Genomic DNA, 57,671 nt, shown 5'->3' on the forward strand with positions numbered 1-57,671 from the left:
AGCTTTCTAGTTTGCTCTTTGATTTTCATTAAGTATTAGTAGTAGGATACAGACCTAGCTTGAAGATTAGATAAGATAAAATCGGCGGAGTGACCTCTGCCGATTTACTGTTATTTGAGTTGGTAAGACCAGTCTTCTCCATCCTTGTAGTAAAAGAATTCACTGAGGTCCTCTTCGAGAAAAACACGAAGCATGTCAGACATATCCTCAGTAGCTAATTTTAGATGAGATAGATTTTCAAAATCCTCCCACCAGACTTTTCCTTCGTCTGAAGATTGGAGCTCACCAGTAAAGTGTTCAGTTTTGTAAAAGAGGACAACATAGCGATAATCTGCATCATCATACCAATCTTTGATACCGCAGAGTTGGGGTTTAGAAATGGTCAGACCAGTTTCTTCCTTCACTTCGCGAATGACAGCATCAACAAAGGATTCGCCACGTTCAACATGGCCACCAGGAAAAGTAATGCCAGGCCAGTTAGGACTAACTCGGTCTTGAACTAGGACCTTGTCCCCATTTTTAATCAAGCACATGTTGACAAATTCGACTGATTCTCTTCTGTTCATCTTATTTTTCCTATTTTGTTAGTAATTTTTCTACCACGTTTAACTTTCGCATGGTCAGATCAACGCCGAACAGCTTTTCGAGATAGTTGGTATTAAGCTTTTTTCGTTTTGCAGTTCTAGGGAGATAGAGGTAAAGACAATGGTTGCCGATACAAATTTCTTCTTCACCATAGTCAATATTCAATTTTTCTAATGGTAGACTTTGGATAGCATTCTGGAAAAGAATTATATGTATACGGTCATAAAGATAGTGTTCTCCAAACGGATTTTCTTGGACAATTTTTGTAAAATCACTCTTATTTTTAATAACCATTTTCAAGTCGGCTCCGATTTTTTCTTTTATTAGAGTATGGACTTGTTCTCGTATTTCTTCTATGGCTAAGTCGCTTTCAAGAATAATATTTCCACTTTGAATATAAGTTCGAACGTGTTGAAAACCAACCTCTGTTAAGATATCTACTAGATAAGACATTTTTGGGATAGCATTTTGTCCATTCGGTGTAACACCTCTCAGTAAAATAATATGTTCCAAAATAGCTCCTTTCTTATCCAATATCTTTAGATACTATATCATTTATAGTTCTAGTTTGAGCCTGCCACCCAGCCAGTACAGAGGGCAGAAGTGATGTTAAAGCCACCTGTGTGGGCGTTGATATCCAGTACCTCTCCTGCAAAGTGAAGGCCAGGAACCAGTTTGCTTTCCAGCGTTTTAGGATTGATTTCCTTGAGACTAACACCTCCTTTGGTAACAAAGGATTTAGCCAAGGACATTTTTCCTGTCACAGGGATTTTGAGTGCCTTGATAGACTGGAGAAGTTGATCGCGTTCTCTTTCAGTTAGTTGTTTGACTTTTTCAGGATATCCTTGGACAAAAAATTCTGCCAAGCGTTCAGGGAGTAAAGTTTTTAAGGCATTTTTCAAGGACTTTTCACGGTTCTCTTCTAAAAAGTCAACTAAGTCACCTTCTGAAAGTTGTGGCAAGGCATCTAGAGAGAGAATTTCCCCACCTTTGACAAAGCTAGACATGCGTAGCGCAGCAGGACCTGACAAACCAAAGTGGGTAAAGAGTAGGTCATGAGTGATGACATGCTTGCCATAGCTTAGGGTCACATCGTCTAGGGAAATTCCCTGCAAGGCCTTATGCGGGAAATCAGTCAACAATGGACTTTCAGCAGCCTCAAGCTCGGTAATGGTGTGTTTGAAGTGGCGAGCAATCTCATGGCCAAAACCAGTTGACCCAGTGGAAGGATAGGATTTTCCACCAGTTGTGACGATGAGTTTATCACAAGTGAAGGTTTGGTCTGCGGACTTAAGGACAAATTTGTCGTCTATCTTTTTAACAGAAACAATCTCTGTTTGAGTGGCAACTTGCCCACCTAGCTCCATGATTTTCTTTTCCAAAGCTTCGATAATGGTCCGAGATTTGTCACTGGCTGGAAAGACGCGGCCATGGTCTTCGACCTTGAGTTTTACGCCATTTTCAGTAAAAAAGTTGATGATATCATGGTTATCAAACTGGGAAAAGACACTGTATAGGAAGCGTCCATTTCCAGGTATGCCAGCTAATAGGTCATCTAGAGTTCCGTTGTTGGTCACGTTGCAGCGACCACCACCAGTACCAGCTAATTTTTTTCCAAGTTTTCGATTTTTTTCGATGAGGAGGGTTTTCTGCCCATAAAAGCTACTGGAAATGGTAGCCATCATACCAGCAGGGCCCCCCCCAATTACAATAGTGTCAAAATGTTTCATAAAAGTATTGTACCATAAAAAAACAAGAGATGATAAGTCATCTCCTGTTTGATTTATTAGTCAATTTCATATCCCATGAGAAGTCCACCCTCTTCTGCATAGAAACTACAAAGTCCAGAAGTTGGGAGAACCTTAATATCAGCTTGTGGGAATGTTTCACGCACACGTTCAGAAAGCTGTTGGCAGAATTTATCATTACTGCGGTGAGCCATGACGATACGTCCACCAGCATAGCCAGCTTTAATTAATTCTTCATAGGTAGCTTGAAGAGATTTTTTAGCACCACGAGCCTTTTGGAGGAGTTCCAAGGTTCCAGTTTCACTTGCTTCCCCAACCATACGAATATTGAGGAGCCCAACAACTGTACCGATCAGTTTACTCAAGCGACCATTCTTAACCAGATTATCAACCTTAGCGAGAACGAACAATAACTTAGTTTTTTCTTGGTAAGCAGTAATAGCATTAACCACTTCTTCAAAGGAAAGTCCTTGGTCAATCAAATCATTGATTTTCTCAACGATTAGATCAACTTCCCCACCAGCAGACAAGCTGTCAATAACATGAATCTGAGTATCAGGATGTTCTTCGAGATAGAGATTCTTAGCTAATTGAGCGCTGTTTTGACTACCAGAAAGAGTTCCTGTAATGGTCACTACAAAAATATGTTTTGCCCCTTCAAATGCTCGCAAGTAATCATCAGGGCTAGGACAAGCTGATTTTGAAGCTTCAGAAGTTGCATACATGGTTTCCATCATTTTGTCAATATCAAGACTAGCATCGTCAATAAAGACTTGATCAGCCACTTGAATGGTTAAAGGAACACTTACAAATTCAGTGTCAATCGCAGGAGTAGGTAATTGACGATAATCACAACCAGAATCTGCCACAATCTTCCAAGTCATAGAAATTCTCCATCTTTGTCACTTATACATTGACAAAGGTTCTGTCTTTTTCTACAATTATATCATGAAAGTGCTTAAAACAAAAGTCTCGTCACTCTGTTGTCACAAGTAGAAAGGAAGTGTTATGGCCGAACGAAGAATTTCCGAAAATTCACTTGAAAATCTCAGAAAATCCAATCAAGAATCCAATTTACTGACCAGAGAAGCTATCGAAACAGCTCTCTTGCAACTTTTGGAGAAAAAGGAATTGACAAAGATTAGCATTTCTGAGTTGGTCAAACGTGCTGGTGTTTCCCGTGCAGCCTTTTATCGAAACTATGACTCCAAAGAAGAGATTTTAGAAAGTGTCTTTAAACGAAGCGTCCATAACATTATGGAGCAATTGAGCCATTACGATGTTAAAACGGACCTCTATCTGGTTTGGGTTCGCCTCTTTAGAGAAGCCAAGAAAGAGGCTAAGGTCATTCAGCTTGCCTTGGACTACCACTTGGAAAAAATCTTTGTGCAAGCCATGCAAGAATTTTTAGAAAAATACTATGGAAAATCAAAAGGAGTCAGCTCTTACCTGCATTCTTTTTGGAGTTCTGCCATCGTATCAGTTTTGCTTAAATGGATTAAGGATGGAATGAAGGTTCCTGCTGAAAAAATTGCAGATTTACGCCTACCATTTTTCAAAAAATAAACCAAGAGGAGAGAAGATATGACAGAAAAAAGACTGGCTTGGGATGAGTATTTTGCTGCTCAAGCTCTATTGATTGCCAATCGTTCAACCTGTAAACGCGCTAAGGTAGGAGCTGTTTTAGTCAAGGATAATAAGGTGATTTCAACGGGATACAATGGTTCTGTATCAGGAACGGAGCATTGTATTGACCATGACTGTCTGGTGATTGAGGGCCACTGTGTTCGTACCCTTCATGCAGAAGTGAATGCTATCTTACAAGGGTCAGAGCGTGGCGTTCCAAAAGGATTTACAGCCTACGTTACACATTTTCCATGCCTCAACTGTACCAAGCAATTGCTTCAGGTAGGTTGTGAGCGTGTTGTTTATATTAACCAGTACCGTATGGACGACTACGCCCAGTATCTCTATAGTGAAAAAGGGACAGAGTTGACCCATTTACCACTTGAGACAGTACAAGCAGCTCTTCAAGAAGCTAACTTGATTTAAAAATTAAAAAAAAGATGGTTTAGAAGGATTTTTAAACCAATTTTTGATATAATAAGAAGAATAAATTGAAAGAAGGAATTCAGAAAATGGGAAAAATTGAAGTTATCGATCATCCACTAATCCAACATAAATTGTCAATCTTGCGTCGCACAGACACTTCTACTAAAGCATTTCGTGAATTAGTTGATGAAATCGCTATGTTGATGGGCTATGAAGTGCTTCGTGATCTTCCGCTTGAAGACGTTGAAATCGAAACACCTATCACAAAAACAGTCCAAAAACAATTGGCTGGTAAAAAATTGGCAATTGTTCCAATCTTGCGTGCAGGTATCGGGATGGTCGATGGGCTGTTGAGCTTGGTTCCAGCAGCCAAAGTTGGACATATTGGTATGTACCGTGACGAAGAAACTCTTCAACCAGTAGAATACTTGGTTAAATTACCTGAAGATATCGACCAACGTCAAATTTTTGTGGTTGACCCTATGCTTGCAACAGGTGGTTCTGCAATCTTGGCTGTTGATTCCCTCAAAAAACGTGGAGCATCAAACATCAAATTTGTCTGCCTTGTATCTGCTCCAGAAGGTGTAAAAGCTCTTCAAGAAGCTCACCCAGATGTAGAAATCTTTACAGCAGCTTTGGATGAACGCTTGAACGAACATGGCTATATTGTTCCAGGTCTTGGTGACGCTGGAGACCGTTTGTTCGGAACTAAGTAAAATTCTAAGCTTACCCTAAAACTGTTCATTAGTTTTAGTCTAGAAAGGAGGTTAAATTTTTGTGTCTGTTTTTAGGATAGAGCAAAAATTTGACCTTTTTTGACCAAAAAGATATAATAGTCCTGTATCAAGTCGCTTGACTAGGAAATTTAGAAATCAGAAGGAGAAATGAATGATTCCTGTAGTTATTGAACAAACAAGTCGTGGAGAACGTTCATATGACATTTACTCACGTCTTTTAAAAGATCGTATCATTATGTTGACTGGACCAGTCGAAGACAATATGGCCAATTCAGTTATCGCCCAATTGCTTTTTTTGGATGCCCAAGATAGTACAAAAGATATCTACCTTTATGTAAATACTCCAGGTGGTTCTGTATCAGCTGGTTTGGCAATCGTTGATACTATGAACTTTATCAAGGCAGATGTCCAAACCATTGTTATGGGGATGGCTGCTTCAATGGGAACAATCATTGCTTCAAGTGGAGCAAAAGGCAAGCGTTTTATGCTTCCAAATGCCGAGTACATGATTCACCAACCGATGGGTGGTACAGGTGGTGGTACACAGCAAACAGATATGGCGATTGCTGCTGAACACTTGCTTAAAACTCGTAAAACTTTGGAGCAAATTCTTGCAGATAATTCTGGTAAATCAGTTGAGCAAATCCATGCAGATGCTGAACGTGATTACTGGATGAGCGCTCAAGAAACACTTGAATATGGTTTCATTGATGAAATCATGGCTAATAATTCTTTGAATTAAACTACTAAAGCAAGCTCGACTGAGCTTGCTTTTTTTGATATAATAGTAAGAAGATTGTTAGAAGGAAGTTGTAATATGTTTCAAAAAGAGAATCGGTCTGGTCTGATTATCTACCTATACTATAATCGTGATGCAAAAAAAATCGATAATTATGGTGATATTTGTTACCACTCAAAAAAACACCGTTATCTGCAACTTTATGTCCCAACAGAAGAAGTGGAAGAACTGGTTAGCCGTTTAGGAAAAGAGAAATTTGTCAAAAAAGTGAGACGATGTCATATCCAAGAATTGGAAACTCCCTTTGTTGGTAGTCTCTACAGAAATAACGAAAACGTTATCATGTAAAAATTCAGATAAATGTGTTGACAATTTTCTGATAATTCGGTATATTCTTAACATGTAATTTAAATTAAGAAATTAAAAGGAGATAAACATGAAGAAAAAATTTGCCTTGTCACTTGTAGCTCTTGCAAGTGTGGCTGTTTTAGCAGCTTGTGGAGAAGTGAAGTCAGGAGCTTCAAACTCAACTGGTAACCCAGTGGATGAGAAAGTCGTTAAAATTGGTTTCAACTTTGAAGAAACTGGTGCTGTAGCATCTTACGGTACATCTGAACAAAAAGGTGCCCAACTTGCAGTTGATGAAATTAACGCAGCAGGTGGTATCGATGGAAAACAAATCGAAGTAGTAGACAAAGATAACAAATCTGAAACTGCTGAAGCTGCTTCAGTTTCAACAAACCTTGTTACTCAATCTAAAGTAGCAGCTATCGTAGGACCTGCAACTTCAGGTGCAACTGCAGCAGCAGTAGCAAATGCTACACAAGCTGGAGTTCCATTGATTTCTCCAAGTGCTACTCAAGATGGTTTGACAAAAGGTCAAGATTTCCTTTTCATCGGAACATTCCAAGATAGCTTCCAAGGGAAAATCATTTCTAACTATGTTACAAACAAGTTGAACGCTAAGAAAGTAGTCTTATATACAGATAACTCAAGTGACTACGCTAAAGGAATTGCAAAATCATTCCGTGATTCATTCTCAGGCGAAATCGTAGCAGATGAAACATTTGTATCAGGTGACACTGACTTCCAAGCAGCTTTGACAAAAATCAAAGATAAAGACTTTGATGCAATCGTATTGCCAGGTTACTATACAGAAGCTGGTAAGATTGTAAACCAAGCTCGTGGTATGGGAATTGATAAACCAATCATCGGTGGTGATGGATTCAACGGTGCAGAATTTGTTCAACAAGCAACAGCCGAACGCGCATCAAATATCTACTTCATCTCAGGTTTCTCAACTACTGTAGATGTTTCAGATAAGGCAAAAGCCTTCCTTGAAGCCTACCGTGCAAAATACAACGAAGATCCTTCAACATTTGCAGCTCTTGCTTATGACTCAGTTTACCTTGTAGCTAATGCAGCAAAAGGTGCAAAAACTTCAGTTGATATCAAGAACAATCTTGCTAAAACACAAAACTTCGAAGGTGTTACAGGTCAAACAAGCTTTGATGCAGATCACAACACTGTGAAAACAGCCTTCATGATGACCATGAATAATGGTAAAGTAGAAGCGGCAGAAGTCGTAAAACCATAATTATAGATACAGGAAATGGGGAATGAGCTTTTACTCACTCCCTGTTTCGGTATTTATGAAAGGATTATTTTTTTTAAAAAAAATCCTAAAAATAATAATTAGAAAGAGTGAACCATATGCTTCAACAACTTGTCAATGGTCTAATCTTGGGTAGTGTCTATGCGCTACTAGCCCTAGGTTATACTATGGTTTATGGAATTATCAAGCTCATTAACTTTGCCCATGGTGATATTTACATGATGGGTGCTTTCATGGGTTATTTCTTGATTAATTCCTTGCAATTAAATTTCTTTGTTGCCTTGATCTTATCGATGATCGGTACAGCGATTCTCGGTGTTATCATTGAGTTCCTAGCTTATCGTCCATTACGTCATTCAACTCGAATCTCTGTATTGATTACAGCTATCGGGGTATCCTTCTTACTGGAGTATGGAATGGTCTATCTGGTAGGTGCCAACACACGTGCCTTTCCTCAAGCAATCCAAACAGTGCGTTATGACTTAGGACCAATCAGTCTAACAAATATTCAATTGTTGATTTTGACTGTCTCACTTGTTTTGATGGTTCTTCTACAACTCATCGTACAAAAAACCAAGATGGGGAAAGCCATGCGTGCTGTTTCTGTAGATAGTGATGCTGCTCAGCTGATGGGGATTAACGTGAACCGTACAATCAGCTTCACCTTTGCATTGGGTTCAGCTCTAGCTGGTGCAGCGGGTGTCTTGATTGCGCTTTACTATAACTCTCTTGAACCATTGATGGGAATGACTCCAGGTATAAAATCATTCGTGGCTGCCGTTCTTGGTGGTATCGGAATTATCCCTGGTGCAGCTCTGGGTGGCTTTGTTATTGGTCTTTTGGAGACATTTGCTACCGCCTTCGGAATGTCAGATTTCCGTGATGCCATCGTGTATGGAATCTTACTCTTAATCTTGATTGTTCGCCCAGCTGGTATCCTCGGTAAGAATGTGAAAGAGAAGGTGTAAACAATGAAAGAAAATTTAAAAGTTAATATTCTATGGTTATTCCTTTTGTTGCTTGGATATGGTTTGATTAGCCTATTGGTTTCTATAGGAGTCTTGAACCTTTTCCATATTCAGATTATTGAACAAATCGGTATCAACATTATTCTAGCAGTAGGTCTTAACCTTATCGTTGGGTTCTCTGGTCAGTTTTCACTTGGACATGCTGGATTTATGGCTATTGGTGCCTATGCAGCAGCCATTATCGGATCAAAATCTCCAACCTATGGTGCATTCTTTGGAGCTATGTTGCTCGGTGCAATCATTGCTGGTCTGGTTGCCTTGGTCGTTGGAATTCCTACCCTACGTTTGAAAGGGGATTATCTTGCGGTTGCGACACTTGGTGTTGCTGAAATTATTCGTATCTTCATTATTAATGGTGGAAGCCTTACAAACGGTGCTGCTGGTATTTTGGGGATTCCTAACTTTACAACTTGGCAAATGGTATATTTCTTTGCTGTGATTACAACGATTGCTACTCTCAATTTCCTTCGTAGTCCTATCGGGCGTTTAACTTTATCTGTTCGTGAAGATGAGATTGCTGCTGAGTCAGTAGGGGTAAATACTACAAAAATTAAAATCATCGCTTTTGTTTTTGGTGCTGTTACTGCAAGTATCGCTGGTACTCTTCAGTCAGGATTTATCGGATCAGTCGTACCAAAAGATTATACGTTCATCAACTCTATCAATGTATTGATTATCGTTGTATTTGGTGGTTTAGGATCCATTACAGGGGCAATTGTTGCTGCAATCGTGCTTGGAATCTTGAACATGCTCCTTCAAGATGTGGCCAGCGTTCGTATGATTATCTATGCTTTGGCCTTAGTACTCGTTATGATCTTCAGACCAGGTGGTCTTCTTGGGACTTGGGAATTGAGCCTATCACGTCTCTTTAAAAAAGGTAAGAAGGAGGGACAAAACTAATGGCATTGCTTGAAGTAAAAAATTTAACCAAACATTTTGGTGGTCTGACAGCCGTTGGGGACGTCACTCTCGAATTGAACGAAGGTGAACTTGTTGGTTTGATTGGACCGAATGGTGCTGGGAAAACAACTCTTTTCAACTTGCTGACTGGAGTTTATGAACCAAGCGAAGGAACAGTAACCTTGGATGGCCACTTGTTAAATGGCAAGCAACCCTATAAAATTGCTGCTCTTGGTTTAGGGCGTACCTTCCAAAACATCCGCCTCTTTAAAGACTTGACAGTTTTGGATAACGTTCTGATTGCATTTAGTAACCATCATAAACAACATGTTTTTGCAAGTTTCTTGCGCTTACCAGCTTTTTATAAAAATGAAAAAGAATTGAAAGCTAAAGCCTTAGAATTACTAAAAATCTTTGATTTGGATGGAGATGCTGAAACTCTAGCTAAAAATTTAGCCTATGGTCAACAACGTCGCTTAGAGATTGTTCGTGCTCTTGCTACAGAACCTAAAATCCTCTTCTTGGATGAGCCTGCAGCGGGTATGAATCCACAAGAAACTGCAGAATTGACTGAGTTGATTCGTCGTATTAAGGATGAATTCAAGATTACTATCATGCTGATTGAACATGATATGAACTTGGTTATGGAAGTTACGGAGCGTATCTATGTTCTTGAGTACGGTCGTTTGATTGCTCACGGGACACCAGATGAAATCAAGAGTAATAAACGTGTTATCGAAGCTTATCTTGGAGGTGAAGCCTAATGTCTATGTTAAAAGTTGAAAACCTCTCAGTACACTATGGTATGATTCAAGCTGTACGTGATGTGAGCTTTGAAGTAAATGAAGGGGAAGTTGTTTCCCTTATCGGTGCAAACGGTGCTGGTAAAACAACCATCCTTCGTACCTTATCAGGCCTTGTTCGTCCAAGTTCTGGTCGAATTGAATTTTTGGGACAAGAAATCCAAAAGATGCCTGCACAAAAAATTGTGGCATCAGGACTTTCTCAAGTACCAGAAGGACGTCACGTCTTCCCTGGTTTGACAGTTATGGAAAACTTGGAAATGGGAGCCTTCCTTAAGAAAAATCGTGAAGAAAATCAAGCAAATCTGAAAAAAGTATTTTCACGTTTCCCGCGTTTAGAAGAACGTAAAAACCAAGATGCAGCTACTCTATCAGGTGGTGAACAGCAGATGCTTGCTATGGGACGTGCGCTTATGTCAACGCCTAAACTTCTTCTCTTAGATGAACCATCAATGGGGCTTGCTCCAATTTTTATCCAAGAAATTTTTGATATCATCCAAGATATTCAAAAACAAGGTACGACCGTTCTTTTGATCGAGCAAAATGCCAATAAGGCACTTGCCATCGCAGATCGAGGCTATGTTCTTGAAACAGGAAAGATTGTCCTATCAGGAACAGGTAAAGAGCTCGCAGCATCAGACGAAGTCAGAAAAGCATATCTAGGTGGCTAAAACAATCCAGTGGATTGTTTTAGTCGGCAGATAAAGATTGCAAAGCAATCCACATTAGTCCGGGGGACCTTTTTAGTCGGCGGATAGAGATTGCTTGGTAATCATCAGAACCAGTGGATTGTTTTAGTCGGCGGGTAAAGATTATCTTAGTCGGCGGGAAAGATTGCCAAACAAATTACATAATCATAAGATTGAGGGCCCTAATATAGGGCTCTTTTTATAGTATTTCAGAGTTTTCAGAATCTTGAAAAAGAGATGAAAGCGTTTGATTGATTTTCGTAAAAAGTGTATAATAAAGCTATAAACATAAAGGAGAGTTCCTATGGCAGTTAAAGATTTTATGACACGAAAGGTCGTATATATTAGCCCAGATACGACTGTAGCACATGCAGCAGACTTGATGCGCGAACAAGGTTTGCATCGTCTTCCTGTTATTGAAAATGATAAATTAGTTGGTCTAGTAACAGAAGGAACAATTGCTGAAGCCAGTCCATCAAAAGCAACGAGTCTTTCAATCTTTGAGATGAATTACTTGCTTAATAAAACAAAAGTAAAAGACGTCATGATTCGTAATGTTGTAACTGTCTCCGGTTATGCAAGTTTGGAAGATGCAACCTATCTTATGCTGAAAAATAAGATTGGAATCTTGCCAGTTATTGATAACGAACAAGTCTATGGTGTTATTACTGACCGTGATGTATTCAGAGCATTTCTTGAAATTTCTGGTTATGGCGAAGAGGGAATCCGTGTTCGTTTTATCACAGAAAATGAAGTTGGGGTACTTGGTAAGATTGTTTCTTTAATCGTTGAGGAAAATCTTAATATCTCTCATACTGTTAATATTCCACGTAAAGATGGTAAGATTGTTATCGAAGTTCAAATTGAGGGAACGATTGATCTAGCTACCTTTAAACAGAAATTTGAATCTGAGAATATTCAGGTTGAAGAAATTACACAAACTTCTGCAAAAAAACTGTAAAAAATAAAATAGAAGCATTTTTTACTTGCGAAAAAAATTTTTTTCTAGTATAATAATTTATTGTGAGCAAACCTCACTTACCCCTTGCAAAGTCTTGGGGTCATTAGACCAAAAGGAGGAACATATCAATGGCTAAATACGAAATTCTTTATATCATTCGTCCAAACATTGAAGAAGAAGCGAAAAACGCTTTGGTAGCACGTTTTGACTCTATCTTGACTGACAACGGTGCAACTGTTGTTGAATCAAAAACATGGGAAAAACGTCGTCTTGCATACGAAATCCAAGATTTCCGCGAAGGACTTTACCACATCGTTAACGTTGAAGCAAATGATGATGCAGCTCTTAAAGAGTTTGACCGTCTTTCAAAAATCAACGCTGACATTCTTCGTCACATGATCGTCAAAACTGACGCGTAAGAAGGTAGATTATGATTAACAATGTTGTACTTGTAGGGCGTATGACTCGTGACGCTGAGTTGCGTTATACCCCATCAAATGTAGCAGTTGCGACTTTTACTCTTGCAGTAAACCGTACATTTAAGAGTCAAAATGGCGAACGTGAGGCTGATTTTATCAATGTCGTTATGTGGCGCCAACAGGCTGAAAATCTTGCTAATTGGGCTAAAAAAGGCTCACTTATCGGGGTGACAGGCCGTATTCAGACTCGTAGTTACGATAACCAGCAAGGACAACGTGTCTACGTGACGGAAGTCGTGGCTGAGAATTTCCAAATGTTGGAAAGCCGTAGTGTGCGTGAAGGACATACTGGTGGAGCTTATTCTGCACCAAGTTCAAACTATTCAGCACCTACTCAATCAGTGCCTGACTTTTCACGTGATGAAAATCCATTCGGAACAACAAATCCTTTGGATATTTCAGATGATGATTTACCATTCTAATGGACAATTAATACTATAAAGGAGAAAAAAACATGGCTCAACAACGTCGTGGCGGATTCAAACGCCGTAAAAAAGTTGATTACATCGCAGCAAACAAAATTGAATATGTTGATTACAAAGATACTGAGCTTCTTAGCCGTTTCGTTTCAGAACGTGGGAAAATCCTTCCTCGTCGTGTAACTGGAACTTCAGCTAAAAACCAACGTAAAGTAACAACAGCTATCAAACGCGCTCGCGTAATGGCTTTGATGCCTTTCGTAAACGAAGATTAAAAAAAGGGGTCCAGTGGACCTCTTTTTCATGAGCTTGAAAACAAGAAAGCGAATTAAGACCCCGACGGGTCTTTTTTTCACGAGATTTGAAATGAGAGAGCGAGTTTGGGTTCAGTGGACCTCTTTTTCATGAGATTGAAAATAAGGAAGCAAATTAGGACCCCAACGGGTCTTTTTTCACGAGATAGTTTTTTTCTGATCTTGGCGTGCTATAATGGTAATAGAAAGAGTAAAGATGGGTAAGTCAAAGATGAATTGTACGATTAGAAATATGATTAAGTCTGATATTGAATCCTTATCTCATGGATTTATGAATCAAGGTTGGTCTGGTAGAGAGGAAATTTTGGCTAGATATTTTCTGGAACAGGAAAGTGGGGAGAGAGAAGTCTTAGTTGCAGAGATTGATGGTGTTGTAGCGGGCTACGTTACCATTTTGCCCTCTGCTAAACATGGTCCTTTTGCAGAAGTCTATCCAGAATTATCAGATTTTAATGTGTTTGAGCCTTTTCGAAATCAAGGGATTGGGAATCAACTGCTAGAAGAAGCAGAAAAACGAGTCAAGTTTGTTTCGAGTAAGGTCACTCTTGGTGTAGGTTTGCACTTAGGCTATGGCCCTGCCCAGAGATTGTATATCAGACGGGGCTACATTCCAGATGGGACAGGTGTCTGGTATCGAAATCAACCCTTAGAAATGAATGCAACTAGCCAAAATAATGATGATTTGGTTTTGTATCTAGTAAAGGAATTCGGATAAGAGACAAGGATTTTATTGGGGATGTGGGATTCCTCTACTTTATGGTATAATGGAAAGAGTGAATTGAAGGAGGTAATGAGATGGATGCGAAATTAAGATATAAGGCGAAAAAGATAAAGATTGTTTTTTTTGATATTGATGATACTTTGAGAGACTCAAAGACTGGTTTTATCCCAACCGCAATTCCAACAGTATTTCAACAATTACGTGAAAAAGGTATTTTGACTGGGATTGCGACTGGTCGTGGGATTTTCGGTGTCGTGCCAGAGATTCGCGAGCTTAAACATGACTTTTTTGTTACTCTGAATGGTGCCTATATTGAGGATAAAAAAGGCAATGTGATTGATAGTAACAAAATCTCTAAAGATAAGGTTGAAAGCTATATTGCTTGGACTAAGGAAGTGGGGATTGACTATGGTTTAGTTGGTAGTCATACTGCTAAACTCTCCACTAGAACTGAGTTGATTAGTGAGGCCATTGATCCAATTTATCCCGACTTAGATGTAGATCCAGATTTTTATGAAAAAGAAGACATCTATCAGATGTGGACTTTTGAGGATCAGGGAGATGACCTGACTTTGCCTGAAAGTTTAGCATCGACTTTGCGTATGGTACGCTGGCATGAACATTCGTCAGATGTGGTACCAATTTCAGGTTCAAAAGCAGCTGGTGTAGCAAAAGTTGTAGAACATTTAGGTCTTAAACCTGAGAACGTGATGGTTTTTGGGGACGGACTTAACGATTTAGAGCTCTTTGATTATGCAGGCATTAGTGTCGCTATGGGTGTTTCTCATGACAAAATCAAAGAAAAAGCAGATTATATTACAAAAACATTAGAAGAGGATGGCATTTTCGATGCCTTAGAAGGATTTGGTATGGTAGAAAAAGAATTACAGTTTCCACAAGTAGACATTGAAGCAGTAGAAGGTCCGATTGCGACTATTAAGACAAATCATGGAGACTTGCGTATTAAGCTTTTCCCTGAGCATGCACCAAAAACAGTTGCCAACTTTATTGCTCTGTCTAAAGATGGTTACTATGATGGTGTCATTTTCCATCGTATTATCAAGGACTTTATGATTCAAGGTGGAGACCCAACTGGAACTGGTATGGGTGGCGAGTCAATCTATGGAGAATCTTTTGAGGATGAGTTTTCAGAAGAACTTTACAATGTCCGTGGAGCCCTTTCTATGGCTAATGCTGGGCCAAATACAAATGGTAGCCAGTTCTTTATCGTGCAAAATCAACACTTGCCATATTCTAAGAAAGAAATTGCTCGTGGTGGTTGGCCAGAACCAATTGCGGAAATTTATGCGGATCAAGGTGGAACTCCTCACCTTGATCGTCGTCACACAGTTTTTGGACAGCTTGCGGATGAAGCTTCTTATGAAGTTCTGGATGCAATTGCAGGTGTAGAAACAGGTGTAATGGACAAACCAGTTGAAGATGTCGTCATCGAAACGATTGAAATCGAGGACTAAAATGAAAATAGGTGATAAGCTAACAGGGCGAATTACAGGGATTCAGTCTTATGGAGCCTTTGTGGAGTTAGAGACTGGTATCACGGGCTTGATTCATATTTCTGAAATTCGTACAGGATTTATTGAGAATATCTATGATGTACTGAAAATCGGTGAAGAAGTTCAAGTCCAGGTTGTCGATTTGGACGAATATACAGGGAAAGCAAGTCTTTCTATTCGGACTTTGGAAGAAGAGAAACATCAATTACCGAGACGGAGACGTTTTTCAAGTGACCGTGTCAAATACGGATTTGCTCCTTTGGCTCGCATGATGCCTATCTGGACCAAGGAAGCTATCTCTAATCTAAATAAGAAAAAGTCTTAATTGATTTTTCTCTCTTGAAATGTTAATATAGTTTGTTATAATAGAAGTATGGTAGAAGAATTATTAAAATCAGGAGAGAGAATCAATCAGCTCTTTTCTACAGATATCAAGATTATTCAAAATAGAGAGGTTTTCAGCTATTCGGTGGATAGTGTACTTTTGTCACGCTTTCCTCGCTTTCCTAAAAATGGCTTGATAGTGGATTTTTGTGCGGGTAATGGAGCTGTTGGACTTTTTGCCAGTAGTCGTACTAAGGCGAAAATTCTGTCTGTTGAAATCCAGGAACGATTGGCGGATATGGCAGACCGGTCAGTCCGATTAAATGGCTTAGAAGAACAGATGCAGGTCATTTGTGATGATTTGAAAAATATGCCTGCTTACATTCAGGGGAGTAAGGTTGATTTGATTTTATGCAACCCTCCCTATTTTAAGGTGGACCCAAATTCTAATCTGAACGAGAGTGAGCACTATTTGTTGGCTCGGCACGAAATTACGACCAATCTTAAGGAAATCTGCCGTAGTGCCCAAAGCATTCTCAAATCCAATGGGCGTTTGGCCATGGTCCATCGTCCTGATCGATTGTTAGATATTTTAGACACGCTTCAACAGCATAATCTAGCTCCAAAGCGTCTGCAATTTGTTTACCCTAAACGGGAGAAAGAAGCCAATATGCTTTTGATCGAGGCTATCAAGGACGGCTCCACTAGTGGTTTTAAGGTTCTGCCACCACTCATTGTTCATAATGATGATGGTTCCTATACTCCAGAAATTCAAGAGATTTACTATGGATCATAAGGCTTATATGTATGTGGTAGAGTGTTGTGATGGTACCTACTATACTGGCTATACAACGGATGTCAAAAAAAGAATCGCCGTTCACAATAGTGGTAAGGGAGCCAAGTACACACGAGCTCGGTTGCCAGTAAAACTTATCTATGTAGAAGGTTTCGATAGTAAAGAAGAAGCCATGTCAGCCGAAGCACTTCTAAAACGTAAGAAGAGGCCACAGAAGGAAAGATTTTTATCTGACAACCAAGAAAAAAATTTAATCAGTCATTTTGAAGAGTAGAGGGGAGTTCTTTGACTCCTCTTACTTTTGTCAAAAATTGAAAAAAATGCTACAATAGAGTGAATAAAGAAACGAGGTATTATCATGTCTAAGATTCTAGTATTTGGACACCAAAATCCAGATTCAGATGCTATTGGTTCATCTGTAGCCTTTGCTTATCTTGCAAAAGAAGCTTATGGTTTGGATACAGAAGCGGTGGCTCTAGGAACTCCAAATGAAGAAACAGCTTTCGTATTGAACTATTTTGGTGTGGAAGCACCGCGCGTGATCACATCTGCTAAAGCGGAAGGTGCAGAACAAGTTATCTTGACTGACCACAATGAATTCCAACAATCAGTTTCAGATATTGCTGAAGTAGAAGTTTACGGTGTTTTGGACCACCACCGTGTGGCTAACTTTGAAACTGCAAGCCCACTTTACATGCGTTTGGAACCAGTTGGATCAGCATCATCTATCGTTTACCGTATGTTCAAAGAACACGGTGTAGCTGTTCCAAAAGAAATTGCAGGTTTGATGCTTTCAGGTTTGATTTCAGATACCCTTCTTTTGAAATCTCCAACAACTCACCCATCAGATAAGGTGATTGCGCCTGAATTGGCTGAATTGGCCGGTGTGAACTTGGAAGAATACGGTCTTGCAATGCTCAAGGCTGGTACAAATTTGGCAAGCAAGTCAGCAGAAGAATTGATCGACATCGATGCAAAGACTTTTGAATTGAACGGTAACAACGTACGTGTTGCCCAAGTCAATACAGTTGATATCGCTGAAGTTTTGGAACGCCAAGCTGAAATCGAAGCAGCCATCCAAGCCGCAAATACAGCAAATGGCTACTCTGACTTTGTCTTGATGATTACAGACATCGTCAACTCAAACTCAGAAATTCTTGCACTTGGTGCCAACATGGACAAGGTGGAAGCAGCCTTTAACTTCAAACTTGAAAACAACCATGCCTTCCTTCCAGGTGCCGTTTCACGTAAGAAACAAGTGGTGCCACAATTGACAGAAAGCTTTAATGCTTAATTGTAAAACGAAAATGGGGATACCCATTGTAAAAAGGAGTCTCGGCTCCTTTTTTGCTAGGAGAGAAGTATGTTAGAAAATGGGGATTTGATTTTTGTGAAAGATGATTCGGATATAGGACAGGCCATCCAGGAATCTACTGGTCACTATAGCCATGTGGCCATCTTTTTGGACGGACAGGTTTATCATGCAACGGTTGAAGGTGGTGTCATTGCCCAGTCCCCTGAAGATTTCTTTGAAGACGGGAAAGTATATGACCTTTATCGCTATCCAAAAATGGATCAAAAAGAAGTCAAAAAGCTGGCAGAGAGCCTTTTAGGGGCTCCCTACAATGCTTCCTTTTATCCCGACGGAGCTGGTTTTTACTGTTCTCAGTTTGTAGCAGATATTCTACCTATTTTTGAGACTATTCCCATGAAGTTTGGTGATGATACACAGGAAATCAGTGATTTCTGGAGAGAATATTATCGAGATTTGGGGCTTCCTGTACCTCTGAATCAGCCTGGCACTAACCCGAGTCAATTAGCAGCATCACCACTTTTAGTTTGTAAAGAAAGGAATCTTCATGATTCAGATTTTTAATCCATCTCGTTTGACGCGACAACCATTCTTTAGAGATTTGGTAGACTATCTTGATCAGCATGATGATGTTATCCTCCGTGAAATCAAGGCTCAGTTTTCAGAGGTTCCAGTTGACAAGTATTTGGAGGAATACATTAAAGTGGGCTTGATTTTGAGAGAGAACAAACGTTATTATCTCAATCTCCCTTTTCTAAAGTCTACAGAATCTCTTGAACTAGACCAGGAAGTTTATGTGAGTGATGATAGTCAAATCTATCAAGAAATCCTGGGGAAACATTTTCAGACCGAATTGCGCAATCAAACCAATGCAGCTATCTTAAAAGAACACACCGATTTTGCAAGGGAAAAGATGACCTTGTCTAATTACTTCTACAAGGTCAAGTTCCAGTATCCACTGACGGAAGAACAGCAGAGACTGTATGAAATTTTAGGGGATGTCAATCCTGAGTATGCCCTTAAGTACATGACTACTTTTTTACTCAAGTTTCTTAAGAAAGATCAACTCATGCAGAAACGACGTGATATCTTTGTTGATAGTTTAGTCTTATTAGGCTACATCGTTCAAAATGAAGATGGAAAATATGAGTTGACTGTAGAATTTGATAAAGAAAGACTCATCTTTATAAAACAATAGAAGAAGACTAGGAAATTTCCTAGCCTTCTTTAAATATACTATAGATAACGTTTAGCGATGGCTGCATCACCTGGATAGTCTTCTTTCTTACCTTGGATGATTTGGTAGCAGTCAGCTCCTTTACCAGCGATAATGACAGCATCCAGTTCTTGATCTGTAACAGACATCGCAGCCTTGATAGCTTGCTCACGGTCAGCAATCTTTTCAACAGGATGATGGATATAGCTACTGATTTCATCTGCAATGGCCATCGGATCTTCATAGTTTGGATCATCAGCTGTTAGAAAGACTTGAATTTCAGGATGTTGATCGAGGAGAAGTCCGAAGTCCTTACGACGGCTTTCTCCCTTGTTTCCAGTTGAACCAAGTACTAAAGCAATCTTTCCAGTTTGATGAGTTTCAACGACAGAAATAAGTTTTTTAAGACTGTCACCATTGTGGGCGTAGTCGATGAAAACTTTTGCACCATTTTTCTGAGTGAGAACTTCCATACGACCAGGTACGCGAGTAGTCGCAATCCCTTTTTTGATGTCTTCAAGACTAGCACCTAGACGAAGACAAGCAAGTCCTGCAGCAACAGCATTCTCTTGGTTGAAATGTCCAATTAGTTGGATGTCATAATCTCCTGCTAATTTACCAGTAGCTGAGAAGTTAAAGGCTTTGGAGTTTTCAATCTGGTTATTTGACTGGCTACCGTAGAAGTCATGCTCTTGGTTCACAACTTGTTCTTTCAGAATAGAGAAGTGGTCCATATCGCTATTAATGACAACTGCTCGGCTATTTTTCATTAAGAGGCGTTTATGATAGAAGTAATCTTCAAAAGTCGGATGTTCAATAGGACCAATATGGTCTGGTGTGATGTTGAGAAAAACTCCCACGTCGAAAGTTAAACCATACACTCGATTTACCAGATATGCTTGGCTGGAAACTTCCATTACCAGATGGGTTCTTCCATTCTTAACTGCTTGAGCCATCATATCAAAGAGGTCGATATTTTCAGGTGTTGAGAAGGAAGATTTGAAGAAAGTCTTGCCATCTAAAGTGGTATTCATTGTCGATAAGAGGGCTGTTGGGTAGCGTTGGGACAAGATATGATAGGCAAAGTAAGCCGCTGTTGTTTTTCCTTTAGTGCCAGTGAAAGCAAGGATTTTCAGTTTCTCCTGAGGGTTGCCATAAAATTCCATGGCAATCAAACTCATGGCCTTTTTGATATTGTTAACAACAATAACAGGAATACCAACTTCATAATCCTGTTCAGCCACGTACCAATTAAGCCCTTGTGCGATAGCTGAAAATAGATATTCTTTTTTAAAGGCAGCTCCTTTTGCAAAAAATAGAGTATTTTCTTTGGTTGTTCGGCTATCGTAACTGATGCTGTCAAAAATAACATCGTTGTAGTTGTAGTGGTAATGTCCTTGGTCGATAATCTCACGGAAGAGACCATCTTTCTTTAAAATATCTAATATAGTTTCAATCTTTATCATACTTTCTATTGTAAACCGAAAGTCTGAATTTTACAAGTAACAAGGAAAAGTTTATAATGGAAGATAAGGAACATTTCCGTTATTAAAATTAAATGAGGAAGTTATGTCTAACGAAAATAATCATCAGCAGGCCCAGATGTTACGCGGAACTGCCTGGCTAACGGCTAGTAACTTTATCAGTCGCCTGCTTGGGGCCATTTACATCATCCCTTGGTATATCTGGATGGGGACTTATGCTGCTAAGGCTAATGGTCTCTTTACTATGGGTTACAATATCTATGCTTGGTTCTTGTTGATTTCGACAGCAGGTATCCCTGTGGCGGTCGCTAAACAGGTTGCCAAGTATAATACCATGAATGAGGAAGAGCATAGTTTTGCTCTGATTCGCAGTTTCCTAGGCTTTATGACTGGACTAGGTCTTGTCTTTGCTTTGGTCTTATATCTCTTTGCGCCTTGGTTGGCAGATCTTTCTGGTGTCGGTAAGGACTTGATTCCCATTATGCAGAGTCTAGCTTGGGCTGTCTTGATTTTCCCGTCTATGAGTGTTATCCGTGGATTTTTCCAAGGGATGAATAATCTCAAACCTTATGCCATGAGTCAAATCGCTGAGCAAGTTATCCGAGTTATTTGGATGCTCTTAGCAACCTTTATCATCATGAAGCTTGGTTCAGGAGACTATCTAGCAGCAGTCACCCAGTCTACCTTTGCGGCCTTTGTGGGAATGGTAGCTAGTTTCGCAGTCTTGCTTTATTTCCTCTATAAAGAAGGAATGCTTCAAAAAGTCTTTGAAACGCGAGATAAGATTGATAGCAAACATCTGTTAATGGATACGATTAAGGAAGCTATTCCTTTTATCATAACAGGTTCAGCTATTCAGCTTTTCCAAATTTTGGACCAAATGACCTTTATCAATAGCATGAAGTGGTTTACCAACTACAATAATGAAGATTTAGTTGTCATGTTTTCTTATTTCTCTGCCAATCCTAATAAAATCACCATGATTCTCATTTCTGTTGGAGTTTCGATTGGTAGCGTTGGTCTGCCTCTCTTGACGGAGAACTATGTCAAGGGGGATTTACCAGCAGCTTCTCGTTTAGTGCAAGATAGTATTACCATGCTTTTCCTATTCCTCTTACCTGCAACGGTTGGAGTAGTCATGGTAGGTGAACCACTCTATACAGTCTTTTACGGTAAGCCAGATGGCTTGGCTATGGGCTTATTTATCTTTGCGGTCTTGCAATCAACAATTCTAGGCTTGTACATGGTCTTGTCACCAATGCTTCAGGCTATGTTCCGTAACCGAAAGGCAGTCTTGTATTTTGTTTATGGCTCAATTGCTAAGATTGTTTTACAATTACCATCGATAGCGATTTTCCATAGTTATGGTCCTCTCATTTCAACGACTATCGGTCTCATCATTCCAAATGTCTTGATGTACCGAGATATCTGTGAGGTGACAGGTGCACGTCGAAAGATTATTCTGAAGAGAACAATCTTAGTTACTATTTTGACTCTAGTTATGTTTATCCTTGTAGGCTTCTTACAATGGATGATTGGCTTTGTCTTCCAACCATCAGGTCGTTTCTGGAGTTTCCTTTACGTGCTTCTAATCGGAGCTATAGGTGGAGGTCTCTACGGTATTATGACTCTTCGAATTCGACTCTTAGATAAGGTTATTGGACAGGCTCAAGCAGATCGTCTACGGGCACGTTTAAAACTATCATAAAAATTTATAAATAAAACGAATAATTTGAACTTTTCTATCCGAAAAAGTTTAAATTGTTCATTTTTTTATTTAAAAAATAGGATAAAATATAAAATTAGTAGAAAAAAATCTATAATTTGGTAAAAATTAGATAAAATTGCTTGACTAAAAAAAACAATAGCTGTATAATGATACAAATATTTAAATTTGGAGGTTCTGGAAATGAAAAAGTCTAAGGCAAAATATCTGACGCTGGCAGGCCTTGCCCTAAGTGCCGGTCTACTATTGGCGGCTTGTAGCAACTCAGCTAGTTCAACTAAAACATACAACTATGTCTATTCTAGCGATCCGTCTAGTTTGAACTATCTTGCAGAAAACCGTGCAACAACCAATGACATCGTTACCAATTTGGTAGATGGGTTGATGGAAAATGACCAATACGGTAACTACGTTCCATCCTTAGCAGAGGATTGGAGTGTTTCTCAGGACGGTTTGATATACACTTATAAACTTCGTAAAGATGCTAAGTGGTATACCTCTGAAGGTGAAGAATATGCTCCAGTAACTGCCCAAGATTTTGTAACTGGTTTGAAATATGCTGCTGATAAAAAATCCGAAGCTTTGTACCTGGTTCAAGATTCTGTAGCAGGTTTGGATGACTATATCAACGGTAAAACAACTGACTTTTCAACTGTCGGTGTTAAGGCGATTGACGACCAAACAGTTCAGTACACTTTGACACGACCAGAATCTTATTGGAATTCTAAAACAACATCAACCATTCTCTTCCCTGTCAATGCAGACTTCCTGAAATCAAAAGGGGATGATTTTGGTAAGGTGGATCCTTCTAGCATTTTGTACAATGGACCTTTCTTGATGAAATCCTTTGTTTCAAAATCTGTCATCGAATTCAAGAAAAATCCGAACTACTGGGATGAAAAAAATGTCTTTGTAGATGATGTGAAATTGGCCTATTATGATGGTAGTGACCAAGATGCACTGGCTCGTAACTTTGTAGAAGGAGTTTACAGCTACGCACGTCTCTATCCAAATAGCTCAAGCTTTGAAGGAATTAAAGAGAAGAACAAGGATAACATCATCTATAGTATGCAAACCGCAACTTCTTATTACTTGAACTTCAACTTGGACAGAAAATCTTATAACTTCACGTCTAAATCCTCAGATATCGAAAAGAAATCAACTCAAGAAGCAGTTCTGAATAAAAACTTCCGTCAAGCCTTCAACTATGCTTATAACCGTACAGCCTATGGAGCTCAATCTCAAGGGGAAGACGGAGCAACGAAGATTATTCGTAACCTAGTTGTACCCCCTACATTTGTAACCATCAACGGGAAAGACTTTGGAGATGTTGTTTCAGAAAAGATGGTCAACTATGGCCAAGAATGGCAAGGAATCAACTTTGCAGATGCACAAGACCCATACTACAATCCTGATAAAGCTAAGGCTAAATTTGCGGAAGCCAAGAAAGAATTGGAAGCTAAGGGTGTGCAGTTCCCAATTCACTTGGATGTATCAGTTGACCAATCAGCTAAAAAAGGTGTACTTGAAGCAAGTTCTTTGAAACAATCCATCGAATCTGTCTTAGGGGCTGAGAATGTGGTTATCGATATTCAACAATTATCAACAGACGACTTTGATAACTCTAGCTACCTAGCTCAAACCGCAGCTCAAAAGGATTTTGATATTTATAATAGTGGTTGGAGTGCTGACTACTTGGATCCATCAAGTTATCTTGATATCCTAAATGTTAATAATGGGGGTATGTTGCAAAACATTGGTCTAGAACCAGGTGAGGTAAATGACAAGGCTAAGGCAGTTGGACTCGATACTTACACTCAAATGCTAGAAGAAGCGAACAAGGAGCAAGAACCAGCAAAACGTTATGAAAAATATGCTGAAGTTCAAGCTTGGCTCGTTGATAGCGCCCTTGCAATTCCAAACGTTTCTCTTGGTGGAACACCGACCTTGAGAAAGACAGTTCCATTCTCATCGCCATTCTCACAAGCAGGAAATAAGGGTGTCGAATCATACAAATATCTCAAGTTGCAAGATAAGATTGTCACAACAGCTGAGTATGAACAAGCTAGACAAAAATGGCTAAAAGAAAAAGAAGAATCTAACAAAAAAGCTCAAGAAGATCTTGCTAAACACGTTAAATGATGATTTTTAACAAAAAAACGATAACTCTAGAAAAGGTTATCGTTTTTTTATATAGTTCGAAACTATAACTAGCTCTTGAAAACAAGAAAACGAAGGATCCAAAATAAGTGGTACAATAGTTACTATAGATTTGGAGGTATTGTATGAGTAAATCATTTCACATCAACACAATTTTAGCACAAGCAGGGATTAAGTCTGATGAAGCAACAGGTGCTTTGGTTACACCTATTCACTTTTCAACGACTTATCAGCATCCAGAATTTGGTCAATCAACTGGATTTGACTATACCCGCACCAAAAACCCAACTCGTAGCAAGGCAGAAGAAGTCTTGGCAGCTATTGAATCAGCCCACTATGCTCTAGCAACTAGTTCAGGTATGTCTGCGATTGTGTTAGCCTTTAGCGTTTTTCCAGTAGGAAGCAAGGTTTTGGCTGTCCGTGACCTTTATGGTGGTTCTTTCCGCTGGTTCAATCAAGTAGAGCAAGAAGGACGTTTCCACTTTACCTATGCCAACACAGAAGAAGAGCTAATTGCCGAGCTAGAAAAGGATGTGGATGTACTTTATATCGAAACACCAACCAACCCTTTGATGTTGGAATTTGATATTGAAAAATTGTCAAAATTAGCTCATGCTAAAGGAGCGACAGTTGTCGTCGACAATACCTTCTATAGCCCGATTTACCAACGTCCAATTGAAGATGGAGCAGATATTGTCCTTCATTCAGCGACAAAATACCTTGCAGGCCATAATGATGTTCTAGCTGGTGTAGTTGTGACAGATAATGCTGATTTATACGAAAAACTCTTTTATAATCTCAATACGACTGGGGCTGTTTTGTCACCATTTGATAGTTATCAATTGATTCGTGGTCTTAAAACATTGTCACTTCGTATGGAGCGCTCAACAGCTAATGCTCAAGAAATCGTAGCCTTTTTGGAACAATCACCTGCAGTCAAAGAAGTCTTGTATACAGGTCGTGGAGGGATGATTTCCTTTAAAGTGGCGGATGAAAAACGAATCCCTCATATCTTGAATACCTTAAAAGTATTCTCTTTTGCTGAAAGCCTGGGTGGTGTTGAAAGTCTAATTACATACCCAACCACTCAAACCCATGCAGACATTCCTGCAGAGGTTCGTCATTCTTATGGACTGACTGATGACCTCTTGCGCTTGTCTATTGGAATTGAGGATGCAAGGGACTTGATTGAAGATTTGCGTCAAGCTTTGGAAGGATAAGACTATGGGAAAATATGATTTTACGACTTTGCCCAATCGTTTTGGACATCATACCTACAAATGGAAAGAAGCAGAGACTGACCGTCAAGTATTGCCAGCCTGGATTGCTGATATGGACTTTGAAGTCTTACCTGAGATTCGTCAGACTGTCCATGACTATGCTGAGCAATTAGTCTATGGCTATACCTATGCTAGTGATGGATTGATTGAAGCCGTTCAAAACTGGGAGGAAAAACACCATGGTTATCGCTTTGATAAGGATGCTCTAGTCTTTATCGAGGGAGTAGTACCTGCTATTTCAACAGCCATTCAAGCTTTTACCAAAGAGGGTGAAGCAGTGCTCATTAACACACCGGTATATCCACCTTTTGCTCGGAGCATTAAGCTCAACAATCGTCGATTAATCACCAACTCTCTAGTAGAAAAAGATGGACTTTTTGAGATTGACTTTGTCCAACTAGAAAAAGACTTTGTCGAAGAAGATGTGAAACTCTATGTTCTTTGTAATCCTCATAATCCTGGTGGACGTGTTTGGGAGAAAGAAGTCTTGGAAAAGATTGGACAACTGTGTCAAAAACATGGAGTTTTGCTAGTATCTGATGAGATTCACCAAGATTTAGCCTTGTTTGGAAATAAACACCAGCCATTCAATACGGTAAATGAAGATTTTAAAGAATTTTCACTGATTTTAAGCAGTGCTACCAAGACCTTTAACATTGCTGGGACGAAAAATTCTTATGCTATTATCGAAAATCCTAAGTTGAGACTTACTTTCCAGAAGCGCCAGCTTGCTAATAATCAACATGAAATCTCAGGTTTGGGATATTTAGCAACAGAAACTGCCTTTCGCTATGGTGAAGATTGGTTGACAGAACTCAAAGAACTGATTGAGAAACACATCAATTATGTAGTGGATGTATTTGGCAAAGAAACTAAAATCAAGGTCATGAAACCTCAAGGGACCTATCTCATTTGGCTTGATTTTTCAGCCTATGATATTAGCGATGAAGAATTAAAAAGCCTCTTAAGAGACGAAGCCAAGGTTATCCTTAATAGAGGCTTAGACTTTGGTGAAGAAGGAGCTCTACATGCTCGCTTAAATGTAGCCATGCCGACATCTGTCTTGGAAGAAGTTTGTCAACGAATCCTAACCACTTTCGCTAACCTTTAACAAGCTAGCCTTCTGGGGGAAAAGTACCCTAGAAGGCTATTTTCATAGGCAGAAATATGGTATAATTAGGAGATAAAGAAAAGGGGAAACTATGGCTAAATTGATTCCAGGGAAACTTCGGATGGAGGGAGCTCAACTCTACGAAACTAGTCAGATTGAAATTATCAAAGAGAAAGAGCATCGTCTCTATGCGCGTGTAGCAGATGAAGAAATTCGCTATAGCCTGGATGATGATTTGGTTTTTTGTGCTTGTGATTTTTTCCAAAAAAGAGGGTTTTGTGTGCATTTGGCAGCACTAGAACATTACCTTAAAAATGATCCGATTGGCCAGGAACTCTTAGGCAATCTGGAAAATGTGCACGAAAAGAAAGAAGAAGTTGAAACTCAGGTTACTTTTGGAGGAAAGTTTTTAGAATCCATTCAAATTCCGAAACTTTCTGAAATCTATCAGTTGTCTGCTCAAGGGCAGGTTGAAGCAGGGACTAATCGTATTATTTGGACTTTGAGAGTCGGTCTTATTCAGACACAGAAATTCTATGTAATCCGAGATATACCCCTTTTTCTGAAGGTTTTAGAAACTAGCAAACCCTATATGATTGGGAAGTTATATGAAACTTCCTTGAAGCTTAGTCAGTTTGATGAAAGTAGCCAATTTGTTCTGAATTTCCTTCAAGGAATTGTAGAAGATGAGTCTGAAAATGCCCTCTTTTTCCAAAATCAAGGTCGTCATCTCTATTTCCCGCTGTCTTTTTTTGAGCAGGGTGTTAGTCTGCTGATGGGCTTAGATGCATTTCAATTTGACCATCAGATTTCGAATTATCACCACCTTGTATTTCAAGATTTTGATGGTCAAGCAGGTTTGTTTACCTTTCAAATTGAAGAAAAGTCCAACTATTTTGAGATGGAAATTGTTCAACAGGTAGGGCTTAATTCGTTTTATAAGGGGCAAGTCTTGTTTACTAAAGGTACATTTTATCTTCTGTCTAAAGAACAAGCTAGACTTATAGAAAAATTAAAAAAAGTAACTATCGATAAAAGTGGTAGAAAGATTTTACAATTTGATACCAGTGATCGAGATCTTCTAGCTTCGACCTTATCCCAGTTCAAAAACGTAGGAAATGTAGAGGCTCCTGATGGGCTTCGAATTCAGTCTTTCCGTCCTTCTTTCTACATGGAAGGAGAAGAGGATGGCTCTATTCGCTTGGATATGCAGTTTCAGTATGAAACTTGCCTAGTAAGGAATCGTAATGAACTAGAGAATCTTCCTTTTGCTAGCGATATTCAACTAGAGAAAGAGATTTTTCAACTAGCTCTATCAGCTGGATTTGAAGCAGATTTTCGTTCATGGCGTCAAAGTTTGAAAGCTGATGCAGTCCATGCCTTCTTCCATGAAGTTTTGCCAGCCTTTGCAGCACTTGGAGAATTAAAGATTTCTGAAAGCTTGCAAGACCTTTATCAGGTTCAGAAGCCTCAAGTTCACATCTCATCCAAGGGAAGCCTATTAGAAATTCAATTTGATTTTCAAGATATAGATCAAGAAGAAATCGATCGAGCGATGAAAGCGCTAGTTGAGAAGCAGGATTATTATATTTCGTCCTCTAACCAGGTTTACTATTTTGATGATCAGACCAAGCGTATCCGTCAGGATTTAGAAGAATTAGGGATAGAGGACCTACAAGATGGAGCTTTTCGAGCTCGTAAATCCCTAGCTTATACCCTATCTCATCTATTTAAGGACCAGGATCAAATTTCTTTCACCGAAGAATTTCGCAATTTGGCCCATGATTTGACGCATCCAGAAGATTTTCCGATGAAAGTGCTGAATATCAAAGCAGATCTCAGGGATTATCAGAAAAAGGGAATTCAGTGGTTTCAGATGCTTCACCATTATGGATTTGGTGGGATTTTAGCAGACGATATGGGACTTGGGAAGACCTTGCAAACCATCGCCTTTTTAAGTAGTCAGGTTCAAACAGATACTAGTGTCCTGATCCTTGCTCCATCTGGCTTAATCTATAACTGGGCTGATGAATTTCAAAAGTTTGCTCCAGATTTGGATGTAGCGGTTGTGCATGGCTTAAAATCTCATCGAGAGTCAATTTTGGCAGAAAATCATCAGATTTATGTTACAAGCTATGCAACTTTCCGTCAGGACAGTGAGATTTATCGAAACCTATCTTTTGATTTTCTTTTTCTAGATGAAGCTCAAGTGATGAAAAATGCACAAACGAAGATTGCTCAAAGTTTGCGACGATTTGTGGTTCCATCTGTCTTTGCACTATCAGGAACACCGATTGAAAACCATCTGGGAGAACTATGGTCGATTTTTCAGATTGTCTTACCAGGCCTCTTACCTGCTAAGAAGGAGTTTATGAAACTATCAACTGAGAGAGTGGCTCAATTTATCAAACCCTTTGTCATGAGACGCAAGAAAGAAGAGGTTTTGACAGAGTTGCCTGACTTGATTGAAGTCGTCTATAAGAATGAACTGGAGGATCAACAAAAAGCTATCTATCTTGCTCAACTGCAACAGATGCAGGAGCGTCTGGGACAGGTAAGCGATTCGGAATTTCAACGAAATCGCGTCGAAATTTTGACTGGTCTCATGCGTCTGCGTCAGATTTGTGATACACCTGCGCTCTTTATGGATGACTACCAAGGAGAGAGCGGGAAGCTGGATAGTTTACGAGATTTGCTGGTTCAGATTGCTGAAGGTAGACACCGTGTACTTATCTTCTCACAATTTAGAGGTATGTTGGATCGGATTGAGCAAGAGCTACCTGACTTAGGCTTGACTTCCTTTAAAATTACGGGCTCAACTCCTTCTCAAGAACGTCAGGAAATGACTAAGGCTTTTAACCAAGGAGAGCGCGATGTATTCTTGATTTCTCTAAAAGCTGGTGGGGTTGGACTAAATCTCACTGGTGCGGATACGGTCATTCTAGTAGACTTATGGTGGAATCCTGCAGTTGAATCTCAGGCTATCGGTCGAGCTCATCGTATGGGACAAGAGCAGGCTGTTGAAGTTTATCGCCTTGTGACTCGAGGTACAATTGAAGAAAAGATTCAAGAATTACAAGAGAAAAAGAAAAATCTTGTTTCTGAAATCTTGGATGGAACAGAGTCTCGAGGAAGTCTGAGTCTAGCTGAAATACGAGAAATTTTAGGGATTTCATGAGCCTATACTTGAAAAATCAAGACATTACGCTATAATGGAGTATTGAAAGGAAATAAATATGACACAAAAACGATTTCCAATAGTGGCAGATGATGAAGTCATGTTGACAGAAATGCCAGTTATGAATCTCTACGATGAGTCTGATTTCATCAGTAATATCAAAGGTGATTATCAAGATAAAAACTACTTAGAATGGTCTCCAATCACTGAAGAAAAAAAGCAAGAGAAAGCCAAGCCTCTTGTAAAACCGATTGAGAAAAAAGAAAAATCCTATGCTGAATTAGCGCGTGAAGAAGCTCGTGCGGATTTGAAAAAGAAGCGCTCGGCTCGATATTTGACTCAGGATGTGAGTCATACGAGACGTCAAACGAAAACAAGCCAGGTGCGTTCAGCAAATCAACCGACAGCACCTTTTCAAAAAGAAAATCCAGGAGAATTTGCGAAATATAGTCAGAAGTTAGGTCAATCTCACTATATTTTGGCAGAAACAGTTTCTCAAGTGGAACATCCAATTTCAGACGGTGAAACAAGTCGTTCCAAGAAAAACAATTATGACTTTTTAAAGAAAAGTCAAATTTATAACAAAAAAAGTAAACAAAAAGAACAAGAACGTCAAGTGGCCCAAGAGCTTAACTTGACTAGAATGAGCGAATAGAGGGGAAGAAAATGGCAAAAACCTATCATTTTATCGGAATCAAAGGATCAGGTATGAGTGCCTTGGCTTTGATGTTGCATCAAATGGGGCACAAGGTGCAAGGTTCTGATGTTGAAAAGTACTACTTTACACAACGTGGACTAGAGCAAGCAGGAATTACAATTTTACCTTTTGATGAAAAAAATCTTCAAGGTGATTTAGAAATTATCGCTGGTAATGCCTTCCGTCCAGATAACAATGTTGAAATTGCTTATGCAGACCAAAATGGTATCAGCTACAAACGTTACCATGAGTTTCTTGGTAGCTTTATGCGTGACTTTATCAGTATGGGAGTTGCAGGTGCACACGGTAAGACGTCAACGACAGGGATGCTTTCTCACGTCTTGTCACACATCACTGATACAAGCTACTTGATCGGAGATGGTACAGGTCGTGGTTCTGAAAATGCCAAGTATTTTGTCTTTGAATCAGACGAGTATGAGCGCCATTTCATGCCGTATCACCCAGAATATTCTATTATTACGAACATTGACTTTGACCATCCTGACTATTTCACAAGCTTGGAAGATGTCTTCAACGCCTTCAATGATTATGCTAAACAAATTACCAAAGGTTTGTTTGTCTATGGTGAAGATGCTGAGTTGCGTAAGATTACAGCAAATGCCCCAATCTATTATTACGGTTTTGAAGCAGACAACAATGACTTTGTAGCCAGCGATTTACTTCGTTCTAGTACAGGTTCAACCTTCACCATTCACTTCCGTGGTCAAGAGTTGGGCCAATTCCACATTCCAACTTTCGGCCGTCACAATATCATGAATGCCACTGCAGTAATTGGTTTGCTTTATACTGCTGGCTTTGATTTGAATTTGGTGCGTGAACACTTGAAGACTTTTGGAGGAGTGAAACGTCGCTTTACAGAAAAGATTGTCAATAACACGGTTATCATCGATGACTTTGCGCATCACCCAACTGAAATCGTAGCGACTCTTGATGCTGCACGTCAGAAATATCCAAGCAAGGAAATCGTGGCTATCTTCCAACCGCATACTTTTACTCGTACAATCGCCTTGTTGGACGATTTTGCCCAAGCCTTGAATCAGGCTGATGCAGTTTATCTAGCACAAATCTATGGATCTGCTCGTGAGGTGGACCATGGTGATGTCAAAGTAGAAGACCTTGCCAATAAAATCAACAAGAAACATCAAGTTATCACAGTTGAAAATGTTTCTCCACTCCTAGACCATGACAATGCTGTCTATGTCTTCATGGGAGCTGGCGACATCCAAACGTATGAATATTCATTCGAACGTCTCTTGTCTAATTTGACAAGCAATGTTCAGTAAGGAAGATCATGGAATTTCCAATTAAAATCAGGGAAGCTCAGCAATCAGATATTGATCAGATTTGCTTGATACAAGAAAGTATTTCAAGCTCCCTAGAAATAATGAATAAAGAAATAATAGAAGAACGTATCCGCAACCATGCGGGTACGTTTCTCTTAGCTAGCCTGGATGATCAGGTGATTGCTTATATTTTAGCGACAGATTTTGCTACATCCTCAGTAAGTAGATGGATAGTAGAGATGGCAGATGGAGAAGCTATTAGTAATAGAAATCTCGTTATTGATGCTTTATCTGTTCATCCGAATTATCAGAGGCAAGGGTTTGGAACCTTGTTGCTAGCAGCTTTGAAGGAAGTTACTCGTCAGCAAGATAGACCAGGTATTTATCTGCTTTGTGAGGATGAGTTGCTGGCCTACTTTGAAATGAATGGATTTGTAGAACAGGGGATCGTAGATGGAGAAAGGGGCAGTGAAGTTGCCTTTCTCATGCGTTGGCAGAATCCCTATTTTCAGGAGGAAATATGATTATTAGACCAGCGAGATTGACAGATTTAGATCGTATCTTTGAAATTGAACTAGAGAACTTTTCAATTGAAGAAGCCATTCCTCGCCCTGTTTTTGAAGCTCATCTGAAGGAAATTAAGACTAGTTTTTTAGTGGCTGAAAAAGAGGGGGAAATACTAGGCTATATTGAGGGACCAGTAGTCCCTCATAGACATTTACAAGACCAGTCCTTTACAGAAGACATTAAAGATTATAGCCATCAAAAAGGTGGCTATATCTCTGTGACTTGTCTATCCATTGCTAAGAAAGCTCAAGCTTTAGGTATCGGACGAAAATTATTGACCGCCTTAAAAGAGATCGCTCTTGAGCATGAGCGTGAGGGAATCAATCTGACCTGTCATGACTATCTCATTGGTTATTATGAGAAACATGGTTTTGTGAATGAAGGAAAATCTAAGTCGACTTTTGCTGGGGAAGAATGGTATGATATGATCTGGGAAAACACGAATTAGGCATCAGAAAGGCATCTATGGTTGCTTTTCTTTAGTTTTTAAGATATAATATTATGGATTATCAACAAGGAGGTAACACCTTTGAGCGAAAATTCTCGAGAAGAAGAAAAGTTAAGTTTTAAAGAACAAATTTTAAGAGATTTAGAAAGATTAAAAAGAGAAGATGGCATCGCGAATACTAAAAGTAGCAACGATGATTTGTTTTCAAATTTAAGTAATAGTTCAGAAGCGGAAAAACCAGTGGAAGAACCTTCTGTAGAAGACTTGATGGCCAATTCTGTTTCACTAGTGGATGAATTGCTTGCTAATGCTCCAGCAGTTCCACCACGTCCAGTTTTACAAGATGATTCAGTTGAAACTTCTGTAGCTTCAGAACCAGCTGTAGCTCCAGATCCTCTACCATCAACAGAACCTTTATCATCAACGGAACCTGCTGAACCCGTTAAGCCTCTTGAACCTACTCAACCAGTAGAAGAAGAGAAAGATTTCAATGCTGTTTCGACAAGGATTCCAGTTTCTTATCGTACGAATCAGGCCAAACCAAGTCCTGCTAGAAAGAATATTAAACCTCAACAGAAACCAACAGTTCTTGCAAAAGAAACTCCAAGTCAAGAACCAGTTGCTCCAGTTGAAACTGGAACTGAACTTCCTAGAAGAAGTCGTAAAGAGTCAGTGAAGCCAATCAAGAAAAAGAAAAAATCACGCTTGAAAGGATTTTTCGTAACAGTATTTGTTTTATTGGTTTTACTAGGTGTGGGTGGTTTCTTTGGTTACCGTTATGTCGAATCTGCACTCCAACCAGTTGATGCAAATTCAAAACAGTATGTCACAGTTCAGATTCCAGAAGGAGCTAATCTTCAGCAAATTGGTGATACATTAGAGAACTCTGGATTGGTAAAACACGGGTTTATCTTTAGCCTTTATGCTAAGTATAAAGACTATTCTGATTTAAAATCTGGTTACTACAATTTGCAAAAGAGCATGAGTACAGATGATATCATCAAAGAATTGCAAAAGGGTGGAACGCCTCAACCTCAAGAAGTTGCACTTGCAAATCTTACAATCCCTGAAGGTTATACCCTTGATCAAATTGCACAAACGGTTGGTCAGCTTCAAGGAGAGTTTAAAGAACCCTTGACTGCGGATGCCTTCCTGGCAAAAGTTCAAGATGAAACCTTCATCTCTCAATTAGTTGCTAAGTACCCAACCCTTCTCGAAAGTCTACCAACTAAAGAAAGTGGTGTTCGTTATCGTCTAGAAGGATACCTATTCCCAGCAACTTATGCTATCAAAGAAAGCACAACTATTGAAAGCTTGATTGATGAAATGGTGGCAGCTATGGACAAAAACTTGTCAGCACATTATACTGCAATCAAAGAAAAGAACTTGACAGTGAATGAACTCCTCACCATTGCATCACTTGTGGAAAAAGAAGGTTTGAAAACTGACGATCGCAAACTGATCGCTGGAGTTTTCTATAATCGTTTGAACCTTGGCATGCCGCTCCAAAGTAATATTGCTATTCTCTATGCAGAAGGTAAATTAGGACAAAATATTAGCTTGGCAGATGATGCATCAATTGATACAACAATCAATTCACCTTATAATGTTTATACAAACCTTGGCTTAATGCCTGGTCCAGTAGACAGTCCAAGTCTGGATGCAATTGAAGCAAGTATCAATCAAACTAAGAGCGACTATCTCTACTTTGTAGCCAATGTACAAGATGGTAAGGTTTACTTTGCAACGACACGAGAGGAACATGATCGAAACGTTGCAGAGCATGTTAACAGTAAATTGACACAATCAAGTAGTTCAAACTAACTCTTAGAACAAGATTTGCTATTAAAGCCGTGAATGTAGAAAAGAATCTCTTATTTTTACGGGAATAGCAAGTCCTACCAGTCTTTCCGCTATGGTCAGAAACGCCTGAAATCTATAAGTTTTAGGCGTTCGGAAATTGCGAAAGTAAAAACTTACCTCTTATTTGAGCCTGAGTCTAGAAGTGATAGAATCATTAGGTTTAGGCACAGATTTTAAAAGGTCGATACTGACTATAATCATTTAAGGAAAGTTCTAAAAAGACTTTGTCTTCATTGTAAAATTATGTGGTTTACCACATAATTTTGCTTTACTATCTAAAGAAATTTAAATTTATTCAAAAGAAAGTTGAGAAAAATGGCAGAAAAAACATATCCAATGACCCTTGAAGAAAAGGAAAAACTCGAAAAAGAATTAGAAGAGTTGAAACTAGTTCGTCGTCCAGAAGTTGTAGAACGCATCAAGATTGCGCGTTCATACGGTGACTTGTCAGAAAATAGTGAGTATGAAGCAGCTAAGGACGAGCAAGCCTTCGTTGAAGGACAAATCTCTAGCTTGGAAACAAAAATTCGTTATGCTGAAATTGTCAATAGCGATGCGGTTGCTCAAGATGAAGTTGCTATCGGGAAAACAGTCACTATCCAAGAAATTGGTGAAGACGACGAAGAAGTATATATCATCGTGGGATCAGCGGGTGCAGATGCCTTTGCAGGTAAAGTATCAAATGAAAGCCCAATTGGGCAAGCCTTGATTGGTAAGAAAACAGGTGATACTGCTACGATTGAAACACCTGTAGGAAGCTATGATGTTAAAATCTTAAAAGTAGAAAAAACAGTTTAATAGGAATGAAAAGAAGGAGTAGATACAGGGAAAGCGCTTCCCATCACTCCTTTTCTTAATTCTAAAAACTAGAGGAGACTATATGAATTCAGAAAATAAGCACAAAAAGAAAAATAAAATGGAACGTGGGTTAACCAATCGTCATGTTCAGGTTATGGCCATTGCAGGAACAATTGGAACAGGACTGTTTCTAGGTGCTGGCCGTTCAATTAGTTTGACAGGTCCGTCAATCGTCTTGGTCTATATGATTACGGGTGGCTTCATGTATCTTATGATGCGCGCTATCGGGGAAATGTTGTACCAAGATCCGGAACAACACACCTTTATCAACTTTATTACGCGTTATCTTGGTCAGGGATGGGGTTACTTCTCAGTCTGGTCTTACTGGCTCTCAGTAGTCTTTATTGGAATGGCTGAGATCACAGCTATTGCTCACTATGTTCAGTTTTGGTTTCCATCTTGGCCCTCTTGGTTGATTCAGGTTGTATTTCTGACAATACTCGGCTTGGTGAACTTGATTGCTGTTAAAATCTTTGGTGAGGTGGAATTTTGGTTTGCTATGATTAAAATTGTGGCCATTCTTGCCATGATTGCAACAGGTGTTTTTCTAGTTTTGACTGGCTTTGAAACGCCTTATGGTTCAGCAAGCCTTGCCAATATCAGTGATCATTTCTCCCTTTTCCCAAATGGAGGTATGAACTTTGTCATGGCCTTTCAAATGGTTTTCTTTGCTTACTTGATGATTGAGTTTATCGGTGTTACAACATCTGAAACCAAGGATCCTCGAAAAGTATTGCCTAAGGCTGTTAAGGAAATTCCTTTGCGAATTATCTTTTTCTACGGTGGAGCACTCTTAGCCATCATGTCTATTATTCCTTGGCGTGAGCTTTCTGCGACAGATTCACCATTTGTGACAGTGTTTGAACTTGTTGGTCTTAAGTGGGCGGCGGCCTTGATTAACTTTGTTGTCTTGACTTCAGCAGCGTCAGCCTTGAATTCAACCCTTTACTCAACAGGTCGTCACTTGTACCAAATTGCCCATGATTCACCAAATCGTTTCTTGAAAGCTATTAAGGCAGACACACTCTCACGCCACAACGTTCCTCAGAATGCAATCATTGCTTCTGCCGTATTGATTGGTTTTGCAGCCTTCATCAATGTACTTCCTGGCGTATCAGATGCCTTTGCTTTGATTACAGCTTCTTCATCAGGTGTTTATATCGCTATCTACATCTTGATTATGGTAGCCCATCTCAAGTATCGCAAGTCTAAAGACTTTATGGCAAATGGCTATCTCATGCCTCAATACCGCTTGCTAAATCCTCTGACCATGCTCTTCTTTATCTTTGTATTTGGAACACTCTTCTTACAAGAATCAACTGTAATGGGAGCTAGAGGTTCAGCTATCTGGATTGTCGCATTTGGTATTTATAGCCAATGGAAATTTAGAAAATAAGTTTTACTCTCATCAACTTAGGTTGGTGAGTTTTTTTAGTTTGACAGTTCTTCAAAATAGGAATATAATCAAGGCGTGAGTGTCTTTGAGGAGGTTTTGATGCACATTAGATTGGATAATACAGAGTCTCAGAAATCACAGGAAATAGGGAATTTGATTCGCTCCTATAATCGTTCTAAGAGAGAAGCAGCTGAAAGTGAGCCACTTAACCTTTATGTCGAAGATGATAGCGGTCAACTCATGGCTGGTTTAGTAGCAGAGACCTTTGGGAATTGGTTAGAAATTGAGTATTTATTTGTGAAAGAGGATTTGCGAGGACAAGGAATCGGCTCCCAACTATTGCAGCAAGCAGAGAGTGAAGCTAAAAAGAGAAACTGTCGCTTTGCTTTTGTGAATACTTATCAATTTCAAGCGCCAGCCTTTTATCAAAAGCAGGGCTACAAGGAAGTCTTTACCTTAAAAGATTATCCCTACACTGGACAAAGGCGCTATTATCAAAAGGATTTGAAAACAGAAAATGAATGATCGAAGAAATCGACACATCATAATGGAGTTGGCTTAATGGATATCATACTAGATATGGGTAATGTTTTATTGGAATGGAACAAGGATAAGATTTTGAAAGCTGTAGCTAAAACAGAAAAAGATTATCTAATTTTAGACAAGGCTATTTTCCAGTCGGGGCTCTGGGAAAGATTGGACTTAGGGACTTTGACTCGGGAAGAACTGGTTGATAGAGTTCTTTCCTTATTAGGGGATATCTATGAGAAAAAGGTAGAAGAAGTTATTTGGAATTGGCCTGCTTACATTGATATTTACAAGGAAGTCTTTCCGCTGCTTACAGGGTTAAAGGAAAAAGGTCATCGTATTTTTGTTCTATCTAATACATCGCCAGTTTTTTATGAATTATTGGAGGAACAACTCTCTCCTTTAAATGAAATCTTAGATGGATTCGTTCTTTCTTGCGATATCAAGGCCATCAAACCAGATCCAAAGATGTTTGAAGAAATTCTCCGTAAATATCAGTTGGATCCAGCAAATTGTATTTTTCTGGATGATGTTAAAGATAATACTAATATGGCTGAAAGTTTAGGTATCAAAGCCTATCAAGTCAAACACAGAAGCGATGTCGTAGATGTTTTGAAAAAATTTGAATAAGTGGAAAACTCTCTATCATTTAGCTGGTAGGGAATTTTTGTTAAAAAAATCGCACAAAAAGAAAGATATATATTGCATAATGTAAAATATATGATATAATAAAGTTGAAAAAAGAAGCGCGACTTTTAAAATTAAGGAGGAGGTAAGAAGTGGCTAAGAATTTAAAATTAAAACTCGCTCGAGTAGAGCTTGATATGACACAAGGTGACTTGGCAGAAGCTGTAGGGGTTACGCGCCAGACTATCGGCTTGATAGAAGCTGGAAAGTACAATCCTTCGCTTTCACTTTGCCAATCCATTTGCAGATGCTTAGGGAAAACTCTAGATCAATTATTTTGGGAGGAAGAAGATGAAAAATAGATTTTATTATTATCAATTACTAGACGAAAGAGAAGAACAACTGATGAATAAAGCGGGGGCTGAAAGTTTCTATATCTCTATAGCTTTCTTGCTTTTATCTTATATGATTGCAGTATTAGCACCAAGTCTTTTTAATCCGAGAATGATTCTCATCATTATCATTATTGGAACTTTTTACTTTTTCGGCCGTGCTCGAGATTTGGGTGTGAACTACTATAGTCGCTTTCATTTTACAATTTTAGGATGCCTGTTATTAACTCTAGTGATTACAGCTACCTTGATGCTACAAAACTACCAGTTTAATATCGAAATTTATCAGCACAACCCTCTACATATTAAGTACATTTATGCATGGGTAGTTACTTATATCTTTTATCTTCCTTGGGTCTTTATTGGAAACTTAGGCTTGAAAAGTTATGGTGAATGGGCTCAGAAGAAGTATGAAAAAGATATGGATGAGCTTGAGGAAATCTAAAAGCTTGTTCCTCTTTTCTCAATGTTCCTAAAATGTGTTATAATAGTACTAATTTATGAGAAAAGAAGAAACATTTTCATCTTTTTACAAATAGGGAAGAAGGACAGTATATGTACCCAGATGACAGTTTAACATTGCACACAGATTTGTATCAGATTAACATGATGCAGGTTTACTTCGACCAAGGAATTCATAACAAGAAAGCAGTTTTTGAAGTTTATTTCCGCCAACAACCGTTTAAAAATGGTTATGCTGTATTTGCAGGTTTAGAACGAATTGTGAAATACCTTGAAAACTTGCGTTTCTCAGATAGCGATATAGCTTATTTGGAATCACTTGGTTATCATGGCGCCTTCTTGGAATATCTCCGTAATCTCAAGTTGGAATTGACTGTACGTTCTGCTCAAGAAGGGGATTTAGTATTTGCTAATGAACCGATTGTTCAAGTGGAGGGACCTTTGGCTCAGTGTCAGTTGGTTGAAACAGCACTTTTAAATATCGTCAACTTTCAAACCTTGATTGCGACCAAAGCTGCTCGTATTCGTTCTGTTATTGAAGATGAGCCTTTGATGGAGTTTGGTACACGTCGTGCGCAAGAGATGGATGCAGCTATCTGGGGAACTCGTGCCGCTGTCATTGGTGGAGCCAATGGAACTAGTAATGTACGTGCTGGTAAGCTCTTTGGAATTCCGGTTTTAGGGACTCATGCCCATGCTTTAGTTCAAGTTTATGGCAATGATTACCAAGCTTTCAAGGCTTATGCCTCAACTCACAAAAACTGTGTCTTCCTAGTGGATACCTACGATACTCTTCGCATCGGTGTTCCAGCAGCAATTCAGGTTGCGCGTGAACTTGGTGACAAGATTAATTTCCTTGGTGTTCGTATTGACTCTGGAGATATCGCCTATATTTCTAAAAAAGTTCGTCAACAACTGGACGAGGCAGGGTTTACTGATGCTAAGATTTATGCATCAAATGACCTTGATGAAAATACCATCCTTAACCTCAAAATGCAAAAAGCTAAGATTGATGTCTGGGGTGTCGGGACTAAGCTCATTACAGCCTATGACCAACCAGCTCTAGGAGCAGTTTATAAGGTTGTTGCCATTGAAGATGAAAATGGTCAGATGCGCAATACCATCAAACTTTCAAATAATGCAGAGAAGGTTTCAACACCAGGTAAGAAACAGGTTTGGCGCATCACCAGCCGTGAAAAAGGCAAGTCTGAAGGTGACTACATTACATACGATGGTGTAGATGTTACTAGTATGACGGAGATTAAGATGTTCCATCCAACCTATACTTACATCAAGAAAACTGTCCGCAATTTTGATGCTGTTCCTCTCTTGGTAGACATTTTCAAGGAAGGTAAGCTAGTCTATGATTTACCAAGTTTATCTGAAATTCAAGCCTATGCTCGTAAGGAATTTGACAAGCTCTGGGACGAATACAAACGTGTTCTTAACCCACAACATTATCCTGTCGACTTGGCTCGTGATGTATGGCAAGATAAGATGGACTTGATTGATAAGATGCGTAAGGAAGCTCTAGGTGAAGGAGAAGAAGAATGACCTTACAAGAAAGTATTATTCAACAATTAGGAGTAAAACCTGTGATTGATCCACAGGAAGAAATTCGTCGTTCGGTTGATTTTTTAAAGCGATATCTGAAAAAGCATCCCTTCCTTAAAAGTTTTGTATTGGGCATTTCTGGTGGTCAAGACTCGACTTTAGCTGGTCGCCTTGCCCAACTAGCTATGGAAGAAATGCGAGCAGAAACTGGAGATGATTCTTATAAATTTATCGCTGTTCGCCTGCCGTATGGAGTGCAAGCTGACGAGGATGATGCGCAAAAAGCACTAGCTTTTATCCGACCAGATGTGAGCTTGGTCGTTAATATCAAGGAATCTGTAGATGCAATAGCAGCGGCAGTAGAGGCTACTGGTAGTCCAATGTCAGACTTTAATAAAGGGAATATCAAGGCTAGAAGCAGGATGATTGCCCAATATGCACTCGCAGGAGCTCATAGTGGAGCAGTTATTGGTACTGACCATGCTGCCGAAAATATCACAGGTTTCTTTACTAAGTTCGGTGACGGCGGTGCAGATATTCTTCCTCTCTATCGCCTCAATAAACGTCAAGGAAAACAACTCTTGCAGGAACTTGGAGCTGATCCAGCCCTCTATGAGAAAGTACCAATCGCAGACCTAGAAGAAGAGAAACCAGGATTGGCAGATGAAGTTGCACTCGGTGTAACCTACGCAGAGATTGATGACTACCTCGAAGGCAAAACAATCAGCCCAGAAGCCCAAGTAATCATTGAAAAATGGTGGCACAAAGGCCAACACAAACGCCATTTACCAATCACAGTGTTTGATACGTTTTGGGAGTAAAAAGGTCCGGGGAACCTTTTTACCTTCTTGCCTAGAAATTAGAAAGCAAGAATAACCTCCAGAGGAGGTTTTTACCCTCTCACCTAGAAATGAGAAAGCTAAGAAGGTCCAGTGGACCTTTTTAGCTTGAACATTCAAATAGAAAGCGAGTTACGATTATGAAAGCACTAGGTACACAAACTATAGAAACTGAACGATTGATTTTGAGGAGATTTGTGGAAGGTGATGCTCGAGCCATGTTTGATAATTGGGCTTCACGCTCAGAAAATCTAACTTATGTGACTTGGAATCCACACCTGAATGTCGAACAGACTCGAAATTCTATTGGCAATTGGGTAAAATCCTATGACGATCCAAATTACTACAAATGGGCCATTAGTCTCAAAGAAAATCCAGACTATGTCATTGGAGATATTAGTCTGGTCAGTGTGGATGAAGAAAACTTTAGCTGTGAGATCGGATATATCTTAGGAATGGACTACTGGGGACGAGGACTCATGACAGAAGCCTTGAAAGCAGTTTTATCATACTGTCTAGATGAGATTGAATTTGAAGAGGTTGATGCTTGCTATGTAAGTCTAAACCCAGCATCTGGTCGTGTGATGGAAAAGGCGGGTATGACTTTTTGGAAGACGATTCCAAATGCAGTTGAACGAAAAGGCTATAAGGCTGATAAAATTTATTATCAAATCAAAAAATAAGATGGAAAGTTAAGCTTTTCCATCTTATTTTTGTAATATACTTTTTAATCAAAATAAAGCAAATCTTTGCTGGTACTTGTAAAGAGGTCGAAACCCTCTTTGGTAACAACACCACAATCTTCGATGCGGACACCAACTTTACCAGGGATGTAGATACCAGGCTCAACTGAGAAGCACATGCCTTCTTCGATAACCATATCGTTTCCTTCCATGATGGATGGGAATTCGTGGACGTCCATACCAATACCATGACCGAGACGGTGGTTGAAGTACTCACCGTAGCCAGCTTTTTCGATCACTTCACGAGCCGCACGGTCAACCTCATGAGCTGTTACACCAGGTTTGATAAAGTCAAGGGCAGCTTGTTGGGCTTCGAGGGTCAAGTTGTAGATATCTTTCTTGAATTGGTCAGGTTTACCAACAGCGACTGTACGAGTCATATCTGATGCATAACCATTCACCATCACACCGAGGTCAAAGAGGAGAAGGGCATTGTTTTCAACCTTGTTAGCTCCAGGGATTCCGTGTGGATTCGCAGCATTATCACCAGTCAAGACCATGGTATCAAAGCTCATTTCATAGCCTTCACGTTTCATGGCAAAGTCAATCTGAGCAATGATATCAGTTTCCGTATTATCAAGAGAGATATTATCAAAACCAACTTTAACAGACTTGTCGGCGTAAATACCCGCTACCATCATCTTTTGCACTTCGTCTGCAGATTTGATTAAGCGCATGCGTTGGATCAATGGAGTTAAGTTTTCAAACTCAGCACTTTCAAAGACAGTTTTCAAACCGTGATATTTGGTCAAGATGAGATTGTCAAACTCAACTGCTACACGTTTGAAATCAAGCTGTGGCAAGGCGTTTTGGATTTTCTTCCAAGGATTTTCAGAGTCCACATAACCAACTACTGGGAATGAAACAGAGCTAGTTGCACGCTCAACCTCAAGGGCTGGAACAAAGAGAAGTGGTTCCTGGTCTGCAAGGACAAAGAGGAACATTTGGCGTTCGTGTGGATCACTGTAAAAACCAGTGAGGTAATTGATAGTGACGGGGTCAGATACGACAGCGACGTCTAGCTTTTCTGATTCAAGATAAGTTAAGATTTGTTGTAATTTAGACATATGCTACCTTCTTTCTATCCCTCTATTTTTGCAAAAATTAGTAGAAAATGCAAGGGAGAAGGGGAAAAGAGCCTAAAAAAATTCCAACAGCTAATAGCATGTTGGAATTTAAATATTAATTGAAGTCTGCCTTGCTTTTTACATCGCTGTATTCTTCAGCAACTTCTTGGCTAAGGATATCCTCGTAAGTTGGTAGAACAATGTCCTGACCATATTTTTTCTTAAGAGCAGTAGTGACCAAGCGATAGGCTAGGTTGGCGTTACGAGATAAGATAGGCCCGTGGAAATAAGAACCAAAAACATTTTTATAGTGAACGCCTTCACCGATTTTCTCTTCATTATTTCCGTTTCCGTATACGACCTGCCCCAATGGTTTTTGGTCATCTGAGAGGAAGGTGCGGCCTTGGTGGTTTTCAAAGCCATAGTAGGTTTCATCAAACTCTTCATTATGAATTTTAATGTCACCAATGAATCGGTTATTGGTTTGGTTGAGTGTGTAATGTCCCATGACACCTAGACCTTCGATGCGTCTTCCGGAAGCTTCAATATAGTATTGGCCTAATAGCTGGAAGCCACCACAGATAGCAAGGACGACACCATCATTTTGGATAAAGTTGTCGATACTTTCTTTTTTAGCAGGCAAATCACCAGCAATGATGCTCTGTTCAAAGTCTTGGCCGCCGCCGAAAAAGGCAATATCGTAGTGATGTTCATCGAAATTATCATGAAGCGAAACGATATCAACTGTTACATGTGCACCCAGCTTTTCAGCGACGTACTTGAGCATGAGGATGTTTCCATTATCTCCGTAGGTGTTCATGAGATTCCCATAGAGGTGGGCGATATTTAGTTGGTAAGGATAAATGCCGTCTTTTGAGGAAAGTGAAGTATAAACCATTAGTTCATCTCCTTTCTAACAAGTTGACGATTGGCTAGTAATTCTCGGAATTCTAGCATAGCCGTATAAGTCGCAAGAATATAGGCATGCTTGCAGTCTTGGGCTTCGATCGTCTTGAGAACTTGTTCCAGGCTACTTGTTTCAGTGATCTTTTCAGCTGGATAGCCAGTAACACGTAGACGACGAGCAATTTCAGAATGACGAACGCCACCCGCATTGATTTCAGGAATGTCCATATCAGTAATTTGCTCAAAGTCAGCATCCCAAATCCAGCTGGTATCAATCCCGTCCGCATAGTTGGCATTGAGGAGAACAGATAGACTAAATGGGTAAGGAGCTAGTTTGATCATTTCGATGGCCTGGGTAGCACCAACAGGATTTTTAATAAGAACTAGTGTGCATTCCTTGTCACCAATCTGAAAGGTTTCTTGGCGTCCAAAGACAGCACGGCTCTTGTCAAAACCTTGCTTGATAAGTTGTGGCTCAGCTCCGAGGAAGCGAGCAATAGCAACCGCAGCCAGAGCATTGTAGATGTTGTAGAGACCACCGATTTGAATACCGTATTCTTGACCGTCGATGACAAAGCGAGAGCGATTGTTGGTTAACTCAACCAATTTAGTCAGACGATAATCCAGCTCAGGACGCTTGCATCCACAATTATCACAGATATAAGCTCCCAAGTTGGCATATGTATTTAGCTCATATTTCAAAATACTTTGACATTCAGGGCAGAGGATACCTTCAGTATTGTAGTGAGCAAGCTTTGCTGGACCTTTTTCCAAATCAAAACCAAAATACTGAACAGGATTTGGAATTGTAGGTTGGTAGAAAAGAGGACTGTCACCATTCAGCAGAACAGTAGCAGTAGGAACTTTCCGAATAGCGTCCAAAATCATGTTGTAGGTCGTATAGATCTCACCGTATCGGTCCATCTGATCACGGAAGATATTAGTGATAACGAAAAGACTAGGCTGGATATAGTCACAGATATGTGAGAGACTAGCTTCGTCGATTTCAAGAACTGCTATATTTTTTCCAGTTTTTGAAGATTTTGCAGTCAAGAAAGTAGTCGTGATTCCTGTTATCATGTTGGCACCACTAGGATTAGTTAAAACTTGACCATAAATTTCCTTTAGGATACCGACAGTGAGAGCGGTTGTCAAGGTTTTTCCATTGGTACCAGTTACCACAACAATCTCGTAGTTCTTCGCTAAATGTTGTAAAATATCTTTATCAAATTGAAGGGCAAGTTTTCCAGGGAGCGTACTTCCACGTCCAAGACGACTCAAAATAAAATGAGAAGAACGCCCAGTAAGAAGGCCCAAAGTAGTTTTTAATTTCATGTTTCTATTATATCATAAATGCTGAAAAAGACAGATTTGAGATTTTAGAAAAAGAAAAACAGCCCAAGGTGGGCTGTTCGATGCGATGAAATTTCAACTTAAATCGCAAACAAGTCATTCAAGTTCTCAGCCAAGGTTGGGTGAGTGAAGATTTGTTTTGTGAAGTAAGTGTATGGGATTTTGTTGTCCATAGCAACAGTAATGATGTTGATGATTTCTTGTGACCCTTCTGAAAAGATAGTTGCACCTAAAATTTCTTTAGTTTCAGTGTTGACAACAGCTTTGAAGGCTCCACGAAGGTCTCCGTTTACGTGACCACGAGGCATAGCAGCGACAGGAATTTCCTTAACAGCATATGGAAGTTTCAAATCAGCTGCTTGGCTTTCAGTCAAACCAACTTGTGAAAGGGCAGGTGTGATAAACATAGTGTTTGGCACATTGAGGCGATCTTCAAGTGTGTAGCTGCCATCACCAGCAAGGTAGCTGTAGACAACACGGAAGTCATCAAGTGAAATGTAAGTAAATTGAAGGCCACCGTTGACATCTCCAACTGCAAAGACACCAGGAACGTTTGTTTGACAATGTTTGTCTACTTTAATAGCCCCACGTTCAGTAAGTTCAATATCTGTATTTTCCAGTTGAAGTGGCTCTACGTTTGGTTTACGTCCAGTTGCGTAGAGAAGGGCATCGAAACGGTAGGTTTCGTTTTCAGTTACGACAAGGACTTGGTCGCCGTCGTTTTTGATTTCAGTAGTATGGATATTTTGAAGGAGTTCAATGCCGTCTTCTTCCATGTATTGTTTAGCAAGAGCTGCGATGGAAGGTTCTGCACGAGGTAAGAAAGTGTCCATTGCATCTAAGACTGTGACCTTGCTTCCAAGTTTATTGTAAAGACCAGCAAATTCAAGACCGATATTACCACCACCAAGAATTCCAAGTTTTTCAGGCAATTGTTCCAAGTTTTGGATGCCTGTTGAGTCAAAGACATTCTTGCTAGTCGCAAGACCTGGAATTGGCAATACGTTTGAAACAGCACCAGTGTTGATGACGATTGTTTCAGCAGTTAGTTCTTGTTTTTCGTCACCTGCTTGAATTTCGATGACCTTGTTTGAAACAAAGTGGGCTTCGGCATCAATGATATCAACTCCAGTACCAGCGATTGTAGCATAGTTTTTAGCATTGAGGCGACTGGTAATCGTATTTTTTGTTGCCATGACTTCGGTAAATGACAAGTCCTTTTCTGCAGCAACTAACAAGGTTTTAGTTGGAATACAACCAATGTTGATACAAGTTCCACCGTACATAGCCTTGTTGCGCTCGATAAGAGCAACTTTTTTTCCAGCAGAAGCCAGCTTAGAAGCCAGAGTTTTACCTGCCTTACCAAATCCAATGACAATTAAATCGTATGTTAACATTTTTAAATCCTCCTGTTCGATTTTCATTCTAGCACAAGAAAAAGACTTTTGCACAAATCTGCTACGGAAAATTAAAGAGACTTCCGCCTTGAGAGCAAGTCATTTATGAATGTTATTGATTAATCAAATTGAAGATATTACGAATACTTAAGCTAAAAAATCGTTTACATGATTTAATCAGATGGTCTGACTATCTTTTAACCATTTCTTGTGTTATACTAGATAAGTTGCAAAGAAAGCAGTACTTTTCTTTTGTGGAAAAGAAGCAACACGATCTTTCATAGAAGATATGAAAATACGTCATGAAAAGAAAAGTATAAACTAAGCGCTATAGGGTGGCTTCGCACCACCTTTAGAAAGAAGAAAAACGTGAAATTTAATGAATTTAACTTGTCTGCTGACCTTTTAGCAGAAGTTGATAAAGCTGGATTTGTAGAAGCAAGTCCTATCCAAGAGCAAACTATTCCTTTGGCTCTTGAGGGAAAAGATGTTATCGGTCAAGCACAGACTGGTACAGGGAAAACAGCAGCCTTTGGCTTGCCAACCCTTGAAAAAATTCGTACAGAAGAAGCGACAATCCAAGCTTTGGTGATTGCACCAACTCGTGAACTTGCAGTTCAAAGCCAGGAAGAACTCTTCCGTTTTGGTCGAAGCAAGGGAGTCAAAGTCCGTTCAGTCTACGGTGGTTCAAGCATTGAAAAACAAATCAAGGCTCTTAAATCAGGGGCTCATATCGTAGTAGGAACACCAGGACGACTTCTTGACCTGATTAAACGTAAGGCCTTGAAATTGCAGGACATTGAAACTCTCATCCTTGACGAAGCAGATGAGATGCTCAACATGGGATTCCTTGAAGACATCGAAGCAATCATCTCTCGTGTACCGGAAAATCGTCAAACCTTGCTCTTTTCAGCGACTATGCCAGATGCTATCAAACGTATTGGTGTTCAGTTCATGAAAGAACCTGAGCATGTGAAAATTGCTGCTAAAGAATTAACAACAGAACTGGTAGACCAGTACTATATCCGCGTTAAGGAACAAGAAAAATTTGATACCATGACTCGTCTCATGGATGTTGATCAACCTGAGTTGTCTATCGTCTTCGGTCGTACTAAACGTCGTGTGGATGAGTTGACTCGTGGGCTTAAAATCCGTGGTTTCCGTGCAGAAGGGATTCATGGAGATTTGGACCAAAACAAACGTCTTCGTGTCCTTCGTGATTTTAAAAATGGCAATCTTGATGTCTTAGTTGCAACAGACGTGGCTGCTCGTGGTTTGGATATTTCAGGTGTAACTCATGTTTACAACTATGATATCCCACAAGATCCTGAGAGTTATGTTCACCGTATCGGTCGTACAGGTCGTGCAGGTAAGTCAGGTCAGTCTATTACCTTCGTTTCACCTAATGAAATGGGTTATCTACAAATCATTGAGAACTTGACTAAGAAACGTATGAAAGGTCTCAAACCTGCAAGTGCAGAAGAAGCCTTCCAAGCTAAGAAGCAAGTAGCTCTTAAGAAAATTGAACGTGATTTTGCGAATGAGGAGATTCGTAGCAACTTTGAGAAGTTTGGCAAGGATGCTCGTCAATTAGCCTCAGAATTCAGCCCAGAAGAATTGGCTATGTATATCCTCAGCTTAACTGTTCAAGACCCAGATAGTCTTCCTGAGGTTGAGATTGCACGTGAAAAACCTTTACCATTTAAACCATCTGGTGGTGGCTTTGGTGGCAAAGGTAAGGGAGGTCGTCGTGGAGATGACCGTCGCGATCGAGATCGCCGTCGCGACAATCGACGTGGTGAACGTCGAGATGACTTCAAAAAAGGCAGTCGCAAAAACGACCGCTTTGAGAAGGAAAAACGTTACCGTAAGGATAATAAAAAACCACGCAATACTTCAAGCGAGAAGAAAACTGGTTTTGTAATCCGTAACAAGGGTGATAAATAATAAAAAAGCGGTTCGCTGAGGTGGAACGCTTTTATATATAAGGAGACCGAGAGTCAAGAAAAGTTTCATACGAGAAAATAGATTTATATATTTGTTATCTTGTAATATTATATTATCAAAAATTTAGGGACTTGTCAATAAGAAAATTTAAAAAACTAGTAAAAATTTTCGAACAGTCATGAATTGCAATTCAATAAACAATTTTCAGATAATTATTGAAATAATGGGCATTTTATGATATAATGGGAGCGATTAAATACGAGGTGAAAAATGGCACATTTATTAGAAAAAACGAGAAAAATTACGTCTATCCTGAAGCGTTCGGAGGAGAAATTACAAGATGATCTTCCATATAATGCCATCACACGCCAATTAGCGGATATTATTGATTGCAACGCTTGTATCCTAAATAGTAAGGGACGTCTTTTAGGATATTTTATGCGCTACAAGACTAATAATGATCGTGTAGAGCAATTTTTCCAATCAAAAATTTTTCCTGAGGACTATATTCAAGGTGCAAATATGATTTACGATACAGAAGCAAATCTGACTGTAGATCATGAATTAAGCATCTTTCCAGTTGAGAGTCGTGCAGATTTCGCAGAAGGTTTGACAACCATTGCTCCAATCCATGTTTCTGGGATTCGTTTGGGATCTTTGATTATCTGGCGTAATGATAAGAAATTCGAAGATGAGGATTTGATTCTTGTTGAGATTGCTAGCACTGTGGTTGGTATTCAGCTTTTGAACTTCCAACGTGAAGAAGATGAGAAAAATATCCGCCGTCGCACAGCAGTGACTATGGCGGTCAATACACTATCATATTCTGAATTGCGTGCAGTCTCTGCGATTTTAGCAGAACTAGATGGCAATGAAGGACAATTAACTGCGTCAGTCATTGCAGACCGTATCGGTATTACGCGTTCTGTGATTGTCAATGCCCTTCGAAAACTCGAATCAGCAGGAATTATTGAAAGTCGTTCACTGGGGATGAAGGGAACTTATCTTAAGGTCTTGATCCCAGATATCTTTGAAGAAGTGAAAAAGAGGGACTATTAATGGCTAAGGCTTTAATTTCGATAGACTATACAGAAGATTTTGTAGCGGATCATGGGAAATTGACAGCAGGAGCTCCTGCTCAAGCAATATCAGAAGCGATCAATCAGGTGACTAGATTAGCATTTGAGCGTGGAGATTATATTTTCTTTACCATTGATGCTCATGAGGAAAATGATGTCTTTCATCCAGAAAGTAAACTATTTCCCCCTCATAATCTGATTGGGACTAGCGGGCGTAATCTATATGGTAAGTTAGCTGAATTTTATCAGGAACAGGCCCAGGATAGTCGTGTTTTCTGGATGGACAAACGTCACTATTCAGCTTTTTCTGGCACAGATTTGGATATCCGACTGAGAGAGCGTCGCGTGGATACAGTCATCTTAACAGGAGTTCTTACAGACATCTGTGTATTGCATACGGCTATCGATGCCTATAATCTTGGGTATCAGATAGAAGTTGTCAAGCCAGCAGTCGCATCTATTTGGCCTGAAAACCATCAGTTTGCACTTGGACATTTTAAGAATACATTAGGAGCGAAACTCCTTGATGAAAACCTAATTGAAATCAAAGAATAATGTATTCAAAAAAACTGAAAAAATCTGAAAAAAGTGTTGACAAAGTTTGTGAAAGTTGATATACTAGTAAAGTAATCGACGCGGGGATGGCGGAATTGGCAGACGCGCAGGACTAAGGATCCTGTGACCGCTTTAGGTCGTGAGGGTTCAAGTCCCTCTCTCCGCATAGGAAAAGAGTTAGCTTCGGCTAGCTCTTTATTTTTATATAAACAAGGGCAAAGATTTTGCTCTTTTTTTGTGATTTCATAAACATTTCATATTTGGATATTATAATAGTCTTACAAATATGGAGGTGCTATATGAATCCCACTCAAAGAGCCTGGGCTTACGTCAGCAGAAAACGACTGAGAAGTCTCATATTATTCTTGATTCTATTTGTCTTATTGGCAGGAATATCGGCTTGTTTGACGCTTATGAAGTCCAACAAAACAGTAGAAAATAATCTCTATCTCTCATTGAATACATCTTTTTCTATTAAAAGAATAGAAGCAGATCAGACTTTTCAATTGTCTCAACTAGACGAGCTTAAACAGATAAAAGGGCTTGAGAGGATTTCACCTGAACTAGAAACAATAGCCAAGTTAACTGACAAAGAAGTGGTAACTGGAGAACAAAGTATCCAAAGGGATGATTTGACAGAGGCTGAAAAAAATCTTATCAGTTTGATTGCATTAGAAGACTCTTCCAAGGATGTTTCTTTTACAAGTTCCGCCTTTACCCTTAAAGAAGGAAGACATATCGAAAAAGGGGATCGAAAAAAAATCTTAATCCACGAAGATTTAGCCAAGAAAAACAATCTAAAAGTAGGAGATAAGATTAGCTTAAATCCTGGTCAAGTAGAAGAAAATAGTGGACAAATGCTAGACTATGAAATCGTAGGTATTTTCTCAGGTCAGAAGCAAGAGAAATTCACCGGTCTATCATCAGACTTTAGTGAAAATATGGTCTATACAGACTACGAAAGTAGCCAAACTCTTCTTAGAAATAAGGAAGATCAAGTCACTGCAGCTCGTTTCTATCTCGAAAATCCAAAAGATATGGATGGCATCATTCAAGAGGTTGAAAAACTATCTCTGGGAAACCAAGGGTTCCAAGTTGAAAAGGAAAATAAGGTCTTTGAACAAATCAAGGATTCAGTTTCGACCTTCCAAACCTTCCTACAGATTTTCCTCTATGGCATTATGATTGCTGGTGTAGGAGCGCTGATCTTGGTCTTGTCACTTTGGTTACGAGAGCGAGTCTACGAGGTTGGTATTTTATTGGCACTAGGTAAAGGGAAAATAGCAATCTTTAGCCAATTCTGCCTAGAAGTCATCCTAGTTTCATTGGCATCTATTTTGCCGGCATTTGTAGCTGGGAATGCTATTACTTCCTATCTCTTGAAGACTGTACTTGCAAGCGGCGACCAAGCTGCATTACAAGATACGCTAGCAAAAGCAACGAATCTTTCAACAAGTCTTCTATCATTTGGAGAATCTTATATTTTCCTACTTATCATCAGCTGCTTGTCAGTTGCACTTTGTTTCCTATTTTTATTTAGAAAATCACCGAAAGAAATTTTATCATCCATCAGTTAATAAAGGAGAAATCATGACTTTACTACAATTACAAGATCTTACTTATCGTTATAAAAACACTGCAGAAGCAGTATTATATAAAATCAATTACGATTTTGAACCTGGTAAGTTTTATAGTATTATCGGAGAATCAGGAGCTGGGAAGTCAACACTCTTATCTCTCTTAGCAGGACTTGATAGCCCAGTCGAAGGTGCTATCCTATTCAAAGGCAAGGATATTCGTGAACAAGGATATTCTTATCATCGCATGCACCATATCTCGCTAGTATTCCAAAACTATAACCTGATTGATTATCTTTCTCCATTGGAAAATATCCGCTTGGTTAATAAAAAAGCTAGCAAGGATACCCTTCTTGAACTTGGTTTAGATGAAAGTCAAATCAAGCGGAATGTTCTCCAATTATCAGGTGGACAGCAACAACGTGTTGCCATTGCTCGTAGTCTGGTATCTGAGGCGCCAGTGATTTTAGCGGATGAACCAACAGGAAACCTGGATCCTAAGACTGCTGGGGATATCATCGATTTGCTCAAATCTCTCGCTGAGAAAACAGGCAAGTGTGTGATCGTTGTGACCCACAGTAAGGAAGTGGCACAGGCGTCAGATATTACACTTGAATTGAAGGACAAGAAACTGACTGAAAAATAGAGTCTACTTCTTAAACTTTTGGAATTGCTTTAGTAAACTATTAAGGAATTATAAACGAAGTGATTCTTAAACAGTTATTTCCCGCTATAGTGGTATCCTAGATAATAACTTTGTTATTATCTAGGACGGGATTTTTGAGACAGATGGCTCAAAAATTAGGGATGAAATTCTAAAATGAAGTTGCTCCCGTCCGCACTATTTAAGGGAAATAAAGAAATATAAAAACATATAAGCGAAGTAAATCTAGAAAGGAATCTTATGTTACACAACGCATTTGCCTACGTCACAAGAAAATTCTTTAAGTCTATTGTGATCTTTCTTATCATTCTCTTGATGGCTAGTTTGAGTTTGGTCGGCTTGTCTATCAAGGGTGCGACAGCCAAGGCTTCTCAAGAAACCTTTAAAAATATCACCAATAGTTTCTCCATGCAAATCAACCGCAGGGTCAATCAAGGAACTCCACGTGGTGCGGGGAATATCAAGGGTGAAGATATTAAAAAAATTACTGAGAATAAGGCTATTGAATCCTACATCAAACGGATTAATGCTATCGGTGATTTGACAGGCTATGAACTGATTGAAACGCCTGAAACCAAGAAAAATCTAACTGCAGATCGAGCTCAACGTTTTGGAAGTAGCTTGATGATAACAGGAGTCAATGACTCTTCTAAAGAAGACAAGTTTGTGTCAGGCTCTTACAAACTAGTCGAAGGTGAGCATTTAACAAACGATGACAAATACCAGATTCTCATGCACAAAGATTTGGCTGCTAAACATGGCTGGAAGGTAGGAGATAAGGTCAAACTGAACTCCAATATCTACGATGCAGATAATGAAAAAGGAGCCAAAGAAACAGTAGAGGTAACGATCAAAGGACTTTTTGATGGACATAACAAATCTGCTGTAACCTACTCACAAGAACTCTATGAGAATACAGCTATCACAGATATTCACACAGCTGCCCAACTCTATGGTTATACAGAAGATACAGCTATTTATGGAGATGCTACCTTCTTTGTGGCTGGAGATAAGAACCTAGATACTGTCATGCAAGAACTAGGGTCTATCAACGGCATCAACTGGAAGATGTATAGCTTGATTAAGAGTTCATCTAACTATCCTGCCCTTGAACAATCTATCTCAGGCATGTACAAGATGGCTAATCTGCTTTTCTGGGGTAGCTTGAGCTTCTCTGTTCTTCTACTTGCTCTCTTACTGACACTATGGATTAACGCCCGTCGTAAAGAGGTTGGAATTCTCCTTTCAATTGGTCTAAAACAAGCAAGTATTCTAGGACAATTTATCACAGAAGCAGTTATGATTGCGATTCCAGCACTTATTTCAGCTTACTTCTTAGCCAACTATACAGCTCGTGCCATTGGAAATACTGTTCTTGCAAATGTCACATCAGATGTGGCTAAGCAGGCTAGTAAGGCAGCCCAAGCCTCTAATCTTGGTGGTGGTGCAGAAGTCGACGGCTTTAGCAAGACACTTTCAAGTCTGGATATTTCCATTCAACCTTCTGACTTTGCTATCATCTTTGTACTTGGATTAGTTCTAGTGGTACTAGTTATGGCACTTGCTTCAAGCAATCTCCTCTTTAAACAACCAAAAGAACTCTTGTTGGATAGTGAATAAAAAACCTGCTACCTATTCTCACTCAAATGAGATATAATATAGGTAGCATTTTTGATAGAAAAGGATTTATATGAAAATTCTAATTGTAGAAGATGAAGACATGATTCGCGAGGGAATTAGTGATTATTTGACGGATTGTGGCTATGAAACCATTCAGGCAGCAGATGGCCTTGAGGCCTTAGAACAATTTTCCAATCACCAAGTTGCCTTGGTTCTCTTAGATATTCAAATGCCGAAACTCAATGGTTTAGAGGTTTTGTCAGAAATCCGAAAAAGTAGTCAAGTACCAGTCTTGATGTTGACAGCCTTTCAGGACGAAGAATATAAGATGAGTGCCTTTGCTGCATTAGCAGATGGTTATTTGGAAAAGCCTTTTTCTCTATCTTTGTTAAAAGTACGAGTGGATGCCATCTTTAAACGTTATTATGATACTGGTCGTATTTTTACCTATAGGGACACCGAGGTAGACTTTGACAGTTATAGCGCCAAAGTAGCTGGTCAAGAAGTTGCAGTGAATGCAAAAGAACTGGAAATTTTAGATTATCTGGTTAAAAATGAAGGACGGGCCTTAACTCGGTCGCAGATTATCGATGCTGTATGGAAGATGACAGATGAGGTCCCTTTTGACAGAGTGATCGATGTCTATATCAAGGAACTACGGAAAAAATTGGATTTAGACTGTATTTTTACCGTGCGCAATGTTGGTTATAAATTGGAGAGAAAATGAGACATTCAGGTTTATTTAAAAAGATTTTTATCTATACCTTCTCGGTATTTTCTACCTTGGTCATTTGTTTGCATTTGGCCATCTATTTTCTCTTTCCTCTGACCTATCTCAGTCACCGTCAGGAAAGCATCGGGCAAAAGTCTACAGAAATTGCCCAATCCCTCCAAGGAAAGGATAGTCAGTCTATCCAAGAAGTCCTTGAACTTTATTCTAAAAGCAGTGATATTAAGGGAGCTGTTAAGGGAGAGATGACTCAGGATAAGTTGGAAGTCAAGGACAATCTTCCCATTGATAAACAACGACAGACAGCTTCCTTGGTTATTGAGGAAAGAGAAGTTCAAACTAAGGATGGTCAGACCATGACCTTGCAATTCTTGGCATCTATGGATTTGCAGAAAGAAGCAGAAGACATCAGTCTTCAATTTCTGCCTTATACTTTATTAGCGTCTTTCATCATTTCGCTCCTCATCGCCTTTATCTATGCTAGAACCATTGTTGCTCCTATTTTGGAAATCAAACGAGTGACTCGACGGATGATGGATTTGGATGCAGAAGTGAGGTTGCGCGTGGATTCTAAGGATGAAATTGGCGATCTCAAAGAACAAATCAATAGCCTTTATCAGCATCTCTTGACGGTCATTGCAGACTTGCATGAAAAGAACGAGGCCATCCTCCAGCTGGAAAAGATGAAGGTTGAGTTTTTGCGAGGTGCTTCCCACGAACTGAAAACACCTCTAGCTAGTCTAAAGATTCTTCTGGAGAATATGAAAGCCAATATTGGACGCTATAAGGATCGGGACCATTATCTGGGAGTTTCTCTGGGTATCGTGGATGATTTGAGTCACCATGTCCAGCAAATCCTATCTCTTTCTTCAGTGCAAGAATTGCGAGATAGGAAAGAAGAAATCAACCTTCTTGAAATGACAGATTTTCTCTTAAAGGATTATGATTTATTAGCCAAAGAGAGAAAAATCACTGTAGAAAATCAACTGACTGACCAACAAACTTATCTAAATTCTTCAGTACTAAAGCTGATTCTTTCCAATCTTATCAGTAATGCTGTGAAACACTCTGTTCAAGGTGGTTATTTAAAAATTGGAGCAAAAGATGATTGGGTCTTTATAGAGAACGCCTGTACACCTGAGGAACAAGATAAATTTGAACAATCCTTCACGTCCTCTAGTCGACAAAGCAAGGGAGCTGGTTTGGGACTCTTCGTCGTCAAAAGTTTATTGGAAAACGAAGAAATTGACTATCGCTTTGAAAGACATGATGATCACTTGGTATTTTATATGAATTTGCCTGAGAACAAGGATTAGACCAAGTGGGAAAAGGTTTACATATCTGAAAATAGAAGAAATTCAATCGAAACTACGGGAAAAACTAGCTTTTTTTGCTAAAAAGTGATAAAATGAACAATGTAAATGGGATGTCCCATAAAAATATACAGGAGGCCTGATAAAATGGCAATCGTTTCAGCAGAAAAATTTGTCCAAGCAGCTCGTGACAACGGTTATGCAGTTGGTGGATTTAACACAAACAACCTTGAGTGGACTCAAGCTATCTTGCGCGCAGCAGAAGCTAAAAAAGCTCCAGTTTTGATCCAAACTTCAATGGGTGCTGCTAAATACATGGGTGGTTACAAAGTTGCTCGCAACTTGATCGCTAACCTTGTTGAATCAATGGGTATCACTGTACCAGTAGCTATCCACCTTGACCACGGTCACTACGAAGATGCACTTGAGTGTATTCAAGTTGGTTATACTTCAGTTATGTTTGATGGTTCACACCTTCCAGTTGAAGAAAACCTTGAAAAAGCTCGTAAAGTTGTAGAATTTGCTCACGCAAATGGTGTATCAGTAGAAGCTGAAGTTGGAACTATCGGTGGTGAAGAAGACGGAATCATCGGTGATGGTGAATTGGCTCCAATCGAAGACGCTAAAGCAATGGTTGCAACTGGTATCGACTTCTTGGCAGCTGGTATCGGTAACATCCACGGTCCTTACCCAGAAAACTGGAAAGGTCTTCACCTTGATCACTTGCAAAAATTGACTGAAGCTGTACCAGGCTTCCCAATCGTATTGCACGGTGGTTCAGGTATTCCTGATGATCAAATCCAAGCAGCTATCAAACTTGGTGTTGCTAAAGTTAACGTTAACACTGAATGCCAAATCGCATTCGCTAACGCAACTCGTAAATTTGCTCGTGACTACGAAGCAAACGAAGCAGAATACGACAAGAAGAAACTCTTCGACCCACGTAAATTCTTGGCTGACGGTGTCAAAGCTATCCAAGCATCAGTTGAAGAACGTATCGACGTATTCGGTTCAGAAGGTAAAGCTTAATTAGGCTATAGATAGAAAATCTCGCTACGGCGGGATTTTTCTTGTATAATGAATCTAGGAAATGTCATACGGAGGCAATGAAAAGATGAAATTCAAAGAGAGAATATTTAGTGGTGTCATTGATCGGCCGGTGGGGTTTGAAGATTCTTTTGGGAATGTCTATCCGATTAACTATGGCTACATACCTGAACTGATGGGGGGAGATGGCGAAGAGCAAGATGTTTATATTGTTTCCCGTGATCAGCAACAGCCTCTGGAAGTCTTT

The 57,671-nt window shown here is 39.5% G+C and carries 60 protein-coding genes and 1 tRNA gene (1 of these 61 running past the window's edge); 52 read left to right on the forward strand and 9 right to left on the reverse strand.

Going from position 1 to position 57,671, the window contains the following annotated elements:
* Positions 1–110: 110 nt before the first annotated feature.
* From HMPREF2728_RS04080 to HMPREF2728_RS04095, 4 genes are read right to left on the reverse strand one after another with little or no spacing between them, the layout of a single operon-like run.
* Positions 111–566 carry an 8-oxo-dGTP diphosphatase gene (locus HMPREF2728_RS04080; RefSeq protein ID WP_075227124.1) on the reverse strand — a complete coding sequence of 152 codons (456 nt, stop codon included), beginning with the start codon at positions 564–566 and terminating at the stop codon, positions 111–113.
* 10 nt (positions 567–576) lie between these two features.
* Positions 577–1,098, reverse strand: a complete 522-nt coding sequence (locus tag HMPREF2728_RS04085; protein ID WP_075227125.1) for a DUF1697 domain-containing protein — start codon at positions 1,096–1,098, stop codon at positions 577–579.
* 50 nt (positions 1,099–1,148) lie between these two features.
* Positions 1,149–2,315 carry an aminoacetone oxidase gene (locus tag HMPREF2728_RS04090; protein ID WP_075227126.1) on the reverse strand — a complete coding sequence of 389 codons (1,167 nt, stop codon included), beginning with the start codon at positions 2,313–2,315 and terminating at the stop codon, positions 1,149–1,151.
* A 56-nt stretch (positions 2,316–2,371) separates the two neighbouring features.
* Entirely contained in the window at positions 2,372–3,217 is an 846-nt protein-coding gene (locus tag HMPREF2728_RS04095) for a DegV family protein (RefSeq protein WP_075227127.1), read from the reverse strand.
* Between the two features lie 124 nt (positions 3,218–3,341).
* On the opposite strand from HMPREF2728_RS04095, the gene HMPREF2728_RS04100 reads away from it, so the two are divergent.
* The 22 genes from HMPREF2728_RS04100 (at position 3,342) to HMPREF2728_RS04205 (ending at position 18,934) form a co-directional block, all read left to right on the forward strand.
* On the forward strand, positions 3,342–3,899 hold the full coding sequence (locus HMPREF2728_RS04100) for a TetR/AcrR family transcriptional regulator (protein WP_000840875.1): 558 nt from the start codon (positions 3,342–3,344) through the stop codon (positions 3,897–3,899).
* 18 nt (positions 3,900–3,917) lie between these two features.
* Positions 3,918–4,385: a deoxycytidylate deaminase gene (locus HMPREF2728_RS04105; RefSeq protein ID WP_075227128.1), complete on the forward strand. Its 468-nt coding sequence runs from the start codon at positions 3,918–3,920 to the stop codon at positions 4,383–4,385.
* An 86-nt stretch (positions 4,386–4,471) separates the two neighbouring features.
* Entirely contained in the window at positions 4,472–5,101 is a 630-nt protein-coding gene (upp, locus tag HMPREF2728_RS04110; RefSeq protein WP_075227228.1) for a uracil phosphoribosyltransferase, read from the forward strand.
* Positions 5,102–5,273: 172 nt separating this feature from the next.
* Positions 5,274–5,864 (forward strand): ATP-dependent Clp protease proteolytic subunit ClpP, encoded by a 591-nt coding sequence (clpP, locus tag HMPREF2728_RS04115; protein ID WP_000613459.1) that lies wholly within the window; start codon positions 5,274–5,276, stop codon positions 5,862–5,864.
* A gap of 75 nt (positions 5,865–5,939) precedes the next feature.
* Entirely contained in the window at positions 5,940–6,209 is a 270-nt protein-coding gene (locus HMPREF2728_RS04120; RefSeq protein WP_060956026.1) for a YlbG family protein, read from the forward strand.
* 88 nt (positions 6,210–6,297) lie between these two features.
* Positions 6,298–7,458 (forward strand): ABC transporter substrate-binding protein, encoded by a 1,161-nt coding sequence (locus HMPREF2728_RS04125; RefSeq protein ID WP_075227129.1) that lies wholly within the window; start codon positions 6,298–6,300, stop codon positions 7,456–7,458.
* 116 nt (positions 7,459–7,574) lie between these two features.
* Positions 7,575–8,444: a branched-chain amino acid ABC transporter permease gene (locus HMPREF2728_RS04130; protein ID WP_000941435.1), complete on the forward strand. Its 870-nt coding sequence runs from the start codon at positions 7,575–7,577 to the stop codon at positions 8,442–8,444.
* 3 nt (positions 8,445–8,447) lie between these two features.
* Complete coding sequence (locus HMPREF2728_RS04135; protein ID WP_049509416.1) at positions 8,448–9,404, forward strand: branched-chain amino acid ABC transporter permease; 957 nt, start codon at positions 8,448–8,450, stop codon at positions 9,402–9,404.
* A complete protein-coding gene (locus HMPREF2728_RS04140) occupies positions 9,404–10,168 on the forward strand; it encodes an ABC transporter ATP-binding protein (protein WP_075227130.1) in 765 nt (254 codons plus the stop codon). The genes HMPREF2728_RS04135 and HMPREF2728_RS04140 overlap by 1 nt, the downstream gene beginning before the upstream one ends.
* Positions 10,168–10,878 (forward strand): ABC transporter ATP-binding protein, encoded by a 711-nt coding sequence (locus tag HMPREF2728_RS04145; RefSeq protein WP_000062228.1) that lies wholly within the window; start codon positions 10,168–10,170, stop codon positions 10,876–10,878. The genes HMPREF2728_RS04140 and HMPREF2728_RS04145 overlap by 1 nt, the downstream gene beginning before the upstream one ends.
* A 322-nt stretch (positions 10,879–11,200) precedes the next feature.
* Positions 11,201–11,857 carry a CBS domain-containing protein gene (locus tag HMPREF2728_RS04150; protein ID WP_075227131.1) on the forward strand — a complete coding sequence of 219 codons (657 nt, stop codon included), beginning with the start codon at positions 11,201–11,203 and terminating at the stop codon, positions 11,855–11,857.
* Positions 11,858–11,985: 128 nt separating this feature from the next.
* Complete coding sequence (gene rpsF / locus HMPREF2728_RS04155) at positions 11,986–12,276, forward strand: 30S ribosomal protein S6 (protein ID WP_001151786.1); 291 nt, start codon at positions 11,986–11,988, stop codon at positions 12,274–12,276.
* An 11-nt stretch (positions 12,277–12,287) separates the two neighbouring features.
* The gene (gene ssbA / locus HMPREF2728_RS04160) at positions 12,288–12,758 is read left to right on the forward strand and encodes a single-stranded DNA-binding protein SsbA (RefSeq protein ID WP_000609604.1); all 471 of its coding nucleotides are present in this window, start codon (positions 12,288–12,290) and stop codon (positions 12,756–12,758) included.
* A gap of 32 nt (positions 12,759–12,790) precedes the next feature.
* Positions 12,791–13,030 (forward strand): 30S ribosomal protein S18, encoded by a 240-nt coding sequence (gene rpsR / locus HMPREF2728_RS04165; protein ID WP_000068664.1) that lies wholly within the window; start codon positions 12,791–12,793, stop codon positions 13,028–13,030.
* A 250-nt stretch (positions 13,031–13,280) separates the two neighbouring features.
* Positions 13,281–13,784, forward strand: a complete 504-nt coding sequence (locus HMPREF2728_RS04170; RefSeq protein ID WP_061863221.1) for a GNAT family N-acetyltransferase — start codon at positions 13,281–13,283, stop codon at positions 13,782–13,784.
* Between the two features lie 80 nt (positions 13,785–13,864).
* A complete protein-coding gene (locus tag HMPREF2728_RS04175; RefSeq protein WP_075227132.1) occupies positions 13,865–15,265 on the forward strand; it encodes a bifunctional Cof-type HAD-IIB family hydrolase/peptidylprolyl isomerase in 1,401 nt (466 codons plus the stop codon).
* Position 15,266: 1 nt separating this feature from the next.
* The gene (locus HMPREF2728_RS04180; RefSeq protein WP_000689622.1) at positions 15,267–15,629 is read left to right on the forward strand and encodes a S1 RNA-binding domain-containing protein; all 363 of its coding nucleotides are present in this window, start codon (positions 15,267–15,269) and stop codon (positions 15,627–15,629) included.
* 48 nt (positions 15,630–15,677) lie between these two features.
* Complete coding sequence (locus HMPREF2728_RS04185; RefSeq protein ID WP_000229054.1) at positions 15,678–16,424, forward strand: tRNA1(Val) (adenine(37)-N6)-methyltransferase; 747 nt, start codon at positions 15,678–15,680, stop codon at positions 16,422–16,424.
* A complete protein-coding gene (locus HMPREF2728_RS04190) occupies positions 16,414–16,698 on the forward strand; it encodes a GIY-YIG nuclease family protein (RefSeq protein ID WP_075227133.1) in 285 nt (94 codons plus the stop codon). Before HMPREF2728_RS04185 ends, HMPREF2728_RS04190 begins: the two co-directional genes overlap by 11 nt.
* Positions 16,699–16,782: 84 nt before the next feature.
* Positions 16,783–17,718 (forward strand): manganese-dependent inorganic pyrophosphatase, encoded by a 936-nt coding sequence (locus tag HMPREF2728_RS04195; RefSeq protein ID WP_075227134.1) that lies wholly within the window; start codon positions 16,783–16,785, stop codon positions 17,716–17,718.
* A 69-nt stretch (positions 17,719–17,787) separates the two neighbouring features.
* Complete coding sequence (locus tag HMPREF2728_RS04200) at positions 17,788–18,300, forward strand: YiiX/YebB-like N1pC/P60 family cysteine hydrolase (protein ID WP_075227135.1); 513 nt, start codon at positions 17,788–17,790, stop codon at positions 18,298–18,300.
* On the forward strand, positions 18,284–18,934 hold the full coding sequence (locus tag HMPREF2728_RS04205; RefSeq protein ID WP_075227136.1) for a DUF1803 domain-containing protein: 651 nt from the start codon (positions 18,284–18,286) through the stop codon (positions 18,932–18,934). Before HMPREF2728_RS04200 ends, HMPREF2728_RS04205 begins: the two co-directional genes overlap by 17 nt.
* A gap of 38 nt (positions 18,935–18,972) precedes the next feature.
* Here HMPREF2728_RS04205 and HMPREF2728_RS04210 read toward each other — a convergent pair whose 3' ends face one another.
* Positions 18,973–20,418: a UDP-N-acetylmuramoyl-L-alanyl-D-glutamate--L-lysine ligase gene (locus HMPREF2728_RS04210; RefSeq protein ID WP_075227137.1), complete on the reverse strand. Its 1,446-nt coding sequence runs from the start codon at positions 20,416–20,418 to the stop codon at positions 18,973–18,975.
* A 103-nt stretch (positions 20,419–20,521) separates the two neighbouring features.
* Between HMPREF2728_RS04210 and HMPREF2728_RS04215 the strand changes: the two genes are divergently transcribed.
* From HMPREF2728_RS04215 to HMPREF2728_RS04305, 19 genes are all read left to right on the forward strand, one after another.
* Positions 20,522–22,144 (forward strand): putative polysaccharide biosynthesis protein, encoded by a 1,623-nt coding sequence (locus HMPREF2728_RS04215; protein WP_075227138.1) that lies wholly within the window; start codon positions 20,522–20,524, stop codon positions 22,142–22,144.
* A gap of 201 nt (positions 22,145–22,345) precedes the next feature.
* Positions 22,346–24,304, forward strand: coding sequence for a peptide ABC transporter substrate-binding protein (locus tag HMPREF2728_RS04220; protein ID WP_075227139.1), 1,959 nt, complete (start codon positions 22,346–22,348; stop codon positions 24,302–24,304).
* Between the two features lie 143 nt (positions 24,305–24,447).
* Positions 24,448–25,542: a cystathionine gamma-synthase gene (locus HMPREF2728_RS04225; protein WP_075227140.1), complete on the forward strand. Its 1,095-nt coding sequence runs from the start codon at positions 24,448–24,450 to the stop codon at positions 25,540–25,542.
* 4 nt (positions 25,543–25,546) lie between these two features.
* Positions 25,547–26,713: a MalY/PatB family protein gene (locus HMPREF2728_RS04230; RefSeq protein WP_075227141.1), complete on the forward strand. Its 1,167-nt coding sequence runs from the start codon at positions 25,547–25,549 to the stop codon at positions 26,711–26,713.
* Positions 26,714–26,804: 91 nt separating this feature from the next.
* Positions 26,805–29,891 (forward strand): pilus expression-regulating Snf2 family helicase, encoded by a 3,087-nt coding sequence (locus tag HMPREF2728_RS04235; protein ID WP_075227142.1) that lies wholly within the window; start codon positions 26,805–26,807, stop codon positions 29,889–29,891.
* Between the two features lie 58 nt (positions 29,892–29,949).
* Positions 29,950–30,546 carry a divisome accessory protein ZapJ gene (locus tag HMPREF2728_RS04240; RefSeq protein ID WP_060956009.1) on the forward strand — a complete coding sequence of 199 codons (597 nt, stop codon included), beginning with the start codon at positions 29,950–29,952 and terminating at the stop codon, positions 30,544–30,546.
* A gap of 11 nt (positions 30,547–30,557) precedes the next feature.
* Complete coding sequence (murC, locus tag HMPREF2728_RS04245) at positions 30,558–31,892, forward strand: UDP-N-acetylmuramate--L-alanine ligase (protein ID WP_060956008.1); 1,335 nt, start codon at positions 30,558–30,560, stop codon at positions 31,890–31,892.
* An 8-nt stretch (positions 31,893–31,900) separates the two neighbouring features.
* Positions 31,901–32,416 (forward strand): GNAT family N-acetyltransferase, encoded by a 516-nt coding sequence (locus tag HMPREF2728_RS04250; RefSeq protein ID WP_060956007.1) that lies wholly within the window; start codon positions 31,901–31,903, stop codon positions 32,414–32,416.
* Entirely contained in the window at positions 32,413–32,907 is a 495-nt protein-coding gene (locus HMPREF2728_RS04255) for a GNAT family N-acetyltransferase (protein WP_060956006.1), read from the forward strand. The genes HMPREF2728_RS04250 and HMPREF2728_RS04255 overlap by 4 nt, the downstream gene beginning before the upstream one ends.
* An 81-nt stretch (positions 32,908–32,988) precedes the next feature.
* Positions 32,989–34,731 carry an endolytic transglycosylase MltG gene (gene mltG, locus HMPREF2728_RS04260; protein ID WP_075227143.1) on the forward strand — a complete coding sequence of 581 codons (1,743 nt, stop codon included), beginning with the start codon at positions 32,989–32,991 and terminating at the stop codon, positions 34,729–34,731.
* A 354-nt stretch (positions 34,732–35,085) separates the two neighbouring features.
* Complete coding sequence (gene greA / locus HMPREF2728_RS04265; protein WP_000818756.1) at positions 35,086–35,568, forward strand: transcription elongation factor GreA; 483 nt, start codon at positions 35,086–35,088, stop codon at positions 35,566–35,568.
* Between the two features lie 82 nt (positions 35,569–35,650).
* Entirely contained in the window at positions 35,651–37,024 is a 1,374-nt protein-coding gene (locus HMPREF2728_RS04270) for an amino acid permease (RefSeq protein ID WP_075227144.1), read from the forward strand.
* A gap of 99 nt (positions 37,025–37,123) precedes the next feature.
* On the forward strand, positions 37,124–37,549 hold the full coding sequence (locus tag HMPREF2728_RS04275) for a GNAT family N-acetyltransferase (RefSeq protein WP_075227145.1): 426 nt from the start codon (positions 37,124–37,126) through the stop codon (positions 37,547–37,549).
* Between the two features lie 36 nt (positions 37,550–37,585).
* Positions 37,586–38,182: an HAD family hydrolase gene (locus HMPREF2728_RS04280; protein ID WP_075227146.1), complete on the forward strand. Its 597-nt coding sequence runs from the start codon at positions 37,586–37,588 to the stop codon at positions 38,180–38,182.
* 149 nt (positions 38,183–38,331) lie between these two features.
* Positions 38,332–38,541, forward strand: coding sequence for a helix-turn-helix transcriptional regulator (locus HMPREF2728_RS04285; RefSeq protein ID WP_001107501.1), 210 nt, complete (start codon positions 38,332–38,334; stop codon positions 38,539–38,541).
* Positions 38,531–39,016 (forward strand): DUF6773 family protein, encoded by a 486-nt coding sequence (locus HMPREF2728_RS04290; RefSeq protein ID WP_075227147.1) that lies wholly within the window; start codon positions 38,531–38,533, stop codon positions 39,014–39,016. Before HMPREF2728_RS04285 ends, HMPREF2728_RS04290 begins: the two co-directional genes overlap by 11 nt.
* A 110-nt stretch (positions 39,017–39,126) precedes the next feature.
* Positions 39,127–40,587, forward strand: a complete 1,461-nt coding sequence (locus HMPREF2728_RS04295; protein ID WP_049528590.1) for a nicotinate phosphoribosyltransferase — start codon at positions 39,127–39,129, stop codon at positions 40,585–40,587.
* Entirely contained in the window at positions 40,584–41,408 is an 825-nt protein-coding gene (nadE, locus tag HMPREF2728_RS04300; RefSeq protein WP_075227148.1) for an ammonia-dependent NAD(+) synthetase, read from the forward strand. The genes HMPREF2728_RS04295 and nadE overlap by 4 nt, the downstream gene beginning before the upstream one ends.
* Positions 41,409–41,566: 158 nt before the next feature.
* Positions 41,567–42,109 (forward strand): GNAT family N-acetyltransferase, encoded by a 543-nt coding sequence (locus tag HMPREF2728_RS04305; RefSeq protein WP_075227149.1) that lies wholly within the window; start codon positions 41,567–41,569, stop codon positions 42,107–42,109.
* 44 nt (positions 42,110–42,153) lie between these two features.
* Here HMPREF2728_RS04305 and HMPREF2728_RS04310 read toward each other — a convergent pair whose 3' ends face one another.
* From HMPREF2728_RS04310 to HMPREF2728_RS04325, 4 genes are all read right to left on the reverse strand, one after another.
* A complete protein-coding gene (locus HMPREF2728_RS04310; protein ID WP_075227150.1) occupies positions 42,154–43,236 on the reverse strand; it encodes a M24 family metallopeptidase in 1,083 nt (360 codons plus the stop codon).
* Positions 43,237–43,351: 115 nt separating this feature from the next.
* The gene (gatD, locus tag HMPREF2728_RS04315; protein WP_075227151.1) at positions 43,352–44,134 is read right to left on the reverse strand and encodes a lipid II isoglutaminyl synthase subunit GatD; all 783 of its coding nucleotides are present in this window, start codon (positions 44,132–44,134) and stop codon (positions 43,352–43,354) included.
* Positions 44,134–45,477, reverse strand: a complete 1,344-nt coding sequence (gene murT, locus HMPREF2728_RS04320) for a lipid II isoglutaminyl synthase subunit MurT (protein WP_075227152.1) — start codon at positions 45,475–45,477, stop codon at positions 44,134–44,136. Before murT ends, gatD begins: the two co-directional genes overlap by 1 nt.
* A 98-nt stretch (positions 45,478–45,575) precedes the next feature.
* A complete protein-coding gene (locus HMPREF2728_RS04325) occupies positions 45,576–46,892 on the reverse strand; it encodes an FAD-containing oxidoreductase (RefSeq protein WP_075227153.1) in 1,317 nt (438 codons plus the stop codon).
* Positions 46,893–47,261: 369 nt separating this feature from the next.
* Between HMPREF2728_RS04325 and HMPREF2728_RS04330 the strand changes: the two genes are divergently transcribed.
* The 11 genes from HMPREF2728_RS04330 to HMPREF2728_RS04380 form a co-directional block, all read left to right on the forward strand.
* A complete protein-coding gene (locus tag HMPREF2728_RS04330; RefSeq protein WP_075227154.1) occupies positions 47,262–48,839 on the forward strand; it encodes a degradosome RNA helicase CshA in 1,578 nt (525 codons plus the stop codon).
* A 270-nt stretch (positions 48,840–49,109) separates the two neighbouring features.
* On the forward strand, positions 49,110–49,898 hold the full coding sequence (codY, locus tag HMPREF2728_RS04335; protein WP_075227155.1) for a GTP-sensing pleiotropic transcriptional regulator CodY: 789 nt from the start codon (positions 49,110–49,112) through the stop codon (positions 49,896–49,898).
* A complete protein-coding gene (locus HMPREF2728_RS04340) occupies positions 49,898–50,473 on the forward strand; it encodes a cysteine hydrolase family protein (protein WP_075227156.1) in 576 nt (191 codons plus the stop codon). The genes codY and HMPREF2728_RS04340 overlap by 1 nt, the downstream gene beginning before the upstream one ends.
* An 80-nt stretch (positions 50,474–50,553) precedes the next feature.
* A tRNA-Leu gene (locus HMPREF2728_RS04345) sits at positions 50,554–50,639 on the forward strand.
* Positions 50,640–50,772: 133 nt separating this feature from the next.
* A complete protein-coding gene (locus tag HMPREF2728_RS04350) occupies positions 50,773–52,050 on the forward strand; it encodes an ABC transporter permease (RefSeq protein ID WP_060955992.1) in 1,278 nt (425 codons plus the stop codon).
* Positions 52,051–52,063: 13 nt separating this feature from the next.
* Positions 52,064–52,696, forward strand: coding sequence for an ABC transporter ATP-binding subunit Vex2 (gene vex2 / locus HMPREF2728_RS04355; protein WP_060955991.1), 633 nt, complete (start codon positions 52,064–52,066; stop codon positions 52,694–52,696).
* A 258-nt stretch (positions 52,697–52,954) separates the two neighbouring features.
* Positions 52,955–54,334: an ABC transporter permease subunit Vex3 gene (vex3, locus tag HMPREF2728_RS04360; protein WP_060955990.1), complete on the forward strand. Its 1,380-nt coding sequence runs from the start codon at positions 52,955–52,957 to the stop codon at positions 54,332–54,334.
* A 70-nt stretch (positions 54,335–54,404) separates the two neighbouring features.
* On the forward strand, positions 54,405–55,061 hold the full coding sequence (vncR, locus tag HMPREF2728_RS04365; protein ID WP_060955989.1) for a response regulator transcription factor VncR: 657 nt from the start codon (positions 54,405–54,407) through the stop codon (positions 55,059–55,061).
* Positions 55,058–56,380, forward strand: coding sequence for a sensor histidine kinase VncS (gene vncS / locus HMPREF2728_RS04370; protein WP_075227157.1), 1,323 nt, complete (start codon positions 55,058–55,060; stop codon positions 56,378–56,380). The genes vncR and vncS overlap by 4 nt, the downstream gene beginning before the upstream one ends.
* Before the next feature lie 144 nt (positions 56,381–56,524).
* Positions 56,525–57,406 carry a class II fructose-bisphosphate aldolase gene (locus HMPREF2728_RS04375; protein WP_060955987.1) on the forward strand — a complete coding sequence of 294 codons (882 nt, stop codon included), beginning with the start codon at positions 56,525–56,527 and terminating at the stop codon, positions 57,404–57,406.
* An 85-nt stretch (positions 57,407–57,491) separates the two neighbouring features.
* Positions 57,492–57,671, forward strand: the start of a protein-coding gene (locus tag HMPREF2728_RS04380; RefSeq protein ID WP_060955986.1) for an inorganic diphosphatase. It continues 189 nt past the right edge of the window; the window shows 180 of its 369 coding nt (coding positions 1–180); the start codon lies at positions 57,492–57,494; the stop codon falls past the right edge of the window.

The sequence above is a fragment of the Streptococcus sp. HMSC061D10 genome (assembly GCF_001808865.1).
Taxonomy (GTDB): Bacteria; Bacillota; Bacilli; order Lactobacillales; family Streptococcaceae; genus Streptococcus.

Coding starts and splice junctions, on each gene's coding strand:
- HMPREF2728_RS04180 (WP_000689622.1), top strand. CDS start 15,267: ATGAAAATAGGTGATAAGCTAACAGGGCGAATTACAGGGATTCAGTCT.
- HMPREF2728_RS04175 (WP_075227132.1), top strand. CDS start 13,865: ATGGATGCGAAATTAAGATATAAGGCGAAAAAGATAAAGATTGTTTTT.
- HMPREF2728_RS04250 (WP_060956007.1), top strand. CDS start 31,901: ATGGAATTTCCAATTAAAATCAGGGAAGCTCAGCAATCAGATATTGAT.
- HMPREF2728_RS04350 (WP_060955992.1), top strand. CDS start 50,773: ATGAATCCCACTCAAAGAGCCTGGGCTTACGTCAGCAGAAAACGACTG.
- vncR (WP_060955989.1), top strand. CDS start 54,405: ATGAAAATTCTAATTGTAGAAGATGAAGACATGATTCGCGAGGGAATT.
- HMPREF2728_RS04170 (WP_061863221.1), top strand. CDS start 13,281: ATGAATTGTACGATTAGAAATATGATTAAGTCTGATATTGAATCCTTA.
- HMPREF2728_RS04190 (WP_075227133.1), top strand. CDS start 16,414: ATGGATCATAAGGCTTATATGTATGTGGTAGAGTGTTGTGATGGTACC.
- HMPREF2728_RS04200 (WP_075227135.1), top strand. CDS start 17,788: ATGTTAGAAAATGGGGATTTGATTTTTGTGAAAGATGATTCGGATATA.
- HMPREF2728_RS04220 (WP_075227139.1), top strand. CDS start 22,346: ATGAAAAAGTCTAAGGCAAAATATCTGACGCTGGCAGGCCTTGCCCTA.
- HMPREF2728_RS04185 (WP_000229054.1), top strand. CDS start 15,678: ATGGTAGAAGAATTATTAAAATCAGGAGAGAGAATCAATCAGCTCTTT.
- HMPREF2728_RS04100 (WP_000840875.1), top strand. CDS start 3,342: ATGGCCGAACGAAGAATTTCCGAAAATTCACTTGAAAATCTCAGAAAA.
- HMPREF2728_RS04195 (WP_075227134.1), top strand. CDS start 16,783: ATGTCTAAGATTCTAGTATTTGGACACCAAAATCCAGATTCAGATGCT.
- HMPREF2728_RS04130 (WP_000941435.1), top strand. CDS start 7,575: ATGCTTCAACAACTTGTCAATGGTCTAATCTTGGGTAGTGTCTATGCG.
- rpsR (WP_000068664.1), top strand. CDS start 12,791: ATGGCTCAACAACGTCGTGGCGGATTCAAACGCCGTAAAAAAGTTGAT.
- gatD (WP_075227151.1), bottom strand. CDS start 44,134: ATGGTTTATACTTCACTTTCCTCAAAAGACGGCATTTATCCTTACCAA.
- HMPREF2728_RS04120 (WP_060956026.1), top strand. CDS start 5,940: ATGTTTCAAAAAGAGAATCGGTCTGGTCTGATTATCTACCTATACTAT.
- HMPREF2728_RS04340 (WP_075227156.1), top strand. CDS start 49,898: ATGGCTAAGGCTTTAATTTCGATAGACTATACAGAAGATTTTGTAGCG.
- HMPREF2728_RS04090 (WP_075227126.1), bottom strand. CDS start 2,315: ATGAAACATTTTGACACTATTGTAATTGGGGGGGGCCCTGCTGGTATG.
- HMPREF2728_RS04205 (WP_075227136.1), top strand. CDS start 18,284: ATGATTCAGATTTTTAATCCATCTCGTTTGACGCGACAACCATTCTTT.
- HMPREF2728_RS04270 (WP_075227144.1), top strand. CDS start 35,651: ATGAATTCAGAAAATAAGCACAAAAAGAAAAATAAAATGGAACGTGGG.
- ssbA (WP_000609604.1), top strand. CDS start 12,288: ATGATTAACAATGTTGTACTTGTAGGGCGTATGACTCGTGACGCTGAG.
- upp (WP_075227228.1), top strand. CDS start 4,472: ATGGGAAAAATTGAAGTTATCGATCATCCACTAATCCAACATAAATTG.
- HMPREF2728_RS04295 (WP_049528590.1), top strand. CDS start 39,127: ATGTACCCAGATGACAGTTTAACATTGCACACAGATTTGTATCAGATT.
- HMPREF2728_RS04305 (WP_075227149.1), top strand. CDS start 41,567: ATGAAAGCACTAGGTACACAAACTATAGAAACTGAACGATTGATTTTG.
- HMPREF2728_RS04280 (WP_075227146.1), top strand. CDS start 37,586: ATGGATATCATACTAGATATGGGTAATGTTTTATTGGAATGGAACAAG.
- codY (WP_075227155.1), top strand. CDS start 49,110: ATGGCACATTTATTAGAAAAAACGAGAAAAATTACGTCTATCCTGAAG.
- HMPREF2728_RS04375 (WP_060955987.1), top strand. CDS start 56,525: ATGGCAATCGTTTCAGCAGAAAAATTTGTCCAAGCAGCTCGTGACAAC.
- HMPREF2728_RS04210 (WP_075227137.1), bottom strand. CDS start 20,418: ATGATAAAGATTGAAACTATATTAGATATTTTAAAGAAAGATGGTCTC.
- HMPREF2728_RS04275 (WP_075227145.1), top strand. CDS start 37,124: ATGCACATTAGATTGGATAATACAGAGTCTCAGAAATCACAGGAAATA.
- HMPREF2728_RS04240 (WP_060956009.1), top strand. CDS start 29,950: ATGACACAAAAACGATTTCCAATAGTGGCAGATGATGAAGTCATGTTG.
- HMPREF2728_RS04325 (WP_075227153.1), bottom strand. CDS start 46,892: ATGTTAACATACGATTTAATTGTCATTGGATTTGGTAAGGCAGGTAAA.
- HMPREF2728_RS04215 (WP_075227138.1), top strand. CDS start 20,522: ATGTCTAACGAAAATAATCATCAGCAGGCCCAGATGTTACGCGGAACT.
- HMPREF2728_RS04135 (WP_049509416.1), top strand. CDS start 8,448: ATGAAAGAAAATTTAAAAGTTAATATTCTATGGTTATTCCTTTTGTTG.
- HMPREF2728_RS04150 (WP_075227131.1), top strand. CDS start 11,201: ATGGCAGTTAAAGATTTTATGACACGAAAGGTCGTATATATTAGCCCA.
- HMPREF2728_RS04105 (WP_075227128.1), top strand. CDS start 3,918: ATGACAGAAAAAAGACTGGCTTGGGATGAGTATTTTGCTGCTCAAGCT.
- HMPREF2728_RS04310 (WP_075227150.1), bottom strand. CDS start 43,236: ATGTCTAAATTACAACAAATCTTAACTTATCTTGAATCAGAAAAGCTA.
- vex2 (WP_060955991.1), top strand. CDS start 52,064: ATGACTTTACTACAATTACAAGATCTTACTTATCGTTATAAAAACACT.
- HMPREF2728_RS04140 (WP_075227130.1), top strand. CDS start 9,404: ATGGCATTGCTTGAAGTAAAAAATTTAACCAAACATTTTGGTGGTCTG.
- HMPREF2728_RS04080 (WP_075227124.1), bottom strand. CDS start 566: ATGAACAGAAGAGAATCAGTCGAATTTGTCAACATGTGCTTGATTAAA.
- HMPREF2728_RS04235 (WP_075227142.1), top strand. CDS start 26,805: ATGGCTAAATTGATTCCAGGGAAACTTCGGATGGAGGGAGCTCAACTC.
- clpP (WP_000613459.1), top strand. CDS start 5,274: ATGATTCCTGTAGTTATTGAACAAACAAGTCGTGGAGAACGTTCATAT.
- HMPREF2728_RS04145 (WP_000062228.1), top strand. CDS start 10,168: ATGTCTATGTTAAAAGTTGAAAACCTCTCAGTACACTATGGTATGATT.
- vex3 (WP_060955990.1), top strand. CDS start 52,955: ATGTTACACAACGCATTTGCCTACGTCACAAGAAAATTCTTTAAGTCT.
- murC (WP_060956008.1), top strand. CDS start 30,558: ATGGCAAAAACCTATCATTTTATCGGAATCAAAGGATCAGGTATGAGT.
- nadE (WP_075227148.1), top strand. CDS start 40,584: ATGACCTTACAAGAAAGTATTATTCAACAATTAGGAGTAAAACCTGTG.
- HMPREF2728_RS04255 (WP_060956006.1), top strand. CDS start 32,413: ATGATTATTAGACCAGCGAGATTGACAGATTTAGATCGTATCTTTGAA.
- HMPREF2728_RS04125 (WP_075227129.1), top strand. CDS start 6,298: ATGAAGAAAAAATTTGCCTTGTCACTTGTAGCTCTTGCAAGTGTGGCT.
- rpsF (WP_001151786.1), top strand. CDS start 11,986: ATGGCTAAATACGAAATTCTTTATATCATTCGTCCAAACATTGAAGAA.
- vncS (WP_075227157.1), top strand. CDS start 55,058: ATGAGACATTCAGGTTTATTTAAAAAGATTTTTATCTATACCTTCTCG.
- HMPREF2728_RS04290 (WP_075227147.1), top strand. CDS start 38,531: ATGAAAAATAGATTTTATTATTATCAATTACTAGACGAAAGAGAAGAA.
- HMPREF2728_RS04095 (WP_075227127.1), bottom strand. CDS start 3,217: ATGACTTGGAAGATTGTGGCAGATTCTGGTTGTGATTATCGTCAATTA.
- murT (WP_075227152.1), bottom strand. CDS start 45,477: ATGAAATTAAAAACTACTTTGGGCCTTCTTACTGGGCGTTCTTCTCAT.
- greA (WP_000818756.1), top strand. CDS start 35,086: ATGGCAGAAAAAACATATCCAATGACCCTTGAAGAAAAGGAAAAACTC.
- HMPREF2728_RS04230 (WP_075227141.1), top strand. CDS start 25,547: ATGGGAAAATATGATTTTACGACTTTGCCCAATCGTTTTGGACATCAT.
- HMPREF2728_RS04225 (WP_075227140.1), top strand. CDS start 24,448: ATGAGTAAATCATTTCACATCAACACAATTTTAGCACAAGCAGGGATT.